The sequence below is a fragment of the Rhizobium sp. 25PS6 genome, assembly GCF_032464655.1.
GTDB lineage: Bacteria > Pseudomonadota > Alphaproteobacteria > Rhizobiales > Rhizobiaceae > Rhizobium > Rhizobium laguerreae.
Genome location: NZ_JAWDIV010000035.1, coordinates 1 through 50,011 on the forward strand (window position 1 = coordinate 1; position 50,011 = coordinate 50,011).

Annotated in this window: 45 protein-coding genes and 1 pseudogene; 14 read left to right on the forward strand and 32 right to left on the reverse strand. The window is 61.4% G+C overall.

Features of this window, described 5'->3' with window-relative positions:
- Positions 1–408: 408 nt before the first annotated feature.
- Entirely contained in the window at positions 409–1,134 is a 726-nt protein-coding gene (locus RWK44_RS33475; protein ID WP_313903530.1) for a class I SAM-dependent methyltransferase, read from the forward strand.
- Positions 1,135–1,190: 56 nt separating this feature from the next.
- Here the strand turns inward: RWK44_RS33475 and RWK44_RS33480 are convergent, their stop codons facing one another.
- Both RWK44_RS33480 and RWK44_RS33485 read right to left on the reverse strand, forming a co-directional pair.
- On the reverse strand, positions 1,191–1,613 hold the full coding sequence (locus RWK44_RS33480; RefSeq protein ID WP_012758016.1) for a TIGR02594 family protein: 423 nt from the start codon (positions 1,611–1,613) through the stop codon (positions 1,191–1,193).
- Between the two features lie 502 nt (positions 1,614–2,115).
- Positions 2,116–3,288 (reverse strand): MFS transporter, encoded by a 1,173-nt coding sequence (locus RWK44_RS33485; protein ID WP_316030043.1) that lies wholly within the window; start codon positions 3,286–3,288, stop codon positions 2,116–2,118.
- A 321-nt stretch (positions 3,289–3,609) separates the two neighbouring features.
- Between RWK44_RS33485 and RWK44_RS33490 the strand changes: the two genes are divergently transcribed.
- A complete protein-coding gene (locus RWK44_RS33490; protein WP_316030044.1) occupies positions 3,610–3,795 on the forward strand; it encodes a hypothetical protein in 186 nt (61 codons plus the stop codon).
- A gap of 243 nt (positions 3,796–4,038) precedes the next feature.
- Positions 4,039–5,940, forward strand: a complete 1,902-nt coding sequence (locus RWK44_RS33500; RefSeq protein ID WP_316030045.1) for a potassium transporter Kup — start codon at positions 4,039–4,041, stop codon at positions 5,938–5,940.
- A gap of 90 nt (positions 5,941–6,030) precedes the next feature.
- Here the strand turns inward: RWK44_RS33500 and RWK44_RS33505 are convergent, their stop codons facing one another.
- Entirely contained in the window at positions 6,031–7,614 is a 1,584-nt protein-coding gene (locus tag RWK44_RS33505) for a Na+/H+ antiporter (protein WP_131663659.1), read from the reverse strand.
- A gap of 339 nt (positions 7,615–7,953) precedes the next feature.
- On the opposite strand from RWK44_RS33505, the gene RWK44_RS33510 reads away from it, so the two are divergent.
- Complete coding sequence (locus RWK44_RS33510) at positions 7,954–8,730, forward strand: dioxygenase family protein (RefSeq protein ID WP_316030046.1); 777 nt, start codon at positions 7,954–7,956, stop codon at positions 8,728–8,730.
- Between the two features lie 99 nt (positions 8,731–8,829).
- On the opposite strand, the gene RWK44_RS33515 is transcribed toward RWK44_RS33510, so the two are convergent.
- Positions 8,830–9,606, reverse strand: coding sequence for a molybdopterin-binding protein (locus tag RWK44_RS33515; RefSeq protein ID WP_316030047.1), 777 nt, complete (start codon positions 9,604–9,606; stop codon positions 8,830–8,832).
- The gene (locus RWK44_RS33520) at positions 9,603–10,445 is read right to left on the reverse strand and encodes a cytochrome b/b6 domain-containing protein (protein ID WP_316030048.1); all 843 of its coding nucleotides are present in this window, start codon (positions 10,443–10,445) and stop codon (positions 9,603–9,605) included. Before RWK44_RS33520 ends, RWK44_RS33515 begins: the two co-directional genes overlap by 4 nt.
- A gap of 400 nt (positions 10,446–10,845) precedes the next feature.
- On the opposite strand from RWK44_RS33520, the gene RWK44_RS33525 reads away from it, so the two are divergent.
- The 3 genes from RWK44_RS33525 (at position 10,846) to RWK44_RS33535 (ending at position 12,429) form a co-directional block, all read left to right on the forward strand.
- Positions 10,846–11,394, forward strand: a complete 549-nt coding sequence (locus tag RWK44_RS33525; protein WP_020050542.1) for a sigma-70 family RNA polymerase sigma factor — start codon at positions 10,846–10,848, stop codon at positions 11,392–11,394.
- A complete protein-coding gene (locus RWK44_RS33530) occupies positions 11,391–12,035 on the forward strand; it encodes an NrsF family protein (protein ID WP_131663663.1) in 645 nt (214 codons plus the stop codon). Before RWK44_RS33525 ends, RWK44_RS33530 begins: the two co-directional genes overlap by 4 nt.
- Positions 12,036–12,147: 112 nt before the next feature.
- Positions 12,148–12,429, forward strand: a complete 282-nt coding sequence (locus RWK44_RS33535) for a nodulation protein (RefSeq protein WP_131663664.1) — start codon at positions 12,148–12,150, stop codon at positions 12,427–12,429.
- A 66-nt stretch (positions 12,430–12,495) separates the two neighbouring features.
- Here RWK44_RS33535 and RWK44_RS33540 read toward each other — a convergent pair whose 3' ends face one another.
- The 10 genes from RWK44_RS33540 to RWK44_RS33585 all read right to left on the reverse strand — a co-directional run bounded on the left by RWK44_RS33540 (position 12,496) and on the right by RWK44_RS33585 (position 25,738).
- On the reverse strand, positions 12,496–13,989 hold the full coding sequence (locus tag RWK44_RS33540) for a right-handed parallel beta-helix repeat-containing protein (RefSeq protein ID WP_316030049.1): 1,494 nt from the start codon (positions 13,987–13,989) through the stop codon (positions 12,496–12,498).
- Between the two features lie 481 nt (positions 13,990–14,470).
- Positions 14,471–15,958, reverse strand: a complete 1,488-nt coding sequence (locus tag RWK44_RS33545; protein ID WP_131663666.1) for a right-handed parallel beta-helix repeat-containing protein — start codon at positions 15,956–15,958, stop codon at positions 14,471–14,473.
- A gap of 522 nt (positions 15,959–16,480) precedes the next feature.
- Positions 16,481–17,452 carry a DMT family transporter gene (locus tag RWK44_RS33550; protein ID WP_131663667.1) on the reverse strand — a complete coding sequence of 324 codons (972 nt, stop codon included), beginning with the start codon at positions 17,450–17,452 and terminating at the stop codon, positions 16,481–16,483.
- 403 nt (positions 17,453–17,855) lie between these two features.
- Entirely contained in the window at positions 17,856–18,458 is a 603-nt protein-coding gene (locus tag RWK44_RS33555) for a hypothetical protein (protein ID WP_316030050.1), read from the reverse strand.
- Positions 18,459–18,815: 357 nt separating this feature from the next.
- A complete protein-coding gene (locus RWK44_RS33560) occupies positions 18,816–20,048 on the reverse strand; it encodes an ABC transporter permease (RefSeq protein ID WP_316030051.1) in 1,233 nt (410 codons plus the stop codon).
- Between the two features lie 4 nt (positions 20,049–20,052).
- Positions 20,053–21,192: an ABC transporter permease gene (locus RWK44_RS33565; RefSeq protein WP_316030052.1), complete on the reverse strand. Its 1,140-nt coding sequence runs from the start codon at positions 21,190–21,192 to the stop codon at positions 20,053–20,055.
- Positions 21,189–21,893, reverse strand: a complete 705-nt coding sequence (locus RWK44_RS33570; RefSeq protein ID WP_316030053.1) for an ABC transporter ATP-binding protein — start codon at positions 21,891–21,893, stop codon at positions 21,189–21,191. The genes RWK44_RS33565 and RWK44_RS33570 overlap by 4 nt, the downstream gene beginning before the upstream one ends.
- A complete protein-coding gene (locus RWK44_RS33575; RefSeq protein ID WP_316030054.1) occupies positions 21,890–23,122 on the reverse strand; it encodes an efflux RND transporter periplasmic adaptor subunit in 1,233 nt (410 codons plus the stop codon). The genes RWK44_RS33570 and RWK44_RS33575 overlap by 4 nt, the downstream gene beginning before the upstream one ends.
- A 318-nt stretch (positions 23,123–23,440) precedes the next feature.
- Positions 23,441–24,514, reverse strand: coding sequence for a helix-turn-helix domain-containing protein (locus RWK44_RS33580; protein WP_221944077.1), 1,074 nt, complete (start codon positions 24,512–24,514; stop codon positions 23,441–23,443).
- Between the two features lie 243 nt (positions 24,515–24,757).
- The gene (locus tag RWK44_RS33585) at positions 24,758–25,738 is read right to left on the reverse strand and encodes an SDR family oxidoreductase (RefSeq protein WP_131663673.1); all 981 of its coding nucleotides are present in this window, start codon (positions 25,736–25,738) and stop codon (positions 24,758–24,760) included.
- 266 nt (positions 25,739–26,004) lie between these two features.
- Between RWK44_RS33585 and RWK44_RS33590 the strand changes: the two genes are divergently transcribed.
- Both RWK44_RS33590 and RWK44_RS33595 read left to right on the forward strand, forming a co-directional pair.
- Positions 26,005–26,181: a hypothetical protein gene (locus tag RWK44_RS33590; protein ID WP_165504409.1), complete on the forward strand. Its 177-nt coding sequence runs from the start codon at positions 26,005–26,007 to the stop codon at positions 26,179–26,181.
- Between the two features lie 8 nt (positions 26,182–26,189).
- Positions 26,190–26,564 carry a VOC family protein gene (locus tag RWK44_RS33595; protein WP_221944082.1) on the forward strand — a complete coding sequence of 125 codons (375 nt, stop codon included), beginning with the start codon at positions 26,190–26,192 and terminating at the stop codon, positions 26,562–26,564.
- Positions 26,565–26,659: 95 nt separating this feature from the next.
- Here RWK44_RS33595 and RWK44_RS33600 read toward each other — a convergent pair whose 3' ends face one another.
- Entirely contained in the window at positions 26,660–27,241 is a 582-nt protein-coding gene (locus RWK44_RS33600) for a dienelactone hydrolase family protein (protein WP_316030055.1), read from the reverse strand.
- 182 nt (positions 27,242–27,423) lie between these two features.
- Between RWK44_RS33600 and RWK44_RS33605 the strand changes: the two genes are divergently transcribed.
- Positions 27,424–28,059, forward strand: a complete 636-nt coding sequence (locus tag RWK44_RS33605) for a cysteine hydrolase family protein (protein ID WP_168284881.1) — start codon at positions 27,424–27,426, stop codon at positions 28,057–28,059.
- A gap of 200 nt (positions 28,060–28,259) precedes the next feature.
- On the opposite strand, the gene RWK44_RS33610 is transcribed toward RWK44_RS33605, so the two are convergent.
- Both RWK44_RS33610 and RWK44_RS33615 read right to left on the reverse strand, forming a co-directional pair.
- Positions 28,260–30,248, reverse strand: a complete 1,989-nt coding sequence (locus RWK44_RS33610; RefSeq protein WP_131663677.1) for a primary-amine oxidase — start codon at positions 30,246–30,248, stop codon at positions 28,260–28,262.
- Between the two features lie 227 nt (positions 30,249–30,475).
- Complete coding sequence (locus tag RWK44_RS33615; RefSeq protein ID WP_316030056.1) at positions 30,476–31,927, reverse strand: APC family permease; 1,452 nt, start codon at positions 31,925–31,927, stop codon at positions 30,476–30,478.
- Positions 31,928–32,047: 120 nt separating this feature from the next.
- On the opposite strand from RWK44_RS33615, the gene RWK44_RS33620 reads away from it, so the two are divergent.
- Positions 32,048–33,085 carry an AraC family transcriptional regulator gene (locus RWK44_RS33620; RefSeq protein ID WP_316030057.1) on the forward strand — a complete coding sequence of 346 codons (1,038 nt, stop codon included), beginning with the start codon at positions 32,048–32,050 and terminating at the stop codon, positions 33,083–33,085.
- A gap of 47 nt (positions 33,086–33,132) precedes the next feature.
- Here RWK44_RS33620 and modA read toward each other — a convergent pair whose 3' ends face one another.
- The 7 genes from modA to RWK44_RS33655 all read right to left on the reverse strand — a co-directional run bounded on the left by modA (position 33,133) and on the right by RWK44_RS33655 (position 38,904).
- Positions 33,133–33,825: a molybdate ABC transporter substrate-binding protein gene (modA, locus tag RWK44_RS33625; RefSeq protein WP_206105870.1), complete on the reverse strand. Its 693-nt coding sequence runs from the start codon at positions 33,823–33,825 to the stop codon at positions 33,133–33,135.
- A gap of 42 nt (positions 33,826–33,867) precedes the next feature.
- Positions 33,868–34,233, reverse strand: a complete 366-nt coding sequence (locus tag RWK44_RS33630) for a cytochrome C oxidase subunit IV family protein (protein WP_131663681.1) — start codon at positions 34,231–34,233, stop codon at positions 33,868–33,870.
- Positions 34,234–34,240: 7 nt separating this feature from the next.
- On the reverse strand, positions 34,241–34,960 hold the full coding sequence (locus RWK44_RS33635) for a heme-copper oxidase subunit III family protein (protein WP_131663682.1): 720 nt from the start codon (positions 34,958–34,960) through the stop codon (positions 34,241–34,243).
- An 11-nt stretch (positions 34,961–34,971) separates the two neighbouring features.
- Entirely contained in the window at positions 34,972–35,691 is a 720-nt protein-coding gene (locus tag RWK44_RS33640) for a cytochrome c oxidase subunit 3 (protein ID WP_168284883.1), read from the reverse strand.
- On the reverse strand, positions 35,688–37,466 hold the full coding sequence (gene ctaD, locus RWK44_RS33645; RefSeq protein ID WP_077978594.1) for a cytochrome c oxidase subunit I: 1,779 nt from the start codon (positions 37,464–37,466) through the stop codon (positions 35,688–35,690). Before ctaD ends, RWK44_RS33640 begins: the two co-directional genes overlap by 4 nt.
- Before the next feature lie 45 nt (positions 37,467–37,511).
- A complete protein-coding gene (locus RWK44_RS33650; protein ID WP_025395085.1) occupies positions 37,512–38,330 on the reverse strand; it encodes a cytochrome c oxidase subunit II in 819 nt (272 codons plus the stop codon).
- 184 nt (positions 38,331–38,514) lie between these two features.
- On the reverse strand, positions 38,515–38,904 hold the full coding sequence (locus RWK44_RS33655) for a c-type cytochrome (RefSeq protein ID WP_131663684.1): 390 nt from the start codon (positions 38,902–38,904) through the stop codon (positions 38,515–38,517).
- Between the two features lie 263 nt (positions 38,905–39,167).
- Here RWK44_RS33655 and RWK44_RS33660 point away from each other — a divergent pair, with 263 nt between their 5' ends.
- Positions 39,168–39,812: a LysE family translocator gene (locus tag RWK44_RS33660; protein ID WP_316030058.1), complete on the forward strand. Its 645-nt coding sequence runs from the start codon at positions 39,168–39,170 to the stop codon at positions 39,810–39,812.
- Between the two features lie 301 nt (positions 39,813–40,113).
- Here the strand turns inward: RWK44_RS33660 and RWK44_RS33665 are convergent, their stop codons facing one another.
- Positions 40,114–41,052, reverse strand: a complete 939-nt coding sequence (locus RWK44_RS33665; protein WP_316030059.1) for a LysR family transcriptional regulator — start codon at positions 41,050–41,052, stop codon at positions 40,114–40,116.
- A gap of 76 nt (positions 41,053–41,128) precedes the next feature.
- Between RWK44_RS33665 and RWK44_RS33670 the strand changes: the two genes are divergently transcribed.
- Positions 41,129–42,499: a lactonase family protein gene (locus tag RWK44_RS33670; protein WP_316030060.1), complete on the forward strand. Its 1,371-nt coding sequence runs from the start codon at positions 41,129–41,131 to the stop codon at positions 42,497–42,499.
- Positions 42,500–42,572: 73 nt separating this feature from the next.
- Here the strand turns inward: RWK44_RS33670 and RWK44_RS33675 are convergent, their stop codons facing one another.
- The 6 genes and pseudogenes from RWK44_RS33675 to RWK44_RS33700 form a co-directional block, all read right to left on the reverse strand.
- Positions 42,573–43,514, reverse strand: coding sequence for an MYG1 family protein (locus tag RWK44_RS33675; protein ID WP_316030061.1), 942 nt, complete (start codon positions 43,512–43,514; stop codon positions 42,573–42,575).
- A 218-nt stretch (positions 43,515–43,732) separates the two neighbouring features.
- Positions 43,733–44,269 (reverse strand): annotated as a pseudogene (locus tag RWK44_RS33680) (alpha/beta fold hydrolase); the annotation flags it as partial.
- A gap of 4 nt (positions 44,270–44,273) precedes the next feature.
- Positions 44,274–45,692, reverse strand: a complete 1,419-nt coding sequence (locus RWK44_RS33685) for a hypothetical protein (protein ID WP_316030062.1) — start codon at positions 45,690–45,692, stop codon at positions 44,274–44,276.
- Between the two features lie 12 nt (positions 45,693–45,704).
- Positions 45,705–46,979, reverse strand: coding sequence for a hypothetical protein (locus tag RWK44_RS33690; protein WP_316030063.1), 1,275 nt, complete (start codon positions 46,977–46,979; stop codon positions 45,705–45,707).
- A 441-nt stretch (positions 46,980–47,420) separates the two neighbouring features.
- Entirely contained in the window at positions 47,421–48,701 is a 1,281-nt protein-coding gene (gene blh, locus RWK44_RS33695; protein ID WP_316030064.1) for a bifunctional sulfur transferase/dioxygenase Blh, read from the reverse strand.
- A 166-nt stretch (positions 48,702–48,867) separates the two neighbouring features.
- Positions 48,868–49,236 (reverse strand): DsrE family protein, encoded by a 369-nt coding sequence (locus tag RWK44_RS33700; protein ID WP_131663693.1) that lies wholly within the window; start codon positions 49,234–49,236, stop codon positions 48,868–48,870.
- 72 nt (positions 49,237–49,308) lie between these two features.
- Between RWK44_RS33700 and RWK44_RS33705 the strand changes: the two genes are divergently transcribed.
- The coding region (locus RWK44_RS33705; RefSeq protein WP_316030065.1) for a cupin domain-containing protein at positions 49,309–50,011 on the forward strand (703 nt) is incomplete at its 3' end.

The window sequence follows — 50,011 nt, forward strand, 5'->3', positions numbered from 1 at the left end:
CGCCCAAGTCCTTGGGTGCGAAAAACTCTTTCGGCTTGCGGTACCGCTTCATTCACGGCGCCGACGCGCCGTGGCTGGATTCCTGTGACGAGCACAGGAATGAGGGAACGTGGGATGGACGTCCTTGCTCCAATCTTCCGCAGGTGCACGTGAACGCCCACCTTCCATCCGGGATCAGGAGAGGAGCTGTCCTCGTCAATCCTCGCGCTTCAAGCCGGCCGCCCAGTTCCTGACCCTTTATTTGTGCCATCAGCGGCAGATGCCGGCGGAACGGCAGGATTCGGGAGAGATGCCAAAAGTGAACGGAAAAGATTCATCAAAGCACCTGCTGTCGGAGGAATCGTCGACTTCAACCAACGCAAACCATCGCCCTGAGCTTCTGGTCGGATAATAATACCTTGAGAAGCATTGACGCGGCTGTACTCCCTTCGGTGCGACGCGCTGAACACACCGGCCTTTCTGAAGGTGCTGCCGCCGGTGGCAGGCCTTGCCGGGCTCGATCTCGGCTGCGGCGAAGGTTCCAACACCCGCGCCGTCGCCCGCCTCGGCGCCCACATGACCGGGCTCGACATCGCTCCGACCTTCATTCGCTATGCCCGCGAGACCGAGGCGCAAACGCCGCTCGGAATCGACTATGTGCTCGGCGACGGCCAGGGCATCGATTTCCCCGAAGCGAGTTTCGATTTCGTCACCGCCTTCATGTCGATGATGGACATGGCCGATCAGCGCCAGGTGCTGAAGGGCATCCACCGCGTCCTGAAATCGGGCGCCTTCCTGCAGTTTTCGATCCTGCATCCCTGCTTCGTGCCGCCGACGCGCCGCAATATCCGCGACGAGGCCGGCGAACCCGTCGCCGTTGAGATCGCCGATTATTTCGACGAGAGCGACGGCCGGGTCGAGCGCTGGATCTTTTCCTCCATCCCCAAGGAAGAACGAGCGACGCTGACGCCGTTCGCCATTCCGCGTTTTCACCGGACGCTGTCGACCTGGGTGTCGATGATCGTCGAAGCGGGGTTGACGATCGAAGCTTTCGGCGAGCCCATGGCGTCAGTCGAGGTGGCGCTCGCCGAGCCAATGGTCGCCGACACCCGCATCGCGCCGATCTTCCTCCACATCAGGGCGCGCAAGGCGTAAGGCCTGTTTTCCCGCCGCCACCGAGGTTTGGAAGGAGGGTGAGTTCTCACCCAACATCATCGTCGCACGGCGACCACCGAGCTGGCGCGATAGCGCGACAGCTGGACCCGGTTGGATTGGTTGCCGCCGAACAGGTAGACGTACTGCCGGCGCTGGTCGATGTGATCGAACAGGCTCACATGAAAGCGCCGGCCGGTGCGGATCACCACGACATCCCCTCGCCTGGCGGAGCGGACACCGACCGGCTTGCCGAACTTTCTCCAGGACGCTGCCATGTTGGGGTTGGGCGGCGGTTGCCGCGAAGATCGCTTGGCGACAAAGGCCAGGAACGCCCCGCACCACGATACCCTGCGCGGATTGATGCTGAGGAAGGAGATGGAGCGTTCGTGCATGCTCTTGTACTTGGACGCCGTGCCGAGCATGTCCGCCTCACAGGGCACGGCAAGCGCCGTGAGGACGATGACGAGAATAACCTTCATAGTTACCCACCATTGTTTGTATAATGTTGAAGATCCGAAATGTGGCGAAGAATAAAACAGGCGGGGCAACGTAGATGCGAATTATGGCGCGAATTAGAAACAACTAATACTGGCATTTTGGTGGCAGAAATTTGTCCGAAGCGAGGCGCGGAGCTCCATAGGCGAGCCTCTCTTTGAGACCGGACGCGGCGATCGAAAACCCCGAAAAGGCCTTTATACAAGCCGGACAGGCTGCAGTTCGCCATCCAAACCAGGTCATTCAGATGAAGATGGACGGCGCCTGCAAGTGCCTGAGGGGTAAGACCATTTGCCAGGAGTGGACCACAGCGCGCAAACGTAGGTCATCACCTGTACGAGCTATATTACTGACGATCATTCGTAATACTTCGACGCGACAGAAAATACATTGCGCTCGCTTCATTCGCCGGCGAAAGCCGGGGGTTACTTATGGCCGGTTGCGGACATGAACGGCTTTGGGATAGCAGACGGACGGTGCGGCGTATCAACCGTGGGGTTGCACCGGTTCGGGCTGGCCCATGGGGGCAGGATCAGCGGCAAGCGCCCTGGTGACCAGGAGTGCGGCACCGATAACCGGGACGACCATCCCGTACGAAAAGCGGATGCCGAAATGTTCGGCAACGAAACCGAGCAGCGGCGGCCCGGCGAAAAACACGAGGAACGTCGTCTGCGCCAGCGCCGCAACATTCACCGGTGCTGGCCGATCCGCGCGTCGGGCCGCCGCCGAGATGGCAAGCGGATAGACCGAAGAACAGCCGATACCCGTCAGGCCAAAGCCTGCGAGCGCGAAAACAGGATGTGTCGCCGCCGCAACCATAACGAGGCCGATGGTCGCGATCCCGAGGAGGGTTATTGCGACCGGGCGTGGATTGAAGCGGTCGATGACAGGGTCCATGCCGAGCCGTCCGATGGCGATGAACAGGGAGAAAATGGTCACGCCGAGCCCGCCGATGAAGGGTTCAACCGCGAATACGTCACGCATATAAATCGCCGACCAATCGACGCTCGCGCCTTCGGCGAGAAGTGGAGCTGCGCCTATCAGGCAAAGGGGCAGCAACCCGATCGTCGGAAAAGCGATGGGCGGACTATCTCCCGGGTGCGCGTCCTGCCGCTGGGGCGCGTTCTCGATCCCGGCGAAAACGATCGACCCCGCAATCAAGACGGCGACGAGGATGATGAAGCTATGCAGTTCGATGGAGACGGCAGCCTGCCGCATGCCGGCGGCAACAAGGGCGGTGATGCAGAAGCCGAGGCTCCACATGCCGTGAGCCCGGCTCATGATGCGGTACCCAAGCAGCGCCTCACGGCGATCAGTTTCGATATTGGCATTGATCTCGAACGCGCCGGTGAAAATGCCCGCAATGAAGAAGAAAGGCACCGCCGCGAGAGCTGAAGGCATCCAGGGGATCAACGCGAAAAACAGCGCCGCACCAAAGACGGTGACGAAAGCCGTGGTGCGCGCACCAAGCCTCTCGATGAACCTCACCGAGAACGTCAACCCGCAGAGAACCCCGGAAGACATGACGGCAAGCAAAAGGCCCAGCTCTCCCTCGGTCAGGCTGAACTTGACCTGAAGGTCGGGCAACCGCGAAACAAACGCGCCTAAGGAAAGGGCCACGGCAAACTGAATGAAGAAAATGCGGTGGTGCGGCTTCATCTCGACACTCTGCTCCGATTGGAGCGGGATCGAAGCAGAGCGATCCCGCAGATAGCCGGAATCTCCGACGAAATGGCGACTGGCTCAAAAAGCTGCGTTCTCAGGATTGTCAACCACCCTTGCTGACAGCCCCTGTCAGCATCATGCAGCCGCGGCCGATTTCACCGGTGCTTGGCAGCAGCTGGTATTTCTGTGACGCGCAGCTGCTCCGTCCACATCCACTCCCCTTTCTCACAAAAAGTCACACTCGCCTCAATTTAGTTGCCGTTTTGCAATCGACATATGTTTGTGCCCATAGGCAAGTCACAGGAGAAGGGAACTATGGCGTCGACGCATATGAACAATACGGGTGCACGTGCCGGCTGGAAGGGCTTTGTCGGACTGGTCGTCAGCCCGGTGATCGGCTTTGCCTTGATGCCGGGCATTGCGCAGGCGGAATCCTTTTCGAAGCTTGAAAAGCAGGGTTATGCCGTCGGCAGACTCACGAAAGGCCGCCCCCCGAATTGAACAGACCACGCTAAACCGGCTGAAGCAGGACGTGTCGCTTCTTGCCGACCGACAGCCGGATCACCCGTCCTGGACGTCGGAGTCGCCAAGCCGCATTGCCTCGTCGCTCACGCTGCCGCCGGTCACCCCCGCACACCACTGCTTCCACCCCCCACAAAAAATTTAGCACCCGCATCAATTTGCTTGCCGTTCTGCAATGCGGCATATGTTTGTGCTCATGGCAAATGGCATGAGCGGGGAACCATGACGGCGACGCATTTGGATAAGACGGGGGATGCCGCCGGCCGGAAGGGCTTTGTCGGATTGGTCATCGGCGCGGTCGGCGTCGTCTATGGCGATATCGGCACCAGCCCACTCTATGCCCTTCGCGAGGCGCTGAGGCCCTTTGCCGCCGATGGCGTACACGAAGCCGAGGTCATTGGTCTCATTTCGCTGATGGTCTGGACGCTGACGATCATCGTGACCTTCAAATATGTGCTCTTCCTTCTCAGGGCGGACAATGACGGCGAAGGCGGCACGCTTTCGCTTCTCGCCCTTTTGATGAAGAAGATGGGGCGAAACGTGCCGGTGCTCTTCTTCGCCGGCCTGATCGGAGCGGCTCTCTTCATCGGCGATGCGATGATCACGCCTGCTTTGTCGGTCATGTCGGCGCTAGAAGGCCTGAAACTGGTCACGCCGGCCTTTGCCGAATACGTCCCGCTCGCTTCAGCTGCGATCATGATCGTTCTCTTTGCTGTCCAGTCGAAGGGAACCGCTGCCGTCTCGATCTTTTTCGGGCCAATAACGGTGTTGTGGTTTCTGGCTATGGCGGCAGGCGGCCTGATCCATATCGGCGACGATTGGAGGATTCTGGAGGCGCTCAATCCAATCAATGCATTCCTGTTTCTCACCCATGCCGGCAGCGTCGGCCTTATCGTGCTCGGCGCCGTCTTTCTGACGGTCACGGGCGCCGAAGCGCTCTATGCCGATCTCGGGCATTTTGGGCGCCGGCCGATCCAGATGGCATGGTTCGTACTGGTTTTTCCCGCACTACTTCTGAACTATCTCGGCCAAGGCGCACTCGTTCTCGCCCATCCGGAAGCCGCCACCAATCCGTTCTTTCTGATGTATCCCGACTGGGCCTTGCTGCCGGTGGTTATCCTGGCGACAATGGCAACGATCATTGCCAGCCAGGCGGTGATCACAGGCGCATTTTCGCTGGCCCGCTCGGCGGTTCACCTCGGCTTCCTGCCGAGGCTCAGGATCAAGTTCACGTCGGAGACCAACACCGGCCAGATCTACGTGCCAAGCGTCAATCTTCTCCTGTTGGTCGGCGTCTTGATGCTGATCTTTTCCTTCGGCGACTCCGAGTCGCTGGCGACGGCCTATGGCATCTCGGTTACCGGAACCATGGTGATCTCGACCATGCTGGTCTTCCAGTTCCTCCGGGCCGTCTGGGGCTACTCCCTCGTGCTCGCCGCCGTCCTGCTGCTGCCGCTCTTCATCATCGAAGTCTTGTTCCTGGCGGCGAACCTCTTGAAGATCCACGATGGCGGCTGGGTTCCGGTCGCCCTTGCGCTGGCGATCATGGTCATGATGTGGACATGGACCCGAGGCCAGGCCTATCTGAAGAGATTGCGGGCCAACAACGAGATCCCGCTCGATTCCTTCATCAGGTCGATCGAGCGAAAGTCGGAGCATTCGCCCGTCACCGTTCCGGGAACGGCCGTCTTCCTGACCAGCGTCCCGGATCGCACGCCGAACGTCCTGCTCCACAATCTCAAGCACAATCACGTGCTCCACGAACAGAACGTTATCCTGACCGTCTGGACCGAGGACGAACCTTATGTCCCCGACAGCCGTCGCATCAAGGTCAGCCAGCTCTCGCCGCGTTTCGTGCGCCTCGACATCACCTTCGGCTTCATGGACGACCCCGATGTCACCAGGGCATTGGCTCTCTGCCGGGAAAGCGGCTTCAAGTTCGAGATCATGAGAACCTCCTTCTATCTCGGCCGCCGGAACCTCGTCAGGACACCAAACACCGGCTTGCCCGCCTGGCAGGAGCGCATATTCATGGGGCTGGAGGGCTTGGCGATCGATCCCTCCGATTACTTTAACCTGCCGTCCAACCGCGTCGTCGAACTCGGCGAGCAGATCGCCATTTAGGAGCACGGCTTCCAAGCCGCTCGCTGCTTGCATCAGCCTCGATATCGCAATGCATTGACGATGATATCGAAGGGCGTAAGGCGCTGAACCTTACGCTTTGGCAGAGATCGCGCTCAACTCCTCGAGATCAAGATCGCGTTCAAGCTCGTCCAACGTTTCGTCGTCGATGTCGCCGGCGCGATGGAGGCGAATGAGCTCCCGGCGTCCCGTAGCAACCGCTTCGAGAACGACGTCGAAGTGGGCATGGAGCACCGGTTTGTAATGCTCCGTTCTCTCGGCATAGTCGACGATTACTGTCGCCCTGCGCTGGTATCGGTCCAGCAGTTGCGGGTGGATGAGTTTTCCTTCCGCGTCGTATGCCAGGCTTTGGACGGTGCCGAGCTGCGCCTGCACCATGGCGACTTCGGCCTGGCTCATGGTGAGGCGCGCTCTTTCCGTCTCCGTCTCCACCAGCCGCGCCCAGGCAATTACCCGCCCCAACGTCGTGCCCTGCACGAGCACGGTTCCGAGAATGACGGCGAAGGACGTGGCGAGGATGAAGTCACGGCCCGGGAACCCCTCCGGCAGGCTGAGCGCCAAAGCGAGCGTGATCACGCCGCGTACGCCTGCCCAGCTGAGAACCGTCGCGCCGCCGGCGCCGAGCGGCTGAGCTCGCGTCACCCCCAGGACTGCACAGAATCTGATGACGAGATCGGAGGCGAAAACCCAGGCAAAGCGCGCGACCACGAGTGTGACGAGGATCGCCAGCATCGGCAGCCCCATCGTCGCGATCACAGTGGTCAGGCCGCCGCCGCGTTCGACGACATCCCGCAGCGACAGGCCGATCAAGGTGAAAACCGAAGCTTCCATCAGGAAGATCATCACGGTCCAGAACGACGTGCCGCGCATGCGCGTTGCGGCCGAAAATACGGTGTGCTGGTGCCAGGACGCGATCAAGCCGGTGGTGACGGTGGCGATGACGCCGGAAACATGCAGCAGCTCTCCGAGCAGATAGGAAATCCAGCCGAGCAGCACCGTGGCTGCGATGATCAGATATTCGTCACCGAGACGCCGAACGAGTTTGACCCATGCCGTTCCCACAACGACGCCGACGACGGCGCCGCCGAGCGCCAGCACGAAGAAGCTGCCGATCGCCTCCCCCGCGCTGAAGGCTCCGGTTGCGGCAGCGGCAACGGCAAAACGGAAAAGAACGAGGCCACTTGCATCGTTGAGCAGGCTCTCGCCTTCCAAAAGAATCTGCAGCCGCCGCGGCAGTTTTACGCGCTCCAGCACGGCGCGCGCCGAAACTGCGTCCGGCGGGGCAACGATCGCGCCAAGGGCTGCGCAGGCGGCCCAGGGAAGCGATGGAAAGATAAGATGGGCCACGACGGCGACGACCGCGCAAGTGAACAATACCGCGCCGACAGCCAGCGAGGCGATGCCGATCATATGGCGCCGCAACCGCGCCAGCGCAATGGCCCAGGCGCCGTCCATCAGGAGCGGCGGCAGGAAGATGACCAGCACCAGCTCCGGATCGACCGATATCGCCGGCAACCCCGGCACGAACGCCAGCAAGGCGCCACCCGTCAGTAGCGCGACGGACGGCGGCAGTCCGAGCCTGTGGGCCGCATAGTGCAGCGCGATGATCGCAAGAAACATCGCGATGACGAGCTCGAATAAGTGGGTTGGTTCCATACGCCTCTGCCCTGGCTCGAAAACGAATTTTGGATGCCTACTGCATAGTTCAAAGCGCAATCGATTCAAGGATAAAATTATCCGGTAATTCAATGCTTTACAGCATCTTTTAAGCGACCGGAGCCCAATGGGTGCTTCGGAGCAACCGTCCATTTGCTAACATCGGCAGAATACGCTTTCTCGTCAATCCGGCTGCAAACAGGAGTGGCCCCTTCGGGACCCACCTGGCGTCTCGGCGGCATTGCAGATGATCTCGTTGCCGTCGATCATTGCCTGGATTTAATTGGAATTTCCCGCACATCCTCCTTAAATCCTGCGTCTTGAGGCAGAGGAAGACAGATGAAGAAGCGAACCCTTGTGCTTGGCGGTGCGGCCATTGTCGCATCATCCGTGGCTGCGATGGGGATCTGGCCGTGGCGGCATGTCACTGTTGCCGCCAGGACATTCGACTGGAAGGGAACGGATTTCGTAAGCGGCGGCACAAAATCGGTTACCTTGGAAAAGCTGCCAGAGCCGCTCTTCCGTACCAGTCCGAATTGCGTCGTGACCGTCGCCCAGACCCTTGGCCCCTGCCATGTCAACAATGTCCCGGCTCGTCAGGACGTTTCGGAAGGAAAGGCCGGGCTGCCTTTGCGGTTGGCCGTTCGGATCGTCCACGCGGCCGATTGCCGGCCGGTCGAAAATGCCGATATCGAAATCTGGCATACCGATCACCGCGGCATCTATTCCGGCCGCGAGGCTGCGGAGATGTGCACCTTCGGCGATGCCGAGGCGATCAGCGGGCTCGCCTTTCGCGGCCGCCAGCTGACGGATGCCACGGGGCAGGCAAGCTTTTTGACGGCCTATCCCGGATGGTACAAGGGCCGCACGCCGCACGTTCACTGCCGCATCCTCGCCGAGGGCAAGGAGCTTCTCGTCAGCCAGATCTATTTCGACGATGTGCTGAGCGATATCATCTATGGTGAGCATCCCGACTATCTCGGGCGCCCTGCCCGCGATACGCGCAACGACGAGGACGGCCTCTTCCCGGAGGATGCGGCCGACCACATGTTCGATTTCGAAAAGCTCGACGGCGGCGTGCTATCCGCCACCATCACGATCGGTCTCTCTTCCTGAGGGGAGCTGCGGGATTTCCGTACCCTTGACCACGACGACCTCTCCGGCCGTGGAACCCGACACGAGGAAAACGTCAAGGTCGGCATGTCGGTCGGGGGCCTATATGCCTGCATACCATTCATAACCGCGATCCTCCCAGAAGCCGCCATTGCCGCCGTAGAGCTGGCCGAGATCGGCGACGGCTTCGATGCCGGTCAGGTATTTTGCCTGCTTGTAGCCGAGTTGGCGCTCGACTCGGAGCCGGAGTGGCGCGCCATGGGCCACTTCGAGATCGCGGCCGTTCATGCTGTGGGCAAGGATCGTCTGGGGGTGAAACGCATCGACGAGATCGATGCTTTCGTAATACCAGCCGCTGCCGTCGAGCGTCTTTTCATATTCGTCGGCGCAGTGGAAGACGATGTAGCGGGCTTCGGGTTTCAGACCGGCCGTCTGAAGCAACGCACCAAGCGGCACGCCGGTCCATTTGCCGATCGCGCTCCAGCCCTCGACGCAGTCATGCCTTGTGACCTGCGTGCGGGCCGGCAGGGATTTCAGCTCCGCCAGCGACAATTGCATCGGCTTGTCGACCAGCCCGCCGACCTCGAGCTTCCAGCCCGAAAACCGCTGGTTCATCCAGTCGATATAGCGGGCATTGTCGGGCATGCTCGTGCCGTTGGCGCGGAAGGTCGGCGAGATATCGGCTTCTGTGAACTCGCGGGCGAGTGCGTCGTCGCCGAGCAGGAAGCGCTGCGTCTTCATGCTGAAGCCTTCGGCGATCTTCAACACCGATTTCGTCCGATCGTTTTCGACGAGGGCATCGCAGCCGGCAAGCCCCAGCGCCGATGCCGTCATGGTCGCGCCGATCAGGAAGCGACGTCTGGTGATGATGCGGCTCATGACTTTCCTCCCTGCCCGATGTCATAGTAACCGGTGACCATCGAGCGCAGATTGTTGAACACGCCCGAGACCAGCACCATCGCCACATGCACGGCGACGAAGGCGACGAGCGAGAAGGCGGTCAGGAAATGCAGTGTGCGGGCCGATTGTCGGCCGCCGAACAGATCGAGCAGCCAAGGGGCGACCGCATTGAAGCCCGGCGACATGGTAAGCCCCGTCCCGATCATCAGCGGCAGCAGCACGAAGATCACGGCGACATAGGCGAGTTTCTGCAGCGTATTATAGTGGCGGGCCTCGGCCCCCTTGGGAAAGCGCAGCCGGGCGTGATTGACGATCTCGTGACCGAGATGCGAAGGCTTCAGCTCTTCGGCCGCCGGCAGCAGATCGCGGCGGAAATGCCGGCTGACGAAACCATAGGCGAGATAGATGAAGCCGTTGATGACGAACAGCCAAGCAAAGAAGAAATGCCAGCGCCGGCCCGATGCCAGATCCTGGTAGCTCGGCAAGGTCAGCCAGTTCGGAAAACCGCGCACCGCGGCCTCGCCGTCGACATTCGAAACCCCGAGAACGCCCGTCGTGTCGAAGCTCAATCCGCCGATGCGCGTCACGCCCTTCAGCACATCGCCTTCCTGTTCCGCCTCCATGGAAATGAAGGACGGATCGTCGTCGGCGCCGTACTGGCCCCAATAGAGCGCCGGATGGGCGTTGAATATCTGCAGGCCGCTGTACAGCAGCACCGTCATGCACAGCACGTTTACCCAGTGCGACAGGCGCACCAGCAGGCCATGGCGGTAGAAGAGCGTGCGTCCGCTCGCCAGGCCGGCATCGGTCGTGGCCATTGTAGTTCCTCCGGATCGGCGTCAAAGGTCTTCACGAGAAGGACGCGGCCGCTGGCGATAAAGTTTCAGCGGCCGCGCCAAGTTTACTTCATCGCGTCGCAGGCCTTCATCATCGTGTCCTTCTTCATTGCGTCCTTCTCCATGCCGGCATTGTGCATGCAGTCGGCCTTGGTGCTGCCCGGTCGCCATTGCGTCCTTCGGCACCCGCCGACGGCTCACAGTCCTGAATTCGATCCCCTTGCGAAGGCGGTTACAGCCTCACGCTTATGTGATAGCGCTAGAGTGCCGCGCGTCTTTTGGAGACGTGCAAAGGACGCTGTACACTTTGAATTGCCGCCGGAAGATTTTTGAACCCGCCTGTAACCAAAGCGTCATCCACCCGAATGATATTGCAGACGACATGACGAGCACCCATTCGGAACAAGCACTGAAGATGCTGATGCTTCTTTCCCTCGACGGGGACGAGGCAGCCTACCGGCGTCTGCTCGTGACGTTGCGAACCCTGCTCGTCGGTTATTACGGCGGGCGGATCGGCACTACCGCGAAATCCGACACGGAAGATCTCGTGCAGGAGACGTTGCTGGCGCTGCATTCGCGCCGGGCGACCTATGACAGGGAGCGGCCGTTCACCGCGTGGTTCTTCTCGATTGCCCGCTACAAGCTGATCGACCACCACCGAAAGCATGGCGGTCGCTACAAGGCGGAAATAGAACTGGACGAGGAGATCGAAGACGACTTCAGGGAGGATGCGATTGCAGCGCGCATGGATGTCGAACGGCTGTTGAACGGACTGCCGCAGCACCAGCAGGAGCTGATCCGTCAGGTCAAGCTCGAGGGGCAGTCGGTGGCCGACACGGCAAGCCGCACCGGACAGTCGGAATCGGCGGTCAAGGTCGGCGTTCACAGGGGCATCAAGGCGCTGGCGGCAAGATTGCGAGGTGGGATGTGAGAGAGACTGAGGACGTGATCGACAGCCTTGTCCGGGATCTGAAGCCGGTGCCGAGATATGCGCTCGAACGCCGCTTCGCGTTCGCCATCCTGCCGGCCTTAGCAGTCTCGCTGCTGCTGATGCTTATCATCCTCGGCTTTCGCACCGATATGGCGCAGGCGCTGATGCTGCCGGTCTTCTGGATCAAGTCCGCCTACAATGCCTTGCTTGCAATCGCCGCCTTCGCAGCCGTTTACCGCCTGTCCCGGCCGGATGGCTCGGAGGGCCGCTTTTTCGGGATTACCGCGGCCATCATACTCGCCCTCGCCGTCATGGCGGTCATCCAGCTCGCTTTGTCGCCGGCCGCCAGCTATCCCGTGCTGGTGCTCGGCTCCTCCGCCCTGCATTGCCCGCTGCTGATCTTTGCCTTTGCCACGCCGATCCTGATCGCAAATACCTGGGTTCTCCGTGGCGGTGCCCCGAGCAACCTCGGCATCACTGGCTTCATCGCCGGCATTGCCGCCGGCGCATCCGGCGCCTGGGTCTATTCCTGGTTCTGCACGGAAAACGGCCTGCCCTTCGTCACCCTCTGGTATTCGCTCGGCATCCTCTTGACCGGCGCAATCGGCGCGCTGCTCGGCCCCCGCCTCCTGCGCTGGTAAGCCACTAATCCTTCATCCGGCATGAAACCAGATGCAGCATTCCTGCGTACTACTCGGGGGATGAGTATTGCGTACCCCTGGATCGGGAAACACAGGCAGCGGGGATGACGGCATGGCCAGGAAAGAAGGCGTAGCCCACCTCACCCGGCAAGCCGCAGAACAGGGGCTGGCCAGGCTGATGATGAGGCTGCCTGCGACGCGGGCAACGATCAGAGCAGTTGCGGCGAGCCAGCCCCATTTTTATGAATTATGCGGCGCCTACGGCGAAGCCTGCGCCGTCCTCGATCGCATGCGCCGGGATAGATCGGCCGATCCCGCAATCATCACCGAATACGAGATCATCTGCGCGGAAATCGAAGTCGACGTCATCAGGATCCTGCTCGGCGATCAATGAGACTTCGCAAGTGCTGGGCGGACTGCCGCCGCGATGATGCAACGCCATTTGCTGCCGGCATCCCTATCAACCCGGCAGGTCATCCACATGGATGGAGACGCTCAACGTATCCGTGTCGAAATGCAGCGAAGTCCCGTCGGAGATCTTGTAGTGGAAGGTGTCGCTCACGTCTCCGCTGAGTCCGGCGAGCTTTGCCGCGTCGGCCGTATAGGTGTAATCGCCGTCACTGTCGACATGGATGGTGCCGTATTGGCCGGTCAGCGTCACGCCGTCCTTGTCGACGAATTCGCCCTCGAAGCGGCGAAGCAGCAGGGTTCCATTGGCCGAGCTGTCGTTTTCGAGGAGATTGCCATAATGGCCGCCATCCAGATCGGAGGCGATTTCCAGGCTGTCATGGGTTGCGACAATGGCAGGCGCCGTGTCCGTGTGCGTCGTATCGCCGACCGCGAGACTATCGCTGCTCGCAAGCATCGTCGCCTGGGCCTCGTCGAGCGTCGTGTTGTTGCTGACGGGAAAGGTGTTCGCGGCGATGATAGTGGGGGAGATGCTGTAGGGCCTGACATCGCTGGCGATGACATTGTCGTGGAAGGAGCCGGATGCCGGCCTGTCGACTTTCAACGCTGCCTGCGACAGATCGTCAAAGACGTTGTTGTGGATCTCGATACCCTCGCGAATGTAACTGGTCGTGCCGGAGGCGCTCACCACCACGCCCCATACACCATCGTGGATGTAATTGCCTGAAATGTCGTAGTCCCGCGTATTTCCCTGGTCGCCGAGACCGATGGCATAGGACCAGCTGTAGCCGCCATAACCTGAAATATCGTTGTCGTGGATAGCGACGTTGGTGCCGGCTTGTGCGCCGATCCCAAAGCCACCGCCGATAATCGCGTTGTCCTCGACCAAGGCATTTACGGGCCGAACGAGCGCGATGACACCCTTCGGCGTAGCTGCCCCCGTCTGGTCGAGATAATTGCCGCTGATCACGATATTGCTGCTGTCGTTCATCTGGACGGCATCTGCCGCGGTGCCGTGGGCATTGGTGACAGTGTTGTTGAGAAAATTGACACCGTTGACTTTTTCGATCCAGACGCCGTCGCCGTTCACGTCGTTGATCGTGCTGTTTTCGATGGTGATGTTCGAGCCGGTCCTGAAGGTGATCGAACCTGACTTGCCCGCCAGTCCGGTGTGATCGACCTCGACGTTGCGGACCGTCCAGTTCGAAACATATCCGCCATAGATGGCTGCCCCGCCGGTGTCCGAGATCTTGATGTTCTCGATGACGATGTTCGATGCATAGAGGCTGTGGATGCCGTCGTTGGGACTATGGATGACCGGCGCATCGCCGACACCATAACTGCCGATCGTAATCGGAGCCGCGACGCTGCCGGAATATTTAAGGTCGAGCTGGTCGTTGAATACGCTTCCGGCGGCGAGCAGCACGCTGTCACCCGGCTGCAGCTTCAAGTTTTCCACCGCCCAGAACGATGCAAACGGCGTGTCCTCGCTCGTTCCATTGTTGCTGTTGGAGCCTATCGCTGGATTCACATAATAGATTGCCATATCGCCTTGTTCTCGAATTGCTCGCGCAGCCGTCTGAATCGGCTGCGACGCGTGGATCGGATGCGGTCGGGGCTAAAGGCCATGTCAAAAGGCCTTCGATATTGCCCTCACGACGGTTGGCAGACCCTGTGGGCCTGCCTTGGTCCCAAGAACGCCTGGCGGAGGCGTACCCTGGAAATGACAACTTATACGAAAATAAGCTACTAAATAACGACCGAAAGGTGAATGAATGATAACCGTATACCTCGCGACGTATGGTCGCAGAGATGAGATGTCCTGTTTCAGGTCAGTCGCAAGCAAGAAAGGTTGAGGCCGTATTGCAACCCCGTACCCTCACCCGGCGGCAGCCGGATGAGGGACACTGCGGAGCCATTTGATGGCGAGAACAACGCTTCCCCGGGGGAGCCACGCCTCCCTGGGCGAGCCACGCCTCGCCGGAAGGAACGCCTCCCGGCATAGCGCCGCTCCCGGCACTCTCACCTCAGCTCAGCAAGCCATCCAGGTGGATGAAGACGGTCAGCGTATCCGCGTCGCTATGATGCGAGCTTCCATCATTGATCCCGTAGCTGAACGACTCGCTCACATGTCCGCTATGGTCAGGGAGCTTCGTTTCATCGAGCGTGTAGGCATAGTTGCCTTCCCGGTCCACATGGATCTCGCCATATTCCCCGGTCAGCGTCAGGCCGTGCTTGCCGACGGTTTCGTCGCCGAAGCGGCGCAGCACCAGGGTGTCATTGTCCGAGCTGTCGTTTTCGATCAGATTGCCGCGATGGGCGTCGCCCGTATCGGTGAAGATTTTCAAATTATCATGGACGGCGACAACTGCCGGATCCGCGGAGGCCTCCGTGACTGCCGCGGTCTTCGTAACCGGGCTTGCCAGCGCCGTCTCGACATTGGCGACCGTATGGTTGCCTTTGACCGTAAAGGTATGCGCGTCGGCAATGGCCGGCGATATGCTGGTGGCCTTGGTGCCGGTCTCGATCGTATTGTTGTAGAAGGAGCCGGATGCCGGCCTGTCGACCTTCAGCGCCGCCTGCGAGAGGTCGTCGAAGACGTTGTCGTGGACCTTGATATTCGTGCGGGTATAGCTGGCGCCGCTGGGGCCACTGATGGCAACGCCCCATGCGCCGTCATGAATATGGTTGCCTGAAATATCATAGTCCCGCGCATTGCCCTGGTCGCCGAGACCGACGGCGAAGGACCAGCTGTAACCGTGATATCCGGATATGTCGTTGTCGCGGATGGCGACGTTCTTGCCAGCGGGCGCGCTGATGCCGAAGCCGCCGCCGGTGAGCACATTGTCCTCGACCACGGCATTCGTTGCCCGCACCAGTGCTATCACCCCCTTCGGAGTGCTGGCGTCGGTCTGGTCGAGATGATTGCCCTTGATCAGAATATTGCTGCTGTCATTCACTTGCACGGCATCGGCCGTCGAGCCGTTCGCGCTGGTGACGGTGTTGTTGAGGAGCTTGACGCCGTCGACCTTCTCGATCCAGAAGCCGTCGCCTCTAACGCCCGATATCTTGCTATCTTCGACCGTGACGTTCTTGCTGCTCCGGAAGGTGACGGCGCCTGCGTTTTCCGACAATCCGGTCTTGGCGATCTCGACGTCGCGGACCGTCCAGTTCGTGACACTGCCGCCATAGATGCCTGAACCGCCAATATTCGATATCTTCAGATTCTCGATGACGATGTTGGAGGCATAGAGACTGTGGATGCCGTCGCCGCTGCTGTGGATGACGGGTGCCGCACCCGTCCCGTAACTGCCGATCTTGATCGGCGCACTCTCGCTGCCAGAATATTTGATATCGAACTGCTCGTTGAACACGCTACCCTTGGCAAGAAGCACGCTGTCGCCGGGTTTCAGTTTCAAGGATTCCACTTTGGACAAAGTCGCAAAAGCCGAGTTCTGGCCCGTTCCTCCGTTGCGGTCGGAGCCAGTCGCTGAGTTCACATAGTAGACTGTCATATCGCCATGTTGCCCTATTCGTCGGATCGCTAATGTCGCCGCCGGGATCGACCAGGATCGGCCGATCGGATGCGGCGGGGGCAACCGGCCACGGCAAGAAGGCGATAAGATGTTGGCAATGCGGCAGCGGGCGGGTTCGCGCGCCTCATTCCACAGGCAATCGCCTGGTGTGACAAAAGTTACAACTTGCGCCGAGAAATCCGCGACTTCGAGGTGAATAAATCGCGGCGTGTTTGCGCGAGGCACATGGCGCCTCCGTCTGTGCGCCGTGTGATTCTTGCCTTCGCTTGCGCTCAGGGGTGAGGAGCGCCAGCGACGAACGCCTTGAACGTAAGCGAAAGGCGCACTCCAAGGTGAAACCTACCCCTCGCCCTCAAAGCCGAGGTCAGCGGCAACCATGTCGCAGCGATGGGGAGACCTCGGGCCCTACAGCGCCGCGCGTCTTTTCAGACGCGCAAAGGACGCTGTAGCACTTTGAATGGCTGCATAATTTTATCCTTAAATCGATCCCGATTTAAGGAATTATGCAGTAGCCGCTTCGGCCTTGATCTTCGGCTTCAGCAGGATGATGAGAAGCAAGCCGGCGATGATGAGTGCCGCGCCTTCGAGGTGATAGCGTTGCAACTGCTCGCCGAGGATCAGATAGGCGAGCACGGCTATGAAGATGGTCTGAATGTAGAGGAGGACGCCCGCCCGAGCCGCGCCCAGTGCCTCGATGCTGCGATTGAAGAGGTAGTACATGACCGCCCCGCCGGGGATCGCGACATAGGCGAGCGCGATGAGCCCGCTGCTGTTGAGCGTCGAGCGCTCGTCTGAGAATAGCTCGAACAGGTAGAAGGGCAGCGCCGTCAGCACCGCAGCACCGAGCAGCAGCACCAGGAGCGCAAGGCGATTCATGTCGAATTTCGCGCGGCGGAGCAGGACGGTATAAAGACTGAAACAGAACGCGCCGGCGACGATCCACAGTTCACCCGGGTTGAAGTCGAGCCGCATCAGCGCGGCCGGACTGCCCTTGATGATGATGACCACGATCCCGAGAAAGGCCAGGATCGATCCGATCACCTGCCAGCGTCCCATCGGCTCGGCCAGCATCAAACGGGCAAGGATCATGGTGATGATCGGGATCAGGGCGATGATGATGCCGGCAGTGGTGGCATCGGCATGTTCGAGGCCGACAAAAATCATGCCCTGGCAGATCGCCAGTCCCACCCCGCCAATGAGAAGCAGTTCGAGCGGGCGAGCCCACATCAGCGCGACCATGTCGCCAAAATGCCGGCGCACGATCGGCATCAGGATCGCGAAGGCGATCAGCACGCGCCAGAAGCAGAGCGCCCAGGGCGGCATCTCGGTAGAAACCCATTTCGCCGCGATATAGACGCCGGCCGACAGCAGCCAGCAGAGAACGCCTACGGAATAGGCGGCGGCAAGCGAATTGCCTGCCGCCTGTTCCGTCCCGACCGTGTCGCGATGGACCGCCAAGACATTCATTGCCATGGCTTAGTTATGCCATAGTTTCCGTGGGCTGCACAGATGAGGCGGCGGCGCTCCGCCCGTTGCGAGAACAACAACCCCTGGAGCCGTTCACCTTGGTCCGGAGTCCGCGCCACCGCCGCGCAAGGACAAGCGAAGGATTTCCATTTGCCGCCAGAGCGTGCCTCCGCCCCTTTGCGGCATTTCCGGATGAATAAGCGAATGTCTCCTTCGGGCCGATCACACGGCGCGTCTCCGTGATGATGTAGCCCGGAAACACAGGCCTTTCTATGACCGCGAGCATAAATAAACGCCACACGGCTGCATAGTCTCGATTGCCGGTCACGCGAGGAGCCGCAGGCCGGCCGTCAGCGCGACACCCCAACATCAAGCCTCTGCAACTGACTACTTCACCTTAATCACCCGCTTAAATATCGGCGTCAGGGATGGCAACGAGAGGCGTAATGCCATCACTCCCGTAGATTCGGCTGCCATCTCCTTTGGGCAAACCGACAATAGCAGGCGTAAGAGCCTGGCGAAGCGCGTTTAATCTATTGATGATGTATAGCGCCTGCTCTTTGTTATTCAGGGTCTCGCCATGAACGACTGCATCTAGAAGCTGAAACCCAATGTGATTTTCCCTGTTCAGATAGCTTTGAAGGGGATAGGACGCTTCAACTCTCCTAATAAGATTATCGGAGAAGTGTGGGATGATAGGGTTCTCGCCTTCATGATTGTTCGTGGCGAAAGAAACCACGGCGTGAACCTCACCGGTAAGCCTAAAGATTGAGTAGGCAGCAAGGAGTTTCTGGCGCCTATCAGCTTCAATCGCTGCCGATTTGACTTCCGCAAGCTCCTGACGTTGAACCTCAATCTGAGTACGCAGCAATGCCGCATTCTCGCTTGCTGCTTCTTTAGTGGCTTTGATAGTCCGATTTGCCGCCACGAGAGCCATATACCCTGCCGCGGCTGTCGCTATCGCTGCGGCTGCACTCGCGATTGCACCCCATTCCGCTGCGCCCCAGCCCATCAAACTATCCTCATTGTTTTCGAGATGAAGATATAGGTGGGCAGGTATTCACAATGCAACAGCCTTTCAAAGCAGCCTTGGGATAACGCCAAACTAGGCTTTAGCCACCTCTTCCTGTCCCTGGCGCACGATGATCCTTTCGATACATCGCGTAAAGACCGACACAGGCAGCCGCGAAACCGGAGGCCGTACCGACACAGAGCGCCCGTGAAGCTCCCCAATGGTCGGCAAGGGATTGCGTTGAAGAGGGCATGTGCGGTTGCTATTCGACGGTCAATAATCGCAATGGGCCGATGGCGGACGGATGGGTCGCGGTGATCATTTCACCTACTCGGAGAGTTCTCATACAGCCAGCCTCTACCCCCTCGCCCTCAATGCCGAAGTCAGCGGCAGCCTCGTCGCGGCAAGCGCCGGCAGGGCGCCGCCGATGATGCCGATGGCAAGTCCCAGCAGGCCGGCGGTGAGCGCGACGTCGGCGGTGACGTCGAGCTGGAAGGCCATTTTGGTATTGTTGGCGCCCATCGTGCTTGCCTGCCAGCCGCTGAAGGCGAGCCAGGAGGCGAGGATGCCGAGTGCGGCTCCCGCGACCGAGAGAGCCACGGCCTCGACCCAGGTGGCGGCGAAGGCCGGCAGGCGGCCGAAGCCGATGAGGCGCAGCGTGGCGACCTCGACGGTGCGGTCGGAAACCGAGCTCATCATCGTATTCAAAGCCCCCGCCGTCGCACCCACCGCCATCAGCAGCGCCAGCGGCCAGCCGAACAGGCGGATGAGGCTGCTGGTGCGCTCGGATTGCGCGGCATAGAGATCGGCCTCGGAGACGGCGGCGAGCGGCACGCCGGGAAGTACCGAGAGATGCTCGCGCAGCGCCGCCAGCGTCCCCGCGTAATCGGCCGCCCCTGAAAGCCGCACGCGCAGGCTCTGCACCTGTCCTTGCCGGTCGAAGGCCGATTGCACCGCCTCCAGATCCGCCCAGATCTCGGATTCGAAGGCGCTGCCGCCAGAGGTGAAATGCCCGACGACCGTCCAGTCCACCGCACCGAGCCGCACCCTGTCGCCGATGGCGAAGCCGGAGAATTCATCGGCGATGCGGGCGCCGACGACAATCTCGCGGGCGCCCGGCGAAAACAGCCGCCCTTGGGACAGCGCGGCGCGGTCGCGCAGGCCGGGCCCGGCCGGGTCCATGCCCCGCAGCGACAGCGTCTGGTCCGCACCGTCGCTTGCCCTGATGACATCGACGGGAACGACGATTTCGCGCGACAGCGCCAGGCCGCCGACGGGCGCCAAGCCGCCCGCGGCATTGCGCGCCACGCCGATATCGCCGGTCATGGCGGTCAGGCTGCGGATCGTCTCGGCCGGCACATCGGAACCGGTCTCCTGGTTGGTGCCGCCGCCGAGAATGACGGCGATGCCTGATGAACCCGCGCCTTGAAGGGTCGCCTCGAAGCCCCTGGCCATGGCGAGAAAACCCGCAAGCACCGCCACCACGAGCGCGACCGACAGCACCATCGACAGCGAGATCGCGAGCCGCCGCGGCAGGCTGCCGAGATTGACTCTGATCATGAGAAAGATCTGCTTGAGCGCTGATGACATTGGATTATCTCGATCTGAAGGCGTTGATGATGGGCAGGCGCATGGCGTTGACGGCAGGCAGCAAGCCGGTCAGGAGGCCGAGGGCGGCGATGATGGCGACGGATTTCGCCAGCACGGATGAGGTGAAGGCGAGGCCGAATTCCGGCCCGGCAAACAGCGTCGCGAGCTTGGCGAGAACGAGCCCGCCCGCCCCGCCGACGGCGAAGACGAACAGTGTCTCGCCGAGGATCAACGCAATGATCCGCCCCCTGGAAAAGCCGAGCACCTTCATGACGCCGATCTCGAAGCTGCGCTCCCTCACGGCAAAGAGCATGGTGTTGACCACGATCATCAGGATCGTCACGAAGGCGGCGCCGACGACGAGGCTGACGATCAGGCCGACATCGGCGAATTGCCGCAAGAAAGCCTCGAGGAACTGCTTTTCCGATTGAGTGCGCGTCAGTGCCGCCGAATTGGCAAACAGCGCGTCGATCCTTGCCGCCAGCACGCCGGATGAAACGCCCGGTCGCGGTCGCACCACGAAGCCATCGACTGTATCCTTGCCGCGGGCGCGCGCCGCATTGACGGCATCATAGCGGGCGATCATGAAATAGGTGTCGGTGCTGGCGTCGGCCCCTTCGAAGATGCCGGCGATCTCAAAACTCCAGTTGCGGCTGCCGTCTTCCCTTGTCAGGTGGCTGGTGACCCCGATGCGCCGGCCGACCGACCAGCCCTGCGCCTCCGCCAGCGCCCGGCCGACCAGCACCCGGTCACGGCCCTGTTCCAGCGCTGATATCAGCTGCGGCGTCAGCCCGAGCTCGTCGCCATTGGCCGCGGCGATCAATCGTGGATCGACCGCGCTCGTCATCACGACATTCTTCTCGACATCGACGAAGCCCCGCATGCGCGTCATGTAGGCGACGGCGGCGACATCGCTATCGGCGGCGATCCTGTTGAGATAGGTAAGCGGCAGCGGCTGCGCCCGCCCCGATCTGTTGAAGACGCCGAGCAGCGTATCGCTCGCCCCGGCCGCCCCTTGCGAGCCGCTGAGGAAGCTCGCCGTCAGCCCATAGATCAGGAAGGCGACGCCGACCGAGAACATCAGAAGCGTCGCCCTGAGCGGCTTGCGCCAGGCATTGCGGCGCATCAGCTGGAAGAAGGTCATTGGGCCGACCTTTCCTGCTCGACGAATTCGCCCTTGTTGAGATGCAGCGTGCGCCGGGCAAAGGAAGCCGCCTTGGGATCATGCGTCACCATAATGATGGTCTTCCGCAGTTCTTGATTAAGAAAGCCGAGCATCTCCAGGATATCGTTTGCAGACTTCCGGTCGAGATCGCCGGTCGGTTCGTCGCAGAGCAAGAGATCGGGGTCGCCGACGATGGCGCGAGCGATGCCGACGCGCTGCTGCTGCCCGCCGGACATGCTGGATGGAAACTGCCGCTGCCGCCCGGAGAGCCCGACCAGATCCATCACGGTCTCGACGCGCGCCCGCCGCTCCTTGCGCTTGAGCGGTTTCAACAGCAGCGGCAGCTCGATATTCTCGCCCGCATTCAGCATCGGCAGCAAATTGTAGAACTGGAAGACGATGCCCATGCTGTGTGCCCGGCAGGCGGCTCTGGCGCCTTCGCCCATCTGCTCGAGATGGCTGCGGCCGATCCTGATCTCCCCTCCGTCGGGGCTGTCGATGCCGCCGAGCATGTTGAGCAGCGTCGATTTCCCCGAACCCGACGGGCCCATGACGGCGACGAAATCGCCGCGTGCTATGGAAAGGTCGAGCCCGGAAAAGATCGGGATCGTCTCCGAGCCGATCCTGAATGCCTTCCTGACGCCGCGAAGCGCGATATAGGGTTCTTGAGTGTCGGTCATCGCTCTGCTCCTTGCTGATGGTCTCTGCTATCCCCGGCCTCACCCACCAGAAGGCGGATGCGCGCGGCCATGGCGGGGCGCATGTCTGACGGCGGCGAGGAGAGCGACAGGCGAAGCGTCACCGTCCCCTTTTCCCGCGAAATCATCGGTGCGATCTTCGATACTTCGACCGCAAAGGGCCGGTCGGGAAAGCCGTCGAGCACCGCCTCGCCACGCAAGCCTGGCCGCATCAAGGCGATATTCGCCTCGGCCACATCGGCATCGATAACCATGTTCGCCATGTCGGCAATCGCAAGCAGGCTTTCATTCTCCCGGACGCTGTCCTCTCTCGACAGCACGGTGTCGCCGACATGTGCGGTAAGCCGCGTGACGGTGCCTGATATCGGCGCCCGGACGGTCAGCGCTTCCACGTGCTCGCGCGCCCTGTCGATATCGAGATCGGCGTTGGCCACGTCCTGCCGTGCCTGCAGGGCGGCATTCTCGGCAGTGTCGAACGCCGTCTTCGCCTCCTCCAGCGTCTGCGCCGACATCGCATCGCGCCCGGCCAGCCGCTCGGTGCGCGTGAGGGAAGACCGCGCCTGCGCCAATTCAATAGTCTTCGCCGCCAGCGCCAACTCCGCCGATTGCCGGGCGATCTCGGCGCCTTGAAGCGCAAAGCCGGCGCCGGCATCATCGAGCCGCACCAGCACCTGCCCCGATACGACCCTGTCGCCCGCCTCGACTTCGACGGCAACGATCCGGCCCACATATTTGGAGAAGATGGTGGCGATATCGGGGGCCACGACGTAGCCGGAGCCGGTGACTTCCCGGGACGGCAACCCCCTCTCCGCTGGGTTATTGGAGGGCAGAGGCCGAATCGGACCGGCGGCGGGCACGTCGGTTCCATGGACGGATATTGCGGCCTCGTCCTTGCCTATGAGTCCCGCAAGCACAGTCTCGATGCGCTCCAGCGTTTCGGGCCGATAGAGAGGCACCACCGCCAGCGATGCCGTCGCGGCAAGGGCCAGCATTGCTCCGGGGATCACATGCCGCCGGACACGGGGCTCCGGCGGCTCTGTCTTGAAGGGCGCAGGCTCGATCGAAAGTGATCTCAGCTTGGCGGCAAGGTCTCGATCATGTTCTGATGTCGTGTTCATGCCGCCAGAATGACCAACGGCAGCAAAACCGCGACCTCGAACGCGTTTCTGACAGTCCTCGATCGCGATTGTGTACTTGGCGCGGCAAGGCACCTGGGATCAGCCCTCATGGTAAGGAGGCCCGAAGGGTCGTCTCGGACCACGAGGGCGGGAGGGCTCTGCACCAACGGCAACATCCGCATTGTTAGAGCGACGCGGTGGCCAGCCCCGTCCTTCGAGGCCCCTGCGGGGCACCTCAGGATGAGGCTGGAGAGAGGTGGCGGCTTGGAATGCGGCCGGGGCCTCCTCCCACGATCTGAGATACACCGATCACTCCGCGCGGCAATTAGCCCTCATGGTGAGGAGGCCCGAGGGGCCGTCTCGAACCACGAGGGCGGGTGATTGCGTAGGCGGGAGCTGAGAGGACGTACCTCAGGACGAAGCCGAAGAGACGCCTGATCCGCCCTTCCTCTCACGCCAGGCAAGCGGCGTCATATCCGTCACGCGGCGGAATTCGCGGTTGAAGTTGGACTTGGTCTGGAAGCCGACCTCGAACATTACCTCGGTCACCGATTTCTGGCTCGCGGCAAGCAGCCGGCAGGCCTCGCCGATCCTGTAGTCATTGACATATTGCGAGACGTTCTTGTCCATCGCCCGGTTGATCGCCGCCGAGATCTGGCGGGCGGGAATGCCGGCCTTGCGGGCCAGCCGGTCGAGATTGAGATTGGCATCGCGATAGAGCTTTTTTGCCTCCATCAGCGCATCGACCGTGGCGATCGTCTCCTTGTCTTCGGTCGTTTCGGACTTCAGCACCGCCTCCACCGTCTCGGCCGGCGCCCGGCTTCGGCTGGCGGCGGCTGCCGCAATGCCGAGGATGACGAGAACCGCGAGATTGCTGACGCTGATCAGCGTCAGCGCATACTCGCCATGCGCCCATGTGAAATCGAAAAAAACGAAAATATCGACCGAGGCCGACAGGCACAGCGCCGCCGCCGCAAAGATGATGGCCCGATAGGCCGGCACCGCTCCCTCGAAGGGCGCAAGCCGAAGCGCATCCGCGCCCGGCCGCATCAGAAGCAGGATCGCCATGGTATAACCGACGAAAACAAGCACCAGCGCGAGATCGATCGCCTCCCGCCGGAACACCATCAAAAGCAGGATGACCGCGGCGGGCACCGCATGCAGTGCAATGCGCGTCGGCAACGGCCGCCGGCTCGCCCTCACCAACCTGGAAACCCCGGCATAGGCAAGCGGCGGCACCATCGCCGCGGTGACAGGCATGATCACGCCCACCGCCTGCACCCCGTAGCCCCAGCGCAGGCCGGAGAGGACGGATTGCAGCACGGCGAGCAGGATCAGTGCCAGAAACGGCAGACTGGGCTGCGCCTCCTCGTCGCGCCTGAGGACGGTGACGAAGAGGATGAGCAGCAGCAGGGCAACGACGAAAGGAAGCGGAATGAACAGCATGGCCTGATAGGATCGGAGTGGCGAATGGATGGCCATCATTGCCGAGATCCTCAGCCGGCGCGACCTCCATCATGTTTTAGGACGTGTTTTAGGCTGGGATTTTTTGTGAGCGATATGCCGTGCCATCCCTCATCCGACGCTCCGGGACCGCCGTACAGATTCTGCGTCGAGGGCAAGTGGCGACGATCATTGTGGCGAACTGTGCGCCAATTGGCATTCGGCAAATGGCGCGCCGATAGGCGAGGATCATAAATGCCCTGCACGCGCTCTACGAGGAACTGCCTAGCCGAGAGCGCTTTGTGCTGCGCAAATCCGATCGACCAAAGCATCGAGATCGCCCCTTGGCGGACGGTTCTTGGCCAGGCGCTGCTTGAGATGCATGATCGGCTCCGCCAGAATTTCATCAAGGCTCTCGGCGCAGGTGAAGTCGCCCGCCACGCTTTTAACCTTTGAATTGTCAAAGATCGCCGACCATGCCTTGTCGCCCCGCAGCGGGCCAACCCACTCCGGATTGTACCGGACCAGGGTGTCCGTCGGCACGTGTACGATCCTGGCCTCCACATCAAGCAATCTGGCGATCGTCTTTTGAATATCGTTCCAGATGTAGGCGCGATCGGAGGTGATGTGGAAGATCTCGTTCAACGCCGCCGGCTTGCCGAAAAGCCCGACAAAGGGCACCGCGAAATCAACCGAGCGGGTCAGTGTCCAGGGCGTGTGGCCATCGCCGGCTACGATAGTGGGCTCGCCGTCCAGCATGCGTCTCGCCATGACATCGCTGTCGCCCATCATGATCGGCAGGCCGGTGCGAACAGTGTGACTGGGACGGACGATGGTCCAGGCGAGATTCTCGGAATTCTTGAGCAGCGTCTCGCAGGCAATCTTGTCCTGGCTATAGCGCCAGTAGGGGTTGATCGCCGGTGTCTGCTCGGTAATTACATAATGGCGCGGCGGCTTTTCATAGACCGAAGCCGAAGAGATGAAGATGTACTGGCCGCAGTGCCCGGCAAACACATCGATGTCACGCGCGACTTGATCGGGCGTAAAGGCAATGAACTGGCACACGACGTCATAATTGGCCTTGGCCAAGTCCGCATAGGCGGTCGCCGCGAGATCGCCGACGATCGAGGTAACCCCCGCAGGCAATGGGTCGCCTCTCAAACTGCGGTTATAGACGCTGACATCGTGGCCCTGAACCACGGCGCGCTCGACGCATGGATATGAAATCTGGCCGGTACCGCCAACGAAAAGGATTTTCAAAGCCATGTGAAGGACCTCGGTGTCGGATGTAGCGGGGATATGCGGTCAGTCTTCATAGCGCGAAAGAAATCGGTCGTCTCCTGCAAAACACGTGCACCGGCTCACGTCGTTTGGATCGACCTGTCGCGTAAACCAGCGTGGTGGCAGTCCGCATAAACCGATCGGACGACGTGAGGTTCGGCCGCAACCAGCCATTGCCGATACCGCAAAGATCTCTATCTCAAGCCAATAATGCCCCTTCTGTTTGAGATCAGCACAAGACGGAGGCTTTCTTGAAAGATTATCTGCCCTATGCAGCCGGGGTGCTGGCAGGATTGTTGGTCGCCTTCCTCATGTCTGGCCTGTTGGCTTTGACGGAGACACCGCAGCTCATGCTTTTCGGATTGCTGCCGGCCGTCGGTGGCGCGCTCGTCGAACGCGTTTGCCGTCGCCGGCCCAACAATTCTTGAAGGATTCCATGGCAAGGCTGAAAGAAATCGTCATCGATTGCGACATTCCCTCGCGTGTCGCCCGGTTCTGGGCGGAGGCGCTCGAAGGCTACGACGTGATGCCATATGACGACGACGAACTGGCCCGCCTTGCCGCTCTCGGATTGACACCCGAGACTGACCCGACCGTGATGGTCGAAGGCCCCGGAACCCGCCTTTGCTTCCAACTTCGCCAGGGGGAACGGCCCGCCCGCAACCGACTGCATCTCGATATTGCCATCCCCGATCGGGCCAGGGAGGTAGAACGGCTCTTATCCCTCGGAGCGAGCTTCGTCCGGGAAGCGGATGGCTACACGGTCTTGAATGATCCCGAAGGCAACAATTTCTGCGTAGTGTCGGAATAGTCCGCTCCGCGCCGAAGCCGCGCTGCAGGATGAACGGCATCTATCTCAGGACGGCTATACCGGAGCCAAACCGGATCTCCCGCGGAATGTCTGGATCAGACGCGATTCAGGAATTCGAGCACGCGGAGGGTGAGCAGCGCGGTCGCATCCGCGTCATAGGACGGCAGCGAGCTGTCGGCGAAGTAGTGCTGATCGCCTGGGTACAGGAAAAGCTCCGCGCCCTCGACCTTCTCCACGATCTCGCGGGCGGCGTCGATGTCGCCCTCGCCGACAAAAATCGGATCGTTGTCCATGCCGTGGATCTGCACCGGAACGCCGTCCGGCCAGGGTCCGAAGGCCCACTCGCCGCTGATCGGCACGCAGGAGTAGAAGAGCAGAGCCCCGCGGGCGCCGGGCCGCGTCTGCGCCAGCTTCTGCGCCGGCAGCACACCGAAGGAGAACCCGGCATAGACGAGCCCGGCAGGCAATTCGTCGGCGAGGCGCACGCCGCGCTCCCGCATGGCGTCGAATCCGATCTCGCCGATATAGGCGATCCCCGCTTCGATGCTTGGGAACGTGCGCCCGTCAAACAGATCAGGCGTGTGCACGATGTGACCGGCTGCCCTGATATCGTCGGCAAACGAACGCACACCCGGGGTCAGCCCCTGCGCGTGATGGAACAAAAGGATCTCAGCCATAAGAAGCCTCCGGGCGGGACGGTCGGGCGCATCGCCACTCTACAGCGTCGCCGCTTCGCCGGAAAGACGTCAGTCGCGGACCAAGCCGCCGACAATGTCCGCCTCGCCCCGGAAACGGTCACCTTCTGCTTGCCGGACGCAATTCATCTCCTCTACATAAGCAGGAAAAGAGGAGGCCGAGCATGCATTCCATCAAACACCCCGGCAAGACGATCGGCGATTTCTGCCGGCCGGATCAAATGGCTCTCGTCGTCTATGACATGCAGGTCGGCATCATGCGGCAAATGCCTGACGGCGCCGGCATCACCGCCCGTGTCCTGTCGATTCTGACCGCCGCGCGGGCATCGAACTTTCCCGTCATCTTCATGCGGCACATGTCGATGCCGCTCGCTCTGATGGGCGCCTTCCAGCGCCGTCAGGCCATGGCCTGGCAAAGGATCGACGATCCGGCCGCCATCAAGCCCTGGTTTCTCAGAGGAAGCGAAGGCTTCGAGATCGTGCCCGAACTTCAGCCGCGCTACGACGAGGCGGTGATCGACAAGATTACCTTTTCGGCTTTCGAAGGCACGCCTTTGTCGATCATTCTGCGCGATCTGGGTCTGACCAGCTTCGCCATTTGCGGCGTCGCCACCGAAATCGGCATCGAGCCGACGGTTCGCCACGGTGCGGACCTCGGGCTCGTGCCGCTCGTCATCAGCGACGCCTGCGGCGCCGGGCATGCCGAGGCCGCCGAGCGCTCATTCGCCAACATGGCCTTCATGGGAGATGCGCTGATCTGCCAGTCGGCCGATTTCATCGCAGCAGCCCGGCAGAGCTGACGCTCTCCCGACCTGCCGTGTGGGGCTTCGCGGCGAACGCGCGCGCACCCTTGGGTCAGCCCCTGTGTGTGATGAAACAACAAGACCCCAGCCATAGGGAGCCTCCGGGGTGGGACAGTAGGGCACACATTCTGCATCTCTACAGCGCCTCGCCTCGCCGGGAAGACGTCAGCCGCGCGCCAGGCCGCCGAGCATTGCAGCTATGTGTGGCAGCAGGAGCCGTTTCCGGTGTCATCGGCCGAACGCTGCAGGCGATTGTCGACGCTCTGGCTGTTTCCTTCCGGCGGCAGGTCCATGGCGATGTTGGAAGCGAAGAAGCCGTTCGGTTTCAGCGTGAAACCGGCATATTCCACCGGCATGATCGGAAAATCCTCGGGCTTGCAGACATGGGTATGGCCGAAGGAATGCCACAACACGACATCGGCATTCTCGATTTCGCGGTTCTGCTTGACATAACCCGGCAGGCCGTCGCCGCCGGCATGCACGTTCGGATAATCGCCGCTCGCATATTTTTCCCTGGCATCGAAGGCCGTGACCCAGATGTGTTTCTTGGCGAAGCCACCGCGCTGGGCAACGGTCGAATCCGGCTGGGCAAGCATGACCGGCGACGGCATGACGACAATCTTGTAGCCGGGCGCCTTGCCGACGCTATTCTGGATGTTGGGGTTGGAGACTTTCCAGTAACGGCCGGTCTCGCCATTGGCGAGTGCCGGCGAATCGAGTTCGCGCTTCAGCACCCGGCTCCTGGTATCGAAGACATTGCCATAGGGATTGTCTTCGCCCCAGGGACGCGGCACGAACTCATGCTCGGTCACGGTATTGTCACCACCGTCGACATCCATGTGCAGGCGCGCATTGAAGAAATGCTGGTGGGTCGGACCGCCGAGATTGTCATCGACCATGCCGCCCCATGGATAGGTTTCGCCGGTCGCGACCGCCGCCGTCTGGATGATGCCGGTGAGCTTGGCTTCGAGCTGGATCGTGCCGTCCTGGTAGAGATACCAGTAGAAGCCGTAATCGTAGTTGCCGACGGTTGCGAAGAAGGAGATGACGAGGCGGCGCGAACGGCGCACTTCGAAAATACCGTTGCGGAATTCGTAATGCTTCCAGAGGATGCCGTAATCCTCCTCATGCATGCAGATCGCGTTCTTCATGATGAAGGGCTGGCCGAGATCATCCGCCGCCGGCACGTCGAAATAGTGAATATGGCCGAGGCAGTCGCAGCCGAGTTCGAGGCAATTGGCCAGGCGTCCGAGGCCATATTCGCCAGCATCGAAGGCGCTCTTCCAATAGTGGTTCGCGGTCGGATCGGCATAGGGCACGACCATTTCGGTGACACTGGCGCGAAAGACGACGGGCCGCAGCCTGCCCTGATCCTTGATGCCGAGTTCATGCAGAACGAGGCCTTCGCGCGGGGTGAAACCGACACGGAAACTCCAGTTCTGCCATTCGACTTTCCAGCCGTCGACCGTAAAGCTCGGCCCTTGCGGCTGAACGATATGCAGCGGCGTGAGATCGGGCCGCGGTTCGGGGAAGGCTTCGCGGCCATAATTGCGCTTCTTCCTCGGGACCGGAATGATCTTCTCATCGTCGACGAGATCGACCACTCGGTTGGTGATCAGATCGACCACCGCCACCACGCCCTCGATCGGATGCGCGTAGCCGTTGTCACGGACATCCTCGCGCCAATAGGATACGGCGCGGACGATGCGCTTTCCCTTCTCGAATTCGCGGCCAAAATAGCCCGAGGAAAAAGGATCGATCTGGATAAGCGGAATATCCTCGTCGGTAATGCCGCGCTTCTTGACCGCGGCGATCCAGCGCGGATCGGATTTGACGGTGCCTTCAACGGTTTCGAATTCGCACAGCATGATCGGCGGCTGACCATAGGGCAGTTCATCGAGAGGCAGCCGGATATAGGAGGATACCGTCCCGGCAGTCAGGTCTACGACGCCCTCGAAGGTTTCGCCATTGCTGATGTCGATTGCCAGGATGAAGGCGAGCCGCGGCAGCCTGTCGCCCAGGCGATAGGCGGCAAGATCCGCCTTGGTCGGCTCCTCCAGCCGGGTGATCGGAAAGCGGAAGGTGGCTGCGAGTGTCTGCCTATCCTTGAGTATGGCAACGGCAGAAGCGATCTCGTCGAGGCTCAAAGGATCGAGCGGATGGGTAACTGCGACAACGGCGTCCATTGGTATACCTCTTGTTTTTGGAAGAGACGACGCAACATGGTGCGTCGCAAGCTGCGGTGATCAGGATCGACCGGAGCAGATCTGTGTCTCGATCATCTGGTCTGCATGAATGCAGAACAGAGAGCAGAAGGCGTGTGCCTCGACGGCAACCAGCAATGTTGCGCCCGCAAGGATCGCGACCGCGAGAACCAGAAGGCGATCGACGGGTGAAAATTCAGCAACCGCACTCACTCGAAGACCTTTCCAAGCGAGGCGTAGAGAGCGGGCTTGGATCTCTTGACCCGGATCGCAAACAGCGCGCCAAGAATGCCCACCAGCACCATGGCATAGGGGAATGCCTTGACGATCAGGCTTTCGCTGCCGGAAAGGAGTGAAAGATTGGAACTGACCAGCACCAGCGAACCCATGAGACCGAGCAGCGCCAGCACTGGCGCGATCATCGTGGTCCAGGCGCTGTAGATGTTCGGCGTCTTGCGGAAGAACATGATGATCGCGACGGAGACCAGCACCTGCACCAGTAGGATACCGATACCTGCCAGCGCCGCCATCCACGAGAAAACGACGGTGTAGGGATCGGCACCGAAGATCACGAACAGGGCAAGGACGATGGCCGCGACCAGACTTTGCAGAAGACCTGCAGCATAGGGGGAGCCATGTTTGGTGTGAACCTTGCCAAGCACCTTGGCGGCCAGACCTTCACGGCCGAGAGCGAAGAAATAGCGGTTGAGCGTATTGTGGAAGGACAGGATGCAGGCAAACAGGCTGGTGATCAGCAGCACGTTCATCACCTGGCTCGACCATGGGCCAAGCACGGAATTGGCGGCAGTGAAGTAGAAGCTGTCGAGGCTGGCAGCAGCAGCGGCCTGCACCTTGCCCGGACCGTAGAATTGCACGATTGCCCAAGTGGAAAAGGCGTAGAAGAGGGTGATGAGCAGCACCGCGACATAGGTGGCGCGGGGAATGGTCTTTTCCGGATCTTCGGCTTCCTCGCCGAAAATGGCCGTCGCTTCGAAGCCGATGAAGGAACCGATGACGAAGACCAGCGCCACGCCGAGACCGGGCGCAAAGACCGACGATGGCATGAAGGAGGAGAAGGTGATGCCTTCCGGTCCGCCGCCAGAAAAGACGATGGCAAGATCCAGAACCAGCAAAATGGCGATTTCGGCAATCATGCAGACGCCGAGGATCGCGCCTGAGAAGGCGATGTTGCGCTGACCACAGACCAGCACGACGACCAGTGCCGCGAAGGCGAAGGCCCACCAGGGCAGGACCAGCCCGAGCGGCGCTATGGCATTGGCCATGAAGAAACCAAACAGGCCATAGATGGCGATCTGAACCGCGCTATAGGTGACCAGCGCCATGAAGGCGCCACCCACGCCAGCCGGCTTGCCGATGCCATGGGTGATATAAGTGTAGAAGGCTCCTGCCCCGCCCACATGCCGGCTCATGGCGGTGAAGCCGACCGAGAAGGGGAGGTAAAGCAGGCCGGCGAGCACGAAAGCGCCGGGGACACCTGCGCCGTTGCCAAAAGCAAAGGCAGCCGGCGAAGCGCCGACGACGGCCGTCAGCGGCGCGGCCGCTGCAACGACGAAGAACACGATATGGGCGAGGCCCACCGAGTCCTTGGCCAGACGACGCTCCGGCGATGATGGTGCGGGCATGCTTGCTTCCAGTGTCATGGAGACCCCTCTTTGCTTGTTTGTTGCCAAGAAGGTAAGCGCGGCGATCTGGCCCCGAAATTGCAGTTTATGCCAATGAATCGATAATTCGCGCCACGAAGGTCACCGGAGACGCTGAAAATGGCAGTTGCATCGCATTTGATCAGCCGCATGCCCGCAGTTGCTTCAATTCGAGCCTCCGTCTTGATCCCGCTGGTGCAACAAATCGATAAAAGATCCGGGAAAACCGACCTTCTTCTCGCGTCGCACGGCATTCTGCGCTCGCAATTGGAAGATCCCTACGCTGTCCTGCCTATGGCCCGTTATGTCGCGCTGTTCGAGGAGGCCGCGACGATAACAGGTGAACCGGCACTGGGAGCCCGCATGGGCACCGGCTTCAAGCCCGCCGACATCGGCCCCATCGGCATGCTCTTCGCGCTCTCGCCGACCATTCGCAGCGCTTTCGAGCGGCTGTCGAAATATGTCAACGCGGTCCAGGGCGCGACCAGTTCCGGCGTGTTCGAGGAAAATGGCGATTTTGTCTGGAGCTACCGGATCGTCGATCCCAGCATGTGGCCGCGCCGGCAGGACAGCGAATTCACGATCGCCGCCTCCTGTCAGCTCGTCCGTTCGTGTTTCCGCCGCGGCTGGCGGCCGATCGAAATCCAGCTCGAGCATCACGCCCCGCGCGACGCCGGCGTGCTCGAACGCATCTATGGCGCGCCGATCCTGTTCGGCCAATCCAACAACCGGATCGTCATGAACAAGGCGGAGGCTGACCGTGTGCACCGTGCGGAAGACAAAAGCCTGATCGAAATCCTGGAGCGGCATATCGGCGATCTGGTCAACGAGCCAGCGGCCGGCGATATCGTCACGGAAAAGGTCCAGGCTCTGATCAGCATCTATCTCGGCCGCAAACCGGTCACGGTCGCAACGCTTGCCGCCGAACTGAAGATGTCGCCGCGAAGCCTGCAGCGCCGGCTGTCGGAGGAAGGCGTGTCGCTTCGCGATCTCATTCGCCAGCACCGCCAGACACTCGCCGCCCACTATCTCGGCGACCGACATGCCGCACCGATGTCCGAGATTGCGCGTGTGCTGGGTTATGCAGACAACACCGTGCTGTGGCGTGCGCTGCGATCCTGGGAAAAGAAGGGGAGCCCCCGACCTTCGAGACATTGAAAATCAGACGATGACCGTGAACCGATCGCTGCTTATCAAGCAGGCTTTCAGCGGCGCTCGACGCCCTTTGCCGCCAGGATATCGTCGACCGCGGTCGACGTCAGAAATTCCGACAATTGCTTGGCCGCTTCTGCGTCCGTTGAATCGGCGCTGATGCCAATAGCGAAGTCGATGTAACTTTGGAGTTCTGCCGGAAACCGACCGACAAGCACGACCTCGGGAGCGGCGGCGAGAATCGACGTCACGGGAACAACGCCCAACTCGGCCTCCCCACGGCCTACGGCCGGCGCGGTCTGCCCTCCTGATATGGCCACCAGCTTGGGCTTTACCTCATCGGCTATTCCCAAGCGCTCCAGCAAACCGGAGAAGTAGCCGCCGCTACTTCCTTCACTGGCGTAGGCGATCGATCTGGCGCTCTTCAACGCATGTTTGAATGCTTCCACCGACCCGACGTCGAGCGGCCGACCGCCCGCCTTGGCCGCCACCCCCATCGCTATCCGGCCGAACGCGACCTCGCTCCCCGCCTTGACTTTTCCCAAGGCGGCCAGATCCTCAACCAGGTTCGGATTGGTGATGACGAGGTCAAAAGGCTCCCCAGCTTCAATCTGCTTCTTGACGACAGGATTGAGCTCCCACTTGACCGCAACTGTGAATCCTGTGTCCGTTTCGAACCGGGATATGAGAGCAAGGACGGCGGGTCGGACCGCAATAGCGCCAAAAAGGCGGATTTCCTGGGTCATGGCCGAAGTCCGCTCCGATCTGTCCATCCTGTCCAGCAGACCCTACGGCCCAGCCCCAAAGAACGCCAGCCGGGTGAAGATCGTGTAGTCTGCTTCCGATACCATCAGCGCCACGAAAACCAGCACCAGCAGCGGCGGCAGCAGGATGGCGTAGACGAGCGCCAGCCGTTCCCAGGCCATGTGCATGAAGACGGCGACGATCAGCCCGGCCTTCAGCATCATGAACACAAGGATCAGCGTCCACCTGAGATAGCCCTGGATGCCGAGATAATCGACCATGTAGGAAAAAGCGCTGAGCACGAAGAGCAGGCCCCAGACGAAGAGATAGAGCCGGATCGGGTGCTGCTGTCCGGTGTGTGTTTGTGTATGCACCGTTTGGCTTTGCGCATGCGCCGTTGTCTCGCTCATGACGACCTCACCACAGATAAAAAAACGCGAAGATGAAGACCCAGACTAGGTCGACGAAGTGCCAGTAGAGGCCCATGATCTCGACGGCCTCGTAGCGGCCTTTCCGGCTGGTGAAGAAGCCGCGCCGTTCCACGTCGAAATCGCCGCGCCAGACCTTGCGGGCGACGATTATCAGGAAGATGACGCCGATCGTGACGTGGGTGCCGTGAAAACCGGTGATCATGAAGAAGGTCGATCCGAACTGTGCCGCTCCCCATGGGTTCTCCCAGGGGCGCACGCCTTCGGTGATCAGCTTCGTCCACTCGAAGGCCTGCATGCCGACGAAGCCTGCGCCGAGAAGGGCCGTCAGCAGCATCAGCATGGCCGTCATGCGGCGGTCGCGGCGATATCCGAAATTGACCGCCATCGCCATGGTGCCACTGCTCGAGATCAGCACGAAAGTCATGATCGCGATCAGGATCAGCGGCACGTCCTGGCCGCCGATATGCAACGCGAAGACCTCGCTCGGATTGGGCCATGCAACCGGCGTCGACATGCGGGCGGTCATATAGGCGATCAGGAAACAGCCGAAGACGAAGGTGTCGCTCAAGAGAAAGATCCACATCATCGCCTTGCCCCAGGAGGCGGTCTTGAAGGCGCGCTGATCCGAGCTGAAATCGGCGGCGACGCCGCGCAGACCGGCTGGCCGGAGGTCTGCCTCGCCGTGTGTCTCGATAGTCTGTGCCATCTGCAAATCTCCTAACTGAGCAGTGTGCGGCAGAGATCGACGAAATCATTCGCCCATCCGGCAAAGAGCGCGAAGAGGGCGAGCCAGACGGCGAGCATGAAATGCGAGTAGATGGCGGAAAGATCGACGCTGAGACGCAGCCTGTCCGTCGCCACAGCCGTTGAAAAAGCCCTGACCGTCGTGTGCGCGAGCACGGCAAGCCCGCCGAGGATATGCAGGCCGTGCAGGCCGGTCAGCATGTAGAAGAAGCTGTTGGAAGGGTTATCGGCCAGCACGTACCCGGCCGCCGTCAGCTCCCGCCATGCCTGGATCTGTCCGATGAGAAAGAAGATGGCAAGCGCAAGTCCTGCAGCAAGCGCCGGTCGCAGCACCTCCATGCGGCCATGCCCTGCTTCTCTTTTCGCCCATTGCAGGGCAGCGCTGCTTAAGGCCAGTGCCGCAGTGTTCACCCAGAGCAGCCGGGGAACAGGCGTCGCCCACCAGTCGGTCGACGCCATGCGCATGAAATAGGCGCTGACGGCAAGACTGAAGACGGCGCCGACGACGCCGAGAAACACGAAGAGGCCGATTTTCACCGCCGGCGCCGGCAGCCTTTGCTGCTCGGCGCCGTCATGACCCGGCAACTGCACCGACCCGGTTTCGAGCCAGGGCTTCGAGGTCAATCGCTGCCCGGAAAGCCACCAGAAGATAATGGCGGCGACTGCGGCAAGGAAGATCAGCGTGACGTTCATGCCGGAACCTCCCGTGTGACGTCGCCGCTTGCCGGCACATTCTGCGGAATGAAATCCTCGGCCGCCCCCGGCACGCTGTAGTCATAGGCCCAGCGGTAGACGACCGGCAGATCCTTTCCCCAGTTTCCATGGGCGGGCGGCGTCTGCGGCGTCTGCCATTCGAGCGTCGTTGCCCGCCACGGATTACCGCCGGACTCCCTGCCCCGGAAAAGGCTCCAGACCAGATTGAACAGGAAGACCATCTGTCCGGCCCCGACGATCAGCGCCATGACGGTGATGAAGATATTCAGCGTATCGGCCGAAGGCGGAACGAAGGCCGTCTCTCCCATCTCGAAATAGCGGCGCGGCACGCCGAGCAGGCCGAGATAGTGCATCGGAAAGAAGATCGCATAGGTGCCGAGGAAGGTGATCCAGAAGTGGATATGGCCGAGCACGTCGTTCAGCATGCGTCCGGTCACCTTCGGATACCAATGATAGATCGCCCCGAAAATGACGAGGATCGGCGCCACACCCATGACCATGTGGAAATGCGCGACGACGAACATCGTGTCCGACAGCGGCACGTCGACGACGACGTTGCCAAGGAAGAGGCCGGTCAGGCCGCCATTGACGAAGGTGACGATGAAGGCGAGCGCAAAGAGCATCGGCAGGGTCAGGTGGATGTCGCCGCGCCACAGCGTCAGCACCCAGTTATACACCTTGATCGCCGTCGGGACGGCGATGATCAGCGTCGTCGTGGCGAAGAAGAAGCCGAAGGCCGGGTTCATGCCGCTGACATACATGTGGTGCGCCCAAACGACGAAGCTGAGCGCGCCGATGATGACGATCGCCCAGACCATCATGCGGTAGCCGAAGATGTTCTTGCGCGCATGCGTGCTGATCAGGTCCGAAACGATGCCGAAGGCCGGCAATGCGACGATATAGACCTCCGGATGCCCGAAGAACCAGAAGAGGTGCTGGAAGAGGATCGGGCTGCCGCCGCCATGCTGCAGCTGCGTGCCCATTTCGACGATGGCAGGCATGAAGAAGCTCGTGCCGAGCAGGCGATCGAACATCATCATGACGCAGGCGACGAAGAGCGCGGGAAAGGCAAGCAGCGCCATCACGGTCGCGGTGAAGATGCCCCAGACCGTAAGCGGCATGCGCATCAGCGTCATGCCGCGAGCGCGTCCCTGCAGTACGGTCACCACATAGTTCAGCCCACCCATGGTGAAGCCGATGATGAAGACGATCAGCGAGGAGAGCATCAGCAGGATACCCCAGTCCTTGCCGCCGGGTGTGCCGGAGAGAACGGCCTGTGGCGGATAGAGCGTCCAACCGGCCCCCGTCGGCCCTCCGGGGGCGAAGAAGCCCGCGGCGAGGATCAGTACTGCGAGCAGATAAATCCAATAGCTCAGCATGTTGGCGTAGGGAAACACCATGTCGCGCGCGCCGACCATCAGCGGAATGAGGTAATTCCCGAAGCCGCCGAGGAACAGCGCGGTCAGCAGATAGATCACCATGATCATGCCGTGCATGGTGATGAACTGATAATAGTGATCGGCATCGATAAAGGTGAAATAGCCGGGAAAGGCGAGCTGAATCCGCATCAGCCAGGAGAGCACCAGCGCCACCAGGCCGATCGCGATCGCCGTGATCGAATATTGCACGGCAATGATCTTGGCATCCTGGCTGAACACATATTTCGTCCACCAGCTTTTCGGATGATAGAGTTCGACATCCTCAACTTCGGCAGAGGGGATGGCGCCTGCGCTGTCGGATGGAATCTCGACCATGATCTCTCTCCCCTTCGTCTTCCAGCGGTCTGCGACCGCTGGGGTTCAGTTTGCCGGCGGCATCTCTCCCGATGACGCCGTAAGCTGGGTGAATGTCTGCTGCTGCCCGAGCCAGGTCTGGTAGTCCGCATCCTCCTCGACAACGACGGTGCCGCGCATTTGCCCATGGCCGACGCCACAGAGTTCGGCGCAGAGGATGTCGAAGGTCCCTGTCCGCGTCGGCGTGAACCAGAAATAGGTGATCATGCCGGGTATCATGTCCATCTTGGCGCGGAATTCCGGCACGTAGAAATCATGGAGCACATCGACCGAGCGCAGCAATATATGCACCGGCTTGCCGATCGGCAGATGGAGTTCGCCGCCCTCGATGATGACGTCGTCAAGGCCGCTTGCGTCGTTTTTATCAAGGCCGAGCGGGTTTTCGGGGGTGACGTCGCCGGTCTCGGCGCGGCCGAGCTTTCCGTCGGCTCCGGGCAGCCGGAAACTCCACAGCCATTGCTGGCTGACGACCTCGACCGATGCGGCATCGGCAGGCACCGTGATGAACTGGTTCCACACGATCAGGCCGGGCGCCAGCATCGCCGCAACGCCGACCGCCGTTCCCCCTCCCAGCAGCAATTCCAGCCTGCGGTTCTCGGGCTCGTAATGTGCCCGGTTGCCTGGCTTGTGCCGGAAGCGGAAGACGCAATAGGCCATGAACGAAACCACCGCCACGAAGACGATACCGGTGATCCAGAAGGTGATGACGAGGGTAGTGTCGATATAGGTCCAGTTGGACGCGATCGGCGTCCACCACCACGGGCTCAGCACATGGAACAGCACGGAGCCGACGACAATCAGGACGAGGATCAGCACGACAGCCATGTCCGCTCCTCCTCGAGCAGGTCGACCCGTGAAACCGCATTCCGCAAAAAGCCCGTGTTTATTATCGCACAGATAGAAAATATCGGCAATTACGGCAATTTAGGCATGCGCCCCCAGGCGCGAGCCGCCATTTGGAGTATTGCCCGTCGCTGGGAATGTTGCCCATCACTTGGAATATTGCCCATCACTTGGAATATTGTTTGAGATAGGCGATGAGATTGGTGATTTCCTGGTCGTCCTTCACCCCGACGAAGGCCATCTTCGTACCCTTCACCTTCCCCTTCGGATTGTGCAGATAGTCGCGCAGCACCATCTCGTCCCAGACGAGACCGCCCTCGCCGGCCGCCTTCATCCCGGCCGAATAGGCGTAATTTGGATGCGTTCCGGCCTTCCGGCCGAACAGCCCCTTCAACGACGGGCCGACCTTGTTCGTATCGGAATCGGCGACATGACAGGTCGCGCATTTCTTGAAGACGGCAGCACCCGCCGTCGCATCGCCCTCCTGCGCCCCGGCGTTACCAGGACAAAGAGCAATGACGGATGTGGCGATCAGCAGAACAACACGGTAATCCACGGCAAACCTCATCCTCCTCAAGGTCGCCAGCCACTCACGCCCTCCGCTATCTCTCGCGTGTGAGTGGTGGTTGCTATGGCATAAAGCTTAGTCCTTCGCGGGTGCAAGTCAATCGGTTCCGCAATTTGGACGCGGGCCGGGCCTGTTCCAGTCCTCCCAGGAGGGTCCGTCACCCTCGAAGATTGGATATTGACGCCGGTATCGGCGACGACATACTTGCTCGAAGCCCCCACAGTCGAAACCGGGCCCAGGAAAGGCGCGCAATGTCGATTGCTGAAATTCTGTCTTTTGCTTTCGTCACCGCGTTGTTGATCATTTCCCCCGGCCCCAACGGCGTCCTCATCGCCAAGACGGTGCCGACGTCGGGGCGTGGCGCCGGTTTCGCCAATATTGCCGGCTTCGTCGCCGCCTTCTATGTGCACGGCACCCTGTCGATCTGCGGCATCTCCCTGCTGCTGGCGCAGTCGGCGCAGGCCTTCCTCGTCGTCAAGATGATTGGCGCCGCCTATCTCTGCTGGATCGGCATCAAGGCGCTGGTCAGCGCCTGGCGCGGTTATGCTGCCGTAACGTCAGCGACCCCTTCCCGTAAGATAAGGCACCTTCCCCGCGCCTTCCTCGAGGGTTTCCTCACCAACGCCCTGAATCCGAAGGTGTCGATGTTCTACCTCGCGGTCTTCCCGCAGTTCATCCACCACGACGCCAATGGCCGGGCCGCGATCGGCGAGGCTTTCCTTCTGGTCACCGTCCATGCCAGCCTCAACGTCATCTGGTTCGGCTCGATGGTCATGATCTTTGCGAGGCTCGCCAGAGCTGCGCGCAACCAGCGCTTCCAGCGCTGGCTGAAAGCCGCGACAGGCGTGGTCTTCATCGGCTTCGGCGCCAAGATGGCGACATTGCAGGCCGGATAGCGAAGACAGGCAAACCGCCTTCGTCACGGAAAGGCAGGCCGAACGTCCGCAGGGTGGCAACATAGGATCAGCGACCTGCCGCCAGGACCGGATATGATGCTGGCCTCGCGCCACCTCGGCCGCCGCCATTTGACTACACCCCGATGGAACGCGCCTCCTTTACCGCCAGCTCGGCCATGGCGAGAGCGGCCCAGGCACGCCGATTGCCCGCCTCGTGTTTCGAGGCTTTGCCCCGCGGGCTGCGCATCTCAGCATGAGGCTCTCCTGGGCCTTCGAGGCTCCAGCCTTTGGCCCGAGCATCTCAAGGTCGACCTCCCCCGGATGCGGCTCCTTCCACAACCAACCCTCTCACGATCTCCAGGAAGCGCTCGCCGCTCGCCGACAATGCCGGCGGGCGCCATGCGGCGGCGATCGGTAGGGATGGCGGCGGCGGCAGGACAGGGCGGTAGGCGACGCCCGGCCGGGCGGCTTTCGCGATGCCCGAGGTGACGAAGCCGAGACCGGTTCCGGCCGCAACGAGGCCAACCAGCGTCGTCATCGGCGTCACCTCCTGGACGATCCGGGGGCTGATGCCCTCGCCCCTGAAAAGGGCGATCACACGGTCGTATATGCTGGGACCGATCGCCCGCGGCGCAAGCAACAGGGGCTCTCCGGCAAGATCGGCGACGCGGATGACCGGCTGCTTCGCCAGCCGGTGCGTCGCCGGAAGCGCCAGCACGAACGGCTCGTCCGGCAGGGAGTGGATGATCAGATCCCGCGAAAGCGGTGGATGCAGCACGCCGAGGTCGATGTCGCCCGATGCAAGGGCGGCTTCCAGCAAAGGCGAACTCATCTCGATGAGATCGACATCGACTTGCGCGTAGCGGGCACGAAACGCCTGCACCGCCTCCGGCAGGACGCCGTAAAAGGCGATCGGCGTGAAGCCGAGCCGCAGGCGCCCGACCTCGCCGCGCACCGCCCGCAGGGCTTCGGCCTTCGCCATCCCGGCATGCAGCACCGCCTCGCGGGCCGGGCCGAGGAAGGCCGCGCCCGCCGGCGTCAGCGCCACGCCGCGGCGGTCGCGCTCGAAGAGATCGGTCCCGACCTCGCCTTCCAGCACCCGGATCCGTTGGCTGAGCGCCGGCTGGGTCAGGTTCATCCGTTCCGCCGCGCGGCGGAAATGCAGGTCTTCGGCAACGGCCACGAAACAGGCGAGCGTACGGATGTCCAGGACAGCCTCCTGATGCGAAATACCTATCACAGGTGACAGGATTACGATTGGAAAATTATCAGCATCGGCGGCATTTTCAAAGGACCGCCAACAAGGGAGCAGGATCATGAACGGACCAGCCCTCACCGCCGCGACGCTCGCCATCACCTTTAGCCTCGCCGCGCCCCAGAGCACGCAGGCTGCCGAGGGCGCGCAAGCAGCGCCCGAGATTCTCCGCCGCATCTCTGCGAGCCGGATCGCCGTCATCTCCGACGGTGATTTTCTCGCCCGGACCTACGGCACCGCTGAGCTTGCGCCGCGAAATGCCGGCTATCGCGATCTGTTGACGATCATGTCGCCGGCCGGGGACACGATCATCACGGCATCGATACCGGTCTCCAATTCGGTGACCTCGGCGCCTGAAATTCTGGCCCTCAGCGAAGACGGGCAAACCGCCTTCGTCACGGAAAGGCTGGGCGAACGTCCAAAGGGCGGCAACAGGATCAGCGACCTGCCGCCGGGCCGGCGGCTCTTCGCAGTCGACCTTTCGGATGGCGCGGCACTCCGCCTCTCCGACACGGTGGAGATCGAAGCCTTCCCCGAGGCCTTGTCCCTCAGTCCTGATGGAGAGAGCGTCGCCGTCGTTTCCAACACGCCGGAGGCAAGCTTCGTCCAGATCGTCGCCTATCGCGATGGCCGCTTCAGCCGCCTCGCCCGGTTCGACCTTGCCGACCTCGGGGTGAGAGGATCCGAGCCGCCCCCGCGCGGCGGCGTGACCGCGACCAACGTCCACTGGCATCCCTCAGGCCGCTTTCTGGCAGTCAATATCAATACGCAAAACCGGATCGCCTTCTTCGAGGTCACCGGAGCCGGCGACGTGCGCATTCTGCGCCCATGGGGCAATGTCGTGGAGGTTGGCGCCGATCCCTTCGTCGGCCGTTTCACACCCGACGGGCGCCATTATCTCACCGCCAACTGGGGGCGGAACTTCACCGCCAAGAACCTGGAGGGCCGTATTCCGCAGACACCGTCGACGATCAGCGTCATCAGGCTCGCCGATCCCGCGACATCGCCGCAATCGGCCCGCCACGATCTCCTCGGCGGCGCCGAGACCGGCCTCTCCTCCGAGGGCATCGCCATCAGCCCGGACGGCCAGCTCGTCGCCACCGTCAACATGCGCGGCACAGCCTTCCCGCCGGGCTCTGCCCGCTTCCATCGCGACGCCAGCGTCACGCTTTTGAGCTTCGACCCGGCAACCGGCGCCATCTCCAGGCTCGCCGACTATCCCTTCGAGGGTTCCCTGCCGGAAGGCGGCACTTTCGATCGGACAGGAGACCACTTCCTCGCCACCGTGTTCCAGGGCCATGACGGGGCCGGGCCCGAGGCCGGCCCGGGGCTCGAAGTCTTCCGCGTCGCAAAAGGCGACCGGCCGGCGCTTAAGCGGCTCGGCCGCGTGCCGCTACCGCACGGCGCCCACCATGTCGATCTCGCACCGTAGGGCACCCGCAGATTCGCTCAGACGGCGAAGATGGGGGAATATTATTCAATGTCGGACTAATGACCTTGCAACCTCAGCTGCCGCCATTTGACTGCGCCCCGATCGAAAGCGCCTCCTTTACCGCCAACTCGGCCATGGCGAGAGCAGCCTCGCGGGTCCTAGCGGCGGCGATGAAGCGGCCGTTGTGGCAGAAGCTTGCGCCCTCAATGCCGCACACCACCTCCAATGCGCCATTGGTGAGCCCGGCCCAGGCCGACGGCAGGTCGGCCCGGAGCTCAAACCCTTCCTCGGCGCGGCGAATGCCGGTCACGCACCAATCCTTTTCACGCGGGTGAACGACGAACAGCAGGTGATCGGCGCCCGCCTTGACGATGGCGGGACGGAAGGGCATACCCCTCGGTAATTCCAGAACACGCCCCTGCCCCGCCGCCTCGATTGCCCGATGCACGATCGCCTCGGCCCGCAATTTTGCGGCACTTTGGGCGATCCTGGCCTCGACGAAACTGCGGGCAATGGCAAGGGCCGCGTGGAAGGCACGATCATCGGCCTCAGGGTCCGCTTCGTCGAAAACCGGTTTCAGGGTTTCCAGCAGCACCGGCAGCGTCAGCCCGGCCAGCGGCCCGGATGGGCTGAGCGCGCCATTATCAGTCAGATCGATCGGCAGCACGAAGCCGTCGTCGAAAGCGCCATGCATCGCCTCGACATGCGCTTCGGGAAGGTCGGAGGCTGAGAGATAGTCACGGCCGTAATGCTTCCAGATCAGCCCGAACGAGCTGTAGGGCTGGCCATCCTCGCGCAGCGGCGCGCCGCGCTGGTGGTGATCGAATATCCCGGCAACTGGGTCATAAGCTCCGCCGACGTCGTAGATGATCCGGTCTTCGCCCGGCGTGATCCACTCCGGCGCCCGGCTGCGGACGATACGCGCCTGCGGGAAAAGTCGGGTCAGGATGACGCTCGACAGCAATTCGTCGGCATGAAAGCCACCGGAATGGGTGACGAGGAAATCGGGGATCATGAAAGGCCTTGTCGTTCGCGGCGGGTACGCCCAGGATCAGCACCAGATAGCGGTTGGCGGATATGACGACAAGCCTCCATGGGATGGAACGGCAAGAGCAAACCGCGGCATCCTCCAGCGCCGGCGCGGTATTCTCCACGGTCGCTTATCCTTGTACATTGCCGTTGCTGTATAAAGGGGCTGCGCGGCGGGGATCTTGATTTTGCCGAGGTCCTCGGCGTCGCCCACATCTCCGAGATCTGGTTGACGAAGGCATCGTACTCGTTCGGCGTCGGCGAAATCTTCTTGTAGGATTCGCCAGCGACGTCGATGTAGTGGCTAAAAGTCTTGTTGGTCATGACATCGGGTTTGACGCCGTCCGTCGTGACGTTCGCGGCCTGGGCGATCACCCGAGCCAGCTTTTCCGGGTTCTTCATCGCCATGTCGATGCCGATGATGCCGCCGTCCGACCAGCCGACGAGCGTCACCTTGTCAATCTTGAGATAGTCGAGCAGCGCCACATAATCGGAGGTCATCAGATCATAGCCGAAGGGCTGGGCGCTCCGCGTCGAACGCCCGTGCCCGCGGCTGTCAGCGACGACCACCCGATGGTCTTTGGCGAAATCCGCGACCTGATTACCCCAGACGTCTGCGCTGCCGAGGCCGCCATGAATGAACAGGATCGGATCGCCGCCCTCGCCATACTCGGCGTAATACATCTCGATATCGTTGACATCAGCCAAGCCGCTCGTCTTGGCCGGAGGCACCGGCGGAAAGGTTTTAGGTCTCAGCCATGAATTTCCGAATCGCGGCTTCGAAGTCCTCTGCCGGCAGTCGTGTCTTGTTGCCTGCCGTTCCCGAATAATAACTGTCGCCGCGCCTTAGCTGCACGCCCCTGTGGCCAGTCATCGCTTCAAGAACCGGCATTGCAGCCCACTCCTGCGCCACCGCCAAAGCGAATCTTTTGAATTGGTCTTCATTCCTGTTGGACTTCAGGAAAGCCTCGCCTCCCCGCACCGTCATCAGCAGGTAAAAGCCGATCTGGTCTTGCGCGTCGGCATCGAAAAGCCGGTCTTGCGAGAGGCCCGCGACTGCGAAATTGCCTCCCAGGGTTCCCTTGATGATCTGGTATTTCCCACAGGCATCTCGCCCATGCAGCGTCGCCTGATAGGCCTGAACCTGCGCGATGCTCATCGCTACGAGCCTGGGGTTGTTTTCATTCTTCCAGCGATCGACCACGGCATTGTAATTGCCCTGGGCTTCATATCTCCCAATGAAATCCAGGAAACCCAGGATGCCGGGCCGGATATCGGGACTGCCCCCGTTGATGATACCGTCGACAGACGACAGTTGCACCAAATCGGTCAGGCGCTTCACCACCGCCCGCTTTCCGCTTTCGAATTCCGCCCTGATCGCCGCAACGACCTCCGACTTCGTCGAGTCGGATTTGTTCGCAAAGAGCTTGGGATTGGCGTTGACCGTCGCAGCCGAGACCGCCCTGACGTCATCGACCGTCTTCGACACCACATCGCCATCGGCCAGCTGGGCGAACCGGACGGCCGCGTCCTTGCCGATACGATGGCCGAGCCGCAGCAACCAGGCCGGCGGGTCGAGGCCGGCGATCTTCGATTTCAGAGCGCGCTGCAATCGATTGGCAAGAGCGGCGGCAAAGAAGCACTGCGCCTGCGGCTTGATCCGGTCGGAGTCGCCAAAGCCACGCAGAACCTCTTGATAGTCCTTATCTTTCAGGAGAGATGACCAGACATCTCCGTCGAACCGATAGGGGCCGATCGGCCCGGCGAGATCGGCATCCGCGCCGTCGCGCCCTTGGGCGTCGGTGTTAGTCCAGCCGCTCTCGGCCCAGGCAAGCAGCAGGAGATATTCGACATTCATGCCGCCGGCATCGAGAACGCCGGACAGTGCTCGCGCGGCAAGCGCCGCGTCTTCATAAAACTCCAGATCGACGATCGGCGGGAACTCGATCTTCAATTCCTCGGCCGTCAAGATGGTCAGACTGCCCTGATCGACCCACCATGTTGGCTCTGTCTCCCCTTCCCGCGTGACCTTGAGGCGGCCGTTTTGCGCCGTGCCGTCACCGACGAACCGGGAAAAACCTATGCCCAGGACTTCAGTTGCGTCCACGGCGTCCGCGGCATTGAAGAGTTTCACAAAGGGTCGATTGGTTCGATAAATATTCATCTCGTGCCCCTGCTAGCTGAATAGCTTCATGAACAGTTCATAGTCGATGTAGTCGCCTTTCGGCAGCGTCAGCGCTTCTCGCTTTTTCTTGATGGCAGCCCTCAAGCCGGAGTCGATCTTGGTCTCCCCGGTGCTGATGCTGACTCCGAGCTTTTCGGCGATTAACAGGAGGTTCTGGGCGCGCCCCGATGCGACCGATACCGTCGTCGCGGTCTTTTCCATCGCCGGGGCATCGTAGAGAAATCCGCGCTCGGCGGCAGTCTTGTAGCCGAGAGAGCTGCAACTCGGCGTATGCAGCAGATACAGGATATCGTTCGACGACAGGCCCTGATTCAATTCGGCGTCCTCCAGCTTTCCCTTGGAGAACATCCTGCGCCACACATTGATGGCCGCCCGTGTGCCCTGGCCGAAGCTCCCGTCGCGCGTCGTGCACAGCGCCGATTGAAGTCGCATCACCTGATCGTTCGTCAGCTCCTTCTCGACGGCGCTGACGGCGCCATCCACCGACCCGGCTTTCGGGGTCGGCTTCAGCCCTTCGTCCTGATTAAATTTCTTGACCCCTTCAATAGTCCCGGTGATGCGGTTGACAACCTTGCGGGCATCCGCGTCGAAATCGACCTTGGTGCCGTCGATGCTCGCCGCCGCGAGCGCGTTGAAATCCGAGTTGATCGCCAGCGGCGTGCAGAGCCATTGATATTCACGCCAAACCCGGACGAGCTGCGGGCTCGATGTGATCGCTCTTGATGCGGCTGCCTTTTCGAAGGCGGCCTGCCGCTCATCGACGATCTTCAGGATGTTTTCGACGGTCATGCCCTGCAGGGGGTCGATCCGGGAGGCGTCGTAAAATGCATTGGCCGCCGTCGACGACAATATCAGGTATGAAAACAGCTGAGTTCCGGCGCTCTCGATCGTCAGCACGCCGCTGATGAAGGCCTGGATTGCGGAATTGCTGCTCTTGAACCGGCGCTCGCGCATCCGCTCTTCGAAAATGAACTGGACATAGGCCTTGCATCCCGAGTTGATCTCGTTGAAGCCGGCCTGCAGCATGGTCTGGTATCCGTTCGCTTCCAGCCTGCTCGGGCAACCCCTGGCGTACCCCGCCGTCACGGGAGCAAGACCGGCATCGGCGCACATGACGCTCATATAGGCATAAAGATCACGGGACGTTCCGGCGGCGCGCTGGGCGTTCAACTCATAGCCCGGTCCCCGCATGAGGTAGGTGCCGTCGCTTGGTTGGCACGAGGCAAGGGCTACACCAGCCAGGATTGCAAGAAAGCGCAGAATCATGGTTGCCTCGCAAAATCAAACAGCTAGTTTTTAATTTGAATCTCTCGATCACAGACAAATAAACTATAGAAAATGGAATGCGTGTCTTCAGAATCGACCGCTGAACCTGGAGTATCCACAACTTTCGCGATATGACTCAGTTCAGCTTGCTGTTTTTCCCGTTCGATCGTCAGTATATCACCGGCAATAAGCTCTTATTCAGGGGTCGGACAGTATTGGAACGCCTAGTTCTTGGCCATTGAACGGGTCTTAAGCGCTCCCTTGGAGGGCCTGATTCGGGCCGATGGAGCTGGCGGCCCTTATCCATTTATGGATACCGGCTGTACAGGTGGGGAATGCCTTGTAAGCCGATATAGAAGCGCTGTCTGAACAATGGGAGCGATCTCTACCGCATAGGAACAGCTTTACGAGGCGTGCAACATCCGATCCCTGACTCACGTCCTACAACGCATCCAGCGGTATCTTCAGATACCGCCTGCCATTCCCCTCCGGCTCGGGCAGCCGCCCGCCGCGGATATTGACCTGCAGCGCGTGCAGCATAAGCTTCGGCTTCGGCAGCGTGCGGTCGCGTGCCTGGCGCAGCGCCACGAAGCCGGCCTCATCGATGCCTGATATATGCGGATTGGCGCGCTTCTGCGCCGCCACCGTGCTTTCCCAGCGCGGGTGCCGGCCGCCGGGCTGATAATCGTGGCCGGAAAAGAGGCGGGTCTCCTCGGGCAGCGACAGGATGGCCTGGATCGACTGCCAGAGGGCGCTAGCGCTGCCGCCCGGGAAATCCGTGCGCGCCGTGCCGGAATCCGGCGTGAACACCGTGTCGTGCACGAAGGCGGCGTCGCCGATTACATAGGTCACCGAGGCAAGGGTATGGCCGGGCGAAAACATCACGCGGGCTTTAAGCGCACCGATCTCGAACGTGTCGCCATCGGCAAACAGCCGGTCCCATTGCGAGCCGTCGGTTTTAAGCGCCGGCCAGTTGTAGATCTCCTGCCAGAGCGTCTGGACGTCGGTGACATGGATGCCGATCGCCGTCGGAGCGCCGGTCTTTTCATGCAGATAATGCGCGGCGGAGAAATGATCGGCATGTGGATGGGAGTCGAGGATCCACTCGACCGTCAGCCCTTCGCTTTCGACATGAGCGAGGATGGCATCGGCATTGGCCGTCCCCGTCGCCCCCGACATCTCGTCGAAATCGAGCACCGGGTCGATGATGGCACAGCGTTTCATCGCCGGATCGGAAACCACATATTGCACACTACAGGTGCGGGGCTCGAAGAAGGCCTTTACATGAGGCGCCTGCCCCGCCCGCTTCTCCAGAAAACGTCGCGCGCCGGCAAGATCGAAGCCGAGGTTTTGACCGAAGGCCTCGACATCCCCAGGCTTCATTCGCCCATCGAGCACCTCGCCCAGCGCATGGAGCGTCAGCGCCCGCGTGCCGCTCTTGCAATGGGCGACGACCGGCCCCTTCGCTTGCGCCATCGCCGCCTGGAAGGCGAAGATATCGGCCTCAGTGATCTCGGACCCCTTCACCGGCACGAAGCTGTAGGCGAGCCCGGCGGCGGCGGCGGAAGCTTTTTCGGCCGTATTGCCCGGCTGGCCCGGCTCCTCGCCATCAGGCCGGGCATTGATGACGGCAGCAAAGCCGTCTGCGGCGAAAGCGGCGAAGGCTGCGGCGTCGGGCTGCCCCGCCACCGATAGCAGTTCATTGACCTTCACGCATGTCATTGAAGCCCCCGAAAGCCCGTGCCGCCCTCATCATGCAGTATCGCATGTATATCGACCCAATCACACAAGTATATTTCCGAGCGCAAGAATGCCGCAGATCATCAAAGTTTCGGGATGCCGGTGTAAGACGCTTTCCTCAACGCCCGCCCAACCCGGCTTTCCCCGGTCAAAACGACAGCGTCGCAGCACCTTCCTTGATCTCGGCATGCATGGCGCTGGCGCCGACGATGACGACGCCGTCGAGCAAATCTTCCTTGTTGTAGCCGCGGGAAGTCACGCAGGGCGGGCAGGCCCAGATCGTGCCACCGCGCTGCTGGAAATTCTCGATCAGGCTCGCGAGCGGTTCGAGCGGCGGCACATGCGTCATGCGCTGGCCGCCCTTGCGCACCAGGTCGATCCCGGTACTGGTGAGGAACACCGAGACCTTCAGCCCCGCGGTGATGCCGCCATTGGCAATGGTGAAGGCGACGGAGGACAGTTCGGATTCGATACCCTTGGTGACGAGCACGACCAGTTTGTCGCTTGGCGTTTGCATAGTATTCTCCCAATCGAGTTGCAGTGAACGTGTCGATGATAGGAGGACGCGCGGCGCGCATATTTGGCCGGGATGCGTGAAGCCTTGTCCGAAAATCCAGACGATGCCGGCGGCGTGGCGCGTGACGATGTGCTGTCGGCGCTGCTCTCGACGATCCGCCTGTCGGGATCGCTGCAATTCTGCTTCATGCCGACCGGCGACTGGCAGACGGATGCCACGCCCTCGCTCGCAAGCCTTTCGGCAAAGGCCTCGGGCACGATGCCGTTTCACATCGTCGCCGCCGGCAGCTGCTGGCTGAAAACGGAAGGCGAAGAGACGGATCTGGAAGCAGGCGACGTGCTGGTCTTTCCCTTCGGCACCGGCCATCAGCTTGGCGCGGGCAGTGACGGCATGCTGGTGCTGCCGACCCGCGACCTGCCGCGAAAGCCATGGCGGGAAATCCCCGTGCTGCGTTACAGCGACGAGACGCAGGGCGTGCGGCTGCTCTGCGGCTACCTGCAATGGGACGGGCTGAGCTTCGCGCCGCTTCGGCAGTCCCTGCCGAGCCTTATCCATGTCAGAACGCGGGCCGCCAATGACGGTGACTGGCTGCGCGCCACCATCCGCCAGATGGTCGAGGAGGTCGACAGGCCACGGGCCGGCGGCGTCTCGATGCTGCCGCGACTGACGGAAATTATCTTCATCGAAATCCTGAGGCACCAGATCATGATGGCCGAGCCGCATGCGATCGGCTGGCTGGCAGCGCTCGCCGATCCGGCGCTGTCGCGCTGCCTCT

Coding starts and splice junctions, on each gene's coding strand:
- RWK44_RS33565 (WP_316030052.1), bottom strand. CDS start 21,192: ATGACCTTCTTCCAGCTGATGCGCCGCAATGCCTGGCGCAAGCCGCTC.
- RWK44_RS33490 (WP_316030044.1), top strand. CDS start 3,610: ATGGCGTCGACGCATATGAACAATACGGGTGCACGTGCCGGCTGGAAG.
- RWK44_RS33560 (WP_316030051.1), bottom strand. CDS start 20,048: ATGTCATCAGCGCTCAAGCAGATCTTTCTCATGATCAGAGTCAATCTC.
- RWK44_RS33675 (WP_316030061.1), bottom strand. CDS start 43,514: ATGATCCCCGATTTCCTCGTCACCCATTCCGGTGGCTTTCATGCCGAC.
- RWK44_RS33585 (WP_131663673.1), bottom strand. CDS start 25,738: ATGGCTTTGAAAATCCTTTTCGTTGGCGGTACCGGCCAGATTTCATAT.
- RWK44_RS33630 (WP_131663681.1), bottom strand. CDS start 34,233: ATGAGCGAGACAACGGCGCATGCGCAAAGCCAAACGGTGCATACACAA.
- RWK44_RS33525 (WP_020050542.1), top strand. CDS start 10,846: ATGACGAGCACCCATTCGGAACAAGCACTGAAGATGCTGATGCTTCTT.
- RWK44_RS33635 (WP_131663682.1), bottom strand. CDS start 34,960: ATGGCACAGACTATCGAGACACACGGCGAGGCAGACCTCCGGCCAGCC.
- modA (WP_206105870.1), bottom strand. CDS start 33,825: ATGACCCAGGAAATCCGCCTTTTTGGCGCTATTGCGGTCCGACCCGCC.
- RWK44_RS33670 (WP_316030060.1), top strand. CDS start 41,129: ATGAACGGACCAGCCCTCACCGCCGCGACGCTCGCCATCACCTTTAGC.
- RWK44_RS33485 (WP_316030043.1), bottom strand. CDS start 3,288: ATGAAGCCGCACCACCGCATTTTCTTCATTCAGTTTGCCGTGGCCCTT.
- RWK44_RS33640 (WP_168284883.1), bottom strand. CDS start 35,691: ATGAACGTCACGCTGATCTTCCTTGCCGCAGTCGCCGCCATTATCTTC.
- RWK44_RS33660 (WP_316030058.1), top strand. CDS start 39,168: ATGTCGATTGCTGAAATTCTGTCTTTTGCTTTCGTCACCGCGTTGTTG.
- ctaD (WP_077978594.1), bottom strand. CDS start 37,466: ATGGTCGAGATTCCATCCGACAGCGCAGGCGCCATCCCCTCTGCCGAA.
- RWK44_RS33555 (WP_316030050.1), bottom strand. CDS start 18,458: ATGGGCTGGGGCGCAGCGGAATGGGGTGCAATCGCGAGTGCAGCCGCA.
- RWK44_RS33600 (WP_316030055.1), bottom strand. CDS start 27,241: ATGGCTGAGATCCTTTTGTTCCATCACGCGCAGGGGCTGACCCCGGGT.
- RWK44_RS33545 (WP_131663666.1), bottom strand. CDS start 15,958: ATGACAGTCTACTATGTGAACTCAGCGACTGGCTCCGACCGCAACGGA.
- RWK44_RS33620 (WP_316030057.1), top strand. CDS start 32,048: ATGGCAGTTGCATCGCATTTGATCAGCCGCATGCCCGCAGTTGCTTCA.
- RWK44_RS33570 (WP_316030053.1), bottom strand. CDS start 21,893: ATGACCGACACTCAAGAACCCTATATCGCGCTTCGCGGCGTCAGGAAG.
- RWK44_RS33595 (WP_221944082.1), top strand. CDS start 26,190: ATGGCAAGGCTGAAAGAAATCGTCATCGATTGCGACATTCCCTCGCGT.
- RWK44_RS33520 (WP_316030048.1), bottom strand. CDS start 10,445: ATGGCCACGACCGATGCCGGCCTGGCGAGCGGACGCACGCTCTTCTAC.
- blh (WP_316030064.1), bottom strand. CDS start 48,701: ATGACATGCGTGAAGGTCAATGAACTGCTATCGGTGGCGGGGCAGCCC.
- RWK44_RS33540 (WP_316030049.1), bottom strand. CDS start 13,989: ATGGCAATCTATTATGTGAATCCAGCGATAGGCTCCAACAGCAACAAT.
- RWK44_RS33610 (WP_131663677.1), bottom strand. CDS start 30,248: ATGGACGCCGTTGTCGCAGTTACCCATCCGCTCGATCCTTTGAGCCTC.
- RWK44_RS33550 (WP_131663667.1), bottom strand. CDS start 17,452: ATGGCAATGAATGTCTTGGCGGTCCATCGCGACACGGTCGGGACGGAA.
- RWK44_RS33690 (WP_316030063.1), bottom strand. CDS start 46,979: ATGATTCTGCGCTTTCTTGCAATCCTGGCTGGTGTAGCCCTTGCCTCG.
- RWK44_RS33535 (WP_131663664.1), top strand. CDS start 12,148: ATGGCCAGGAAAGAAGGCGTAGCCCACCTCACCCGGCAAGCCGCAGAA.
- RWK44_RS33500 (WP_316030045.1), top strand. CDS start 4,039: ATGACGGCGACGCATTTGGATAAGACGGGGGATGCCGCCGGCCGGAAG.
- RWK44_RS33510 (WP_316030046.1), top strand. CDS start 7,954: ATGAAGAAGCGAACCCTTGTGCTTGGCGGTGCGGCCATTGTCGCATCA.
- RWK44_RS33480 (WP_012758016.1), bottom strand. CDS start 1,613: ATGAAGGTTATTCTCGTCATCGTCCTCACGGCGCTTGCCGTGCCCTGT.
- RWK44_RS33515 (WP_316030047.1), bottom strand. CDS start 9,606: ATGAGCCGCATCATCACCAGACGTCGCTTCCTGATCGGCGCGACCATG.
- RWK44_RS33615 (WP_316030056.1), bottom strand. CDS start 31,927: ATGACACTGGAAGCAAGCATGCCCGCACCATCATCGCCGGAGCGTCGT.
- RWK44_RS33700 (WP_131663693.1), bottom strand. CDS start 49,236: ATGCAAACGCCAAGCGACAAACTGGTCGTGCTCGTCACCAAGGGTATC.
- RWK44_RS33605 (WP_168284881.1), top strand. CDS start 27,424: ATGCATTCCATCAAACACCCCGGCAAGACGATCGGCGATTTCTGCCGG.
- RWK44_RS33580 (WP_221944077.1), bottom strand. CDS start 24,514: ATGATGGCCATCCATTCGCCACTCCGATCCTATCAGGCCATGCTGTTC.
- RWK44_RS33685 (WP_316030062.1), bottom strand. CDS start 45,692: ATGAATATTTATCGAACCAATCGACCCTTTGTGAAACTCTTCAATGCC.
- RWK44_RS33650 (WP_025395085.1), bottom strand. CDS start 38,330: ATGGCTGTCGTGCTGATCCTCGTCCTGATTGTCGTCGGCTCCGTGCTG.
- RWK44_RS33505 (WP_131663659.1), bottom strand. CDS start 7,614: ATGGAACCAACCCACTTATTCGAGCTCGTCATCGCGATGTTTCTTGCG.